The following is a 57,671-nucleotide window of genomic DNA, read 5'->3' on the forward strand; positions in this document are numbered from 1 at the left end:
GTTGTTGGGTAGGGGAGCGTTCTGTAAGCCGTTGAAGGTGGTCTGTGAGGACTGCTGGAGGTATCAGAAGTGCGAATGCTGACATAAGTAACGATAAAGCGGGTGAAAAGCCCGCTCGCCGGAAGACCAAGGGTTCCTGTCCAACGTTAATCGGGGCAGGGTGAGTCGACCCCTAAGGCGAGGCCGAAAGGCGTAGTCGATGGGAAACAGGTTAATATTCCTGTACTTGGTGTTACTGCGAAGGGGGGACGGAGAAGGCTATGTCATCCGGGCGACGGTTGTCCCGGTTTAAGCGTGCAGGTGTGTGCTCCAGGCAAATCCGGAGCGCTTTAACACTGAGGCGTGATGACGAGGCACTACGGTGCTGAAGTGACAGATGCCCTGCTTCCAGGAAAAGCCTCTAAGCTCCAGGTAACACGAAATCGTACCCCAAACCGACACAGGTGGTCAGGTAGAGAATACCAAGGCGCTTGAGAGAACTCGGGTGAAGGAACTAGGCAAAATGGTGCCGTAACTTCGGGAGAAGGCACGCTGGTGCGTAGGTGAAGTCCCTTGCGGATGGAGCTGAGACCAGTCGAAGATACCAGCTGGCTGCAACTGTTTATTAAAAACACAGCACTGTGCAAACACGAAAGTGGACGTATACGGTGTGACGCCTGCCCGGTGCCGGAAGGTTAATTGATGGGGTCAGCCGTAAGGCGAAGCTCCTGATCGAAGCCCCGGTAAACGGCGGCCGTAACTATAACGGTCCTAAGGTAGCGAAATTCCTTGTCGGGTAAGTTCCGACCTGCACGAATGGCGTAATGATGGCCAGGCTGTCTCCACCCGAGACTCAGTGAAATTGAACTCGCTGTGAAGATGCAGTGTACCCGCGGCAAGACGGAAAGACCCCGTGAACCTTTACTATAGCTTGACACTGAACATTGAGCCTTGATGTGTAGGATAGGTGGGAGGCTTTGAAGCGTGGACGCCAGTCTGCGTGGAGCCGACCTTGAAATACCACCCTTTAATGTTTGATGTTCTAACGTGGACCCGTGATCCGGGTTGCGGACAGTGTCTGGTGGGTAGTTTGACTGGGGCGGTCTCCTCCTAAAGAGTAACGGAGGAGCACGAAGGTTGGCTAATCCTGGTCGGACATCAGGAGGTTAGTGCAATGGCATAAGCCAGCTTGACTGCGAGCGTGACGGCGCGAGCAGGTGCGAAAGCAGGTCATAGTGATCCGGTGGTTCTGAATGGAAGGGCCATCGCTCAACGGATAAAAGGTACTCCGGGGATAACAGGCTGATACCGCCCAAGAGTTCATATCGACGGCGGTGTTTGGCACCTCGATGTCGGCTCATCACATCCTGGGGCTGAAGTAGGTCCCAAGGGTATGGCTGTTCGCCATTTAAAGTGGTACGCGAGCTGGGTTTAGAACGTCGTGAGACAGTTCGGTCCCTATCTGCCGTGGGCGCTGGAGAATTGAGGGGGGCTGCTCCTAGTACGAGAGGACCGGAGTGGACGCATCACTGGTGTTCGGGTTGTCATGCCAATGGCACTGCCCGGTAGCTAAATGCGGAAGAGATAAGTGCTGAAAGCATCTAAGCACGAAACTTGCCCCGAGATGAGTTCTCCCTGACTCCTTGAGAGTCCTGAAGGAACGTTGAAGACGACGACGTTGATAGGCCGGGTGTGTAAGCGCAGCGATGCGTTGAGCTAACCGGTACTAATGAACCGTGAGGCTTAACCTTACAACGCCGAAGATGTTTTGGCGGATTTGAGAGAATATTCAGCTTTGATTCAGAGTCCGAAGGATTTTGCGCTGAGACAAGGCGGCAAACGAAGGAAAGGAAGGAGCATACTGAGGTATGTGACTGACTTTACGAGAGCAGCCAACGCGGTATCAGTGTAAAAGACACAGGACGGGCACAAAGAATTTGCCTGGCGGCTTTAGCGCGGTGGTCCCACCTGACCCCATGCCGAACTCAGAAGTGAAACGCCGTAGCGCCGATGGTAGTGTGGGGCTTCCCCATGTGAGAGTAGGACACTGCCAGGCATCCATTGCGTGAAGAGGCCATCCGGAAGGATGGCCTTTTTGCGTTTCTGCACGTCAGAAAAACTTCATCCCCACCTGCGTAAAATCCTGATTCGTGATCCTGCTAACAGAATTCGTGATCATAGTCGCATAATCGAAAGTAACAATTATGTAACATTTCCATCACTTATTTTACCATCTTAGCGGCGTGTAACGTCCAATGAGACAAGCCGCATTCTGGCAGGAGAACGACGACAATGACCGAAACGAGCATAGCTGCGCGTGATTCACTGACGGGTAGCGATACCCGGCGACGAGTATGGGCGATTGTCGGTGCCTCTTCAGGTAACCTGGTGGAATGGTTTGATTTCTATGTCTACTCGTTCTGCTCTCTTTATTTCGCCCATATCTTTTTCCCCGCAGGCAACACCACCACGCAATTGTTGCAAACGGCTGGCGTATTCGCCGCCGGATTTTTGATGCGTCCGATTGGCGGCTGGTTGTTCGGTCGTATCGCCGATCGCCATGGCCGAAAAAAATCCATGCTGATCTCGGTGTGCATGATGTGTTTCGGTTCACTGGTGATCGCCTGCCTGCCAGGTTACGCCACGATCGGCACCTGGGCGCCAGCGCTGTTACTGCTGGCCCGACTGTTCCAGGGGCTATCAGTTGGCGGAGAATATGGCACCAGCGCAACATATATGAGTGAAGTCGCCGTGGAAGGGCGCAAAGGGTTTTACGCCTCCTTCCAGTACGTGACACTGATTGGCGGACAGTTGCTGGCATTGCTGGTTGTTGTGGTATTACAACAGATCCTGAGTAGTGAAGATCTCCATGCCTGGGGCTGGCGGATCCCGTTTGCACTGGGCGCGGTGCTGGCCATTGTCGCGCTGTGGCTGCGTCGTCAACTGGATGAAACTTCACAAAAGGAGACCCGCACGCTGAAAGAGGCTGGTTCGTTCAGGGGATTGTGGCGTAATCGCAAGGCGTTCCTGATGGTGCTGGGTTTTACCGCCGGAGGATCGCTGACGTTTTACACCTTTACCACCTATATGCAGAAGTATCTGGTCAACACAGCCGGAATGAGCGCAAACACTGCCAGTATCCTGATGACGGCCGCGCTGTTTGTGTTCATGTTGATCCAGCCGATCATCGGCGCGTTGTCTGACCGAATTGGCCGCCGGACGTCGATGCTCATCTTTGGCGGACTGGCGACAGTATGTACCGTGCCCATTTTATCCGCGCTGCAGAGCGTGACGTCTCCCGTGGCTGCATTTGCACTAGTGATGTGCGCGTTGCTCATTGTCAGCTTCTATACCTCGATAAGCGGTATCCTGAAAGCAGAGATGTTTCCGGCGCAGGTCAGGGCGTTAGGGGTCGGTCTGTCGTATGCAGTGGCGAATGCGTTGTTTGGTGGGTCGGCAGAATATGTCGCGTTGTCACTGAAATCGGCTGGTATCGAGTCCGCGTTTTTCTGGTACGTAACCCTGATGGGTGCGCTGGCGTTTCTGGTGTCACTGATGCTGCACGCGAAAGGAAAAGGACTGCGTCTCTAGCCGTTACTGATGCGCCAGTTGCCAGACAGTAAACCCCGTAGTGGCACCGGCGACATCCCAGGCAAAGTCTTTCCAGCTCCAGCCGCTTCCTGCCGGGCGGCTGTCCCATAGCTCTTTACCTGCCCCGAGACTGACGGAAAACAGTAATCCGATAGCCGCGCTGCGATCGCGGCTGATTCCCTGATGCTGAGCATATTCATTGCCCGCCGCGGAGAGCATGGCGGATGCAAGAAAATGCTGCGCCTTATCCTGTCCGGACCACTGGTCATTCGCCATATGGCTACAACCACCGAGAAGCAACACGGCGAAAAGCAACAAAACGCGCATGAGATAGCCTGACTCCATAAGAAAAAGCCCCGGATGAGCGGGGCCAGAGAATTACAGAATACGGCTGATCAGCTTGTCTATTCGGATCCGGCGCAGACGGCGGATCAGCTTACGCACTTTCACCGGGTAATCGGCGATACTTTGCAGATCGCGATAATGTTTCACCACCGTGGTATGCGTGCGGATCAGTTCCAGTTCTTTTTGACGGGACGCCGCCAGTTGATGTTGGGGATCATGGATGAGAATGGCGTTCTCGAGATCCAGTCGCCAGGCGCGCGGGTTCAGGTTGTTCCCCGTCAGCAACATCCATTCGTCATCCACCCACATGCCTTTCAGATGATAAGTGTTGTCATCATCTTTCCATAAACGAACCACGAGTTGCTCGGTGTTTACGTAGTATTGCAGGCGGCTGAGGAAGCGACGCAGGTTGATCTCATAGAGATACGGCAGCGCGCCGATAATTTTAAACGGCTGATCTTCCGGGATATAAAAATCATTGGCGGTTTTGTCGCCAACAATGATTTCCACCTTTTTCCCTTCCCGCAGCAACTGGATGATATTACGCACCAGCAGGGCAGGCAGATTGAAATACGGCGTGCAAATGGTGAGTTTATGCTCCGCACAGGGCATCAAATGGAAGATGGTTTTATTCAGGACGCTCGATTTGCCCAGCCCGACCAGCGGCGTGACGGAAAGCTGTTCGTTATCGGCATCACCCTGATAGTGATAACCGGTATCGCGCAATTCCTGACGATACAAACGCACGTCGTTTTTGATTTCCGGGCTTCTCGGGCGATCAGGCTTATCCAGACGGTGAACACCGCGCCCTTGCACGAGATTCTGATCAGCCCAGTTAAACATGATGTCCGCCATCTGCTGATTACGAACGCAGTGGTAGCGATCGTAGCGGTACTTATCATGCTGATGTAGGTAGACATCGTTCAGACTGGCGCCACTGTAGAGCACGCAGTCATCAATGATAAAGCCTTTGAAATGCAGCACGCCCAGCGCTTCTCGGGTATTGACCGGCACGCCATAAACGGGCACATCAACGCCCGCATTTTCCTGCGCCATACGGCAATACCAGTCCGCATTGGTGTTCGATGCCGCCGCGCCGATACGGCCACGCTGCGCCCGATGCCAGTCAACCAGCACACGGACGTCTAATTCAGGGCGTTGACGCTTGGCGTCATACAGTGCCTGCAAAATGCCCTTACCACCGTCGTCCTGCTCAAGATAAAGCGCAACGATACAGATACGGTGTGTGGCGCTGGCAATCTTCGCCAGCAGGGCTTCCCGAAAATCCGCGGGAGCGTAAAAAAACGCGACATCATCAACTGACTGAGAGAGCTTAGGTAGTTGAGCAAGGTGTTGTTGATGTTTATTTCGCTTAAATTTTGACAACATCACAGTGCAATTCTTCTCTGTTTATTGAAGGGTCCTCTGTACCATGCAGACGACAGAAGCGAACAATAATACCACCACTACTGGCTAAAGTGGTTAACATTTCCAGCAACTTACTTACGATCGCCAGAGGACGCCAGTTTGAGCGTTAAGCCAACGATGCCTTCCTCCAGTTGGATGTCCACCTCGAAGCCCAACTTGCGCGCCAGCGCCACCATGCCCTGATTATGCGGCATCGTGATCCCCGTGAGTCGTGCCAGGCCGTGGTCACGGGCATAGCCAATCAGTTTTTCCAGTAGCCTGCGTCCCAGCCCCAAGCCTTTCAGATCCGAACGCACCAGCACGGCGAATTCTGCATCCGTATTATCAGGATCGGAAATCGCGCGCGCGACGCCGAGGATCTCCGGTTCGCTACCGGTAAGCCGCACTGCGACGAAGGCCATTTCTCGATCGTAGTCGATCTGGGTCATGTTGGCTAAATCATCATGGGTAAATTCGTTGATCTCGCTAAAGTAGCGATAATAGAGATCTTCTTTCGTCACCTGCGAGATAAAGCGCTGCAGCGCGGGCTCATCCTCAGGCAGGATCGGCCGAAACAAACAGCGCTCACCGTTTTTCATCTCCACCCATTGTTCCAGTTGCTGCGGATATGGGCGTACCGCCAGTCGGCTTTCACTGTCGCCTTCAAACGGCGCAATCTCCAGCGTGACGTCCAAGGCAGTAAATTCGGCACCCGATGCCAGCAAAGGGTGAATATCGAGACGCTGGATTTCCGGGCAATCGACAATCAGGTTGGAAACCTGTACCAGCAACTGGCTTAGTCCTGCGACATCCAGCGGACGCAACGCGCTGCGACCACGGATCTTCTTATTCTTGATCGCCTGAATGACCAGATAGCGGGCGAGGTTCATGTTCAGCGGCGGTAACGCGACGGCGGCCTGATCCTGCGCCCGCCATTCAACACCGCCTTCGCCGAGCATAATCAGCGGGCCAAACACCGGATCGTGCTCAACGACGACCCGTAATTCCTGAGCGCCCGCACGGTTGGCCATACTTTGCACCAGCAGGCCATGAATGCGCGCCTGTGGCCATGTCATTTTCACGCGGTCGAGCATCGCGTCAGCCGCGCGTTGAACTTCCGCCGCCGTACGCAGATAGAGCATGACCCCCTGTACTTCCGATTTATGCGGAATATCGGGCGAGCGCAATTTCAGCGCCACCGGATAACCAATCTGTTCGGCAATATGAACCGCTTCCGTGCTGTCGGCAGCAATCCAGGTCGGCAGTGTGTGCAGACCGTAAGCCTTCAGTACCGGCTGAACTTCATGCGTGTCGAGTGAGGTCGCGCCATCGGCGATGGCCTTTTGCAGCAGGGTATGCGCTTCCGCCGCGTTAGCCGTCAGGTTCAGCGGGATCGTCGGTGTTTCACGCAGTTGTTTCTGGTTTCGACGATATTCAACCATGTGCATAAAGGCGGTTATCGTCCCTTCCGGCGTGCGATAGGTAGGAATGCCGGCATCACTGAACAGGCGGCGCGCCTCCTGCGAGGAATATTCGCCGCACCAGTTGGTCAGCACGCTCACATATTTGCCGCGTGGATGCTTTTTCACTGCGTCAATCAGCGCCAGTGCGCTTTCAGTCCCGGGTGATGCGGCGCTGGGGGCGTGGATCACCAGCAATGCATCGAAGTCCTGGCTGTCCAGGAGGATATTGATCGCCGAGGTATAATGCTCGCTGAATGCGTCGTCGCGTAAATCCAGCGGGTTAGCCACCTCCACGCCGTCACGCAGCGCCTGGCGCAGCCGTGTAAGCGTCTCTTCGCTCAGTGTCGCCAGCTTACCGTTACGTAACCAGAGTTCATCCAGTGCCAGCGCTGCTGGCGCGGCGCCGTTGCTGACGATCATCAGCTTGTCGCCACGCAACGGACGCATATGGCTGAGGGTTTCAACGGCTGAAAAGAGTTCGTGGGTGTCCTGCACGCGCAGCAAACCCGCGCGCTGAATGGCGGCATCCCAGGCGGGATCAATACCCGAGTTGACGTGCAGCAATCGCTGCGCGTCCGGGCTGCGGCCGCTTTTAATCACCAGAATGGGTTTATTCCGCGAAGCGCTACGGGCGGCGGAAACGAACCGGCGCGCGTCGCTGAGATGTTCCAGATAGAGCAGAATGGCGCTGGTTTTGGTATCGCGGGCGAGGTAGTCGAGCAAATCATCGACGTCGATATCCAGGCTGTCGCCGAGGGCGATGAAGTAGGAAAAACCCATCTCCCGTTGCTGCGCCCAGTCGAGGATTGTGTTAGACACCGCCGCGGATTGCGAAATAAACGCCAGTTTGCCGGGGCGAATAGGTACTGGCGAAAAGCTGGCGTTCAGCCCCTGCCAGGGCGCCAGCAGTCCCAGACTGTTTGGCCCTAAAAGCCGCATCTGATAGCGGCGGGCGCAGGCTTTCAGTTCAGCAAACTGTTCCGGCGGCGAAGAAAGAATAATGCACGTTTTGCATCCCTTTTCCCCTAATGCTTCCAGTAAGGCCAGATTGCGTTTCGCGTGTGTACAGAGCACCGCAAGATCGGGCGTGAATGGCAGGCTGTCGATATCCGGCCAGGCGAGCACGCCCAGCACCGCTTTCCAGTTCGGCGTGACGGGCAACACCGGGCCGCTGAATCCGCCGGACAACAAATTGCGCATCATCAGATAACCGGCACGCTGAGGTTTCATTGAGGCGCCAATGACAGCGATTGATTTGGGGCGAAGTAGCGCTTCCAGGCCACGCTGGCTCATACCGGTCTCCTTTGCACAAGTGACCGGATGATTCTAAACGCTTTCTTCCATTTCTGCTGTGACGCTTCCCTTATGCTGCGTTTTTCCTGCCAGATAGCGCGAGCGGAAACGGCCGAAGTGATCCCCGAGCGCGGCGGCGGCATCGGTATCGCCCGCCAGATCCAGCAAAGCGATCGCCACTTCCGCCGTACAGTACTGCCCTTCGGCATGCACTTCACGCAGCCGATACGCCGACACGCGCGACAGATCGACCGAGATCAGCGGCAGGTCATCGAGCCACGGGCTTTTGCGAAACATTTTCCGCGCTTCTGTCCATGTGCCATCGAGCATAATAAACAGCGGCGGCTTGCCACTGGCTGGCGTGCTGATCACCTGACGATCGGGTCCGGCGTATGAGGCCGGAAACACCACAACGGGCTGGTAGTCCGGGTGACGTACCAGATCCAGCAGCGCCTGCGGCGGCGTGGTTCGCGACCATTGAAACGCGTCGGTGTCGGGCAGAATATCCGCGATAAGCCGCCCGGTATTGCTCGGTTTCATCGGCTCGGTATCGAACATCACCAGGCAAAAACGGCTTCTGGCATTTGCGGTGGTGAGGGTATCGCACAAACACTGTCTGAGCGGCAGCAGGCAACGCTGGCACCGACGAATTCGGTTTCCCCTGGCGAGAAAAGGGCGGGTGGCGCGCGCAAGACGTTCAGCGCGTAATCTGAGAACGGCGTTATCGGTCATGGATGTCTGGCAGAAAAAACGCCATTGTCGCAGAGGTTAATACGGGGCACAAGTTGTGCCCCGGCAGGATCAGGACGGCGTGGCCTCGTTCAGCCAGTTGTCAAACGGTGCTTTCGGTACGGCGCCATTCAACATATCAATCACTTCGCCATTCCTGAAAATCATGATGGTTGGAATACTGCGGATGCGAAACCGCGCGCTCAGCTCAGGTTCCGCTTCAGTATTCACTTTGACAAAGCGCATTTTTCCGCTGCGCTCTTCCGCAACATCTTCAAAGATCGGCGCAAAGCTTTTGCAGGGGCCGCACCATGGCGCCCAGAAATCGACCACAACAGGAAGATCGTCTTTCAGCAGTTTATCCAGCGTTGCGTCGGTGGCATGGATCACGTCACCATCAAACAGGTCGTGACCACAGCGTCCACACTTCGCTGCATCGTTAAGACGATCATCGGGGATGCGGTTAAGCGCCTGACAGCTGGCACAAACGGTATTCATAACTAACCTCGGGTCTGAATGGGCAACGGCATCGCGTCGCTGCCGGATTGTTTCGATAATGTTACATATTATCGGCGAAGGCGCGTAAATGGACAAAGTGGTTTATTCAATGAGTACAATAGTCATAGTCTTTTGTAGGAAGTCATGGCGAAGCGGGGCCACATCGGGTAATCTTCGCGCTTCGCGCAGCGCAGGTGGAGAAAGAGATGAACGACGAACTGAAGAATAAAAGCGGCAAGGTCAAAGTGATGTATGTCCGCAGTGATGATGACTCGGATAAACGCACCCAGAATCCGCGTACCGGAAAGGGTGGAGGGCGCGCTGGCGCTTCCCGTACTGAAGGTGGTCGTCGTCCGTCACGTGAGGGTAAATCCTCGCAACCTGCGCGTGAGCGCAACCGCGATCGTAATGATCGCGATCGTGATGCTTCTCCGTGGCGCACCGTTTCCCGCGCTCCTGGCGATGACACGCCAGTGAAACCGGATCACGGCGGCATTAGCGGTAAAAGTTTTATCGATCCGGAAGTGCTGCGTCGTCAGCGGGCCGAAGAGACGCGTGTGTATGGCGAAAATGCCTGCCAGGCACTGTTCCAGAGCCGCCCGGATTCTATCGTTCGCGCCTGGTTTATCCAGAGCGTCACGCCGCGTTTTAAAGAAGCGCTGCGCTGGATGGCGGCGAACCGCAAAGCGTACCACGTGGTGGATGATGCGGAGCTGACCAAAGCGTCCGGCACCGAACACCATGGCGGCGTCTGCTTCCTGATCAAAAAACGTAACGGCACCACGGTGAAACAGTGGGTGAGCCAGGCGGCAGAAGATGATTGCGTACTGGCGCTGGAAGATGTCGGCAACCCGCACAACCTCGGCGCGATGATGCGCAGCTGCGCCCACTTCGGCGTGAAAGGTGTGGTAGTACAGGATGCCGCGCTGCTGGAGTCCGGTGCGGCAATTCGTACCGCAGAAGGTGGTGCCGAGCATGTTGAGCCGATTACCGGCGACAGCTTCATCGAGACGCTCGACCAGTTCCGCAACGCGGGTTACACCATCGTTTCCACTTCCAGCCACAAAGGCACGCCGCTGTTTAAAGCCACGCTGCCGAAGAAAATGGTGCTGGTGCTGGGTCAGGAACGTGATGGCCTGTCGGATGCGGCGCTGGACAGCGCCGATCTGAACGTGTCAATCAATGGCACCGGCCATGTTGAGAGCCTGAACGTCTCCGTTGCGACTGGCGTGCTGCTTGCCGAATGGTGGCGACAGAATAAAGCCTGATGCAAAAAAGCCAGCGTCTTCGCTGGCTTTTTTATTACTCGCTTTCCGCGGGTAGCACTGGCATCCAGTCAATCGGTGTTTCGCCATGCTGCGATAACCACTCATTGGCCAGCACGAAATGGTTGCAGCCGAAAAAGCCGCGATGCGCCGACAGCGGTGACGGGTGAGGGGCTCTCAGCACGTGATGGCGCTGCTTGTCGATAATCGCGCCTTTCTTCTGCGCGTGTGATCCCCACAGTAAAAACACCACCCCTTCGCGATGTTCATTGATAAGGCTGATGACCTTATCGGTGAAGGTTTCCCACCCCAGACTGGCGTGCGAGTGCGCCTGACCGGCACGCACCGTTAAAACGGTATTGAGCAACAGAACGCCCTGGCGCGCCCAGCTTTCCAGATAACCATGATCCGGGCGGGTAAAGCCGGGAATGGATTGCTCCAGCTCTTTATACATATTGAGCAGCGAAGGCGGCGTGGCGATGCCGGGGCGAACGGAAAACGCCAGACCATGCGCCTGCCCCGGACCGTGATAGGGATCCTGGCCCAGGATAACCACCTTCACCTCACCCAGTTCAGTAAAACGAAAGGCGTTAAACACATCTTTCTGCGGCGGATAGATAGTCATACCGGACTGCCGCTCGCTGGCGACCGTCTTCAGCGTATTCAAAAAATAGGGCTGTTGCTTTTCGTCAGCCAGCACGTCGTGCCAGGTTAATTCGGTTGTCATTTCGCTCTCCTGCGAATCGGTATGCTGATAGCTTAACTGCTTCTTTCTGCATAACAAAATCTGTAAACCAGAAACCCCGTGATCACTATAAAAAAAGTTGAAAATTTACAAAAATAATTAGATGTCACAGGCCGTGTAACTTGATATAAAACAAGTATTTTCTGGTATACCCCTCATTGTGGCATGGTTTTTATTGATATAAATCAAAGAATCAAGGGTGTGTCACTGTTATACATACACTCAAGCAACAATGGTTTTACCAATTGGCCGGGCACCGGTCGGTTAAATGAATATGCAGAGCCTGAGGAGGCACCAAATGATTACAGGTATTCAGATTACTAAAGCCGCAAATGACAATCTGCTGAACTCTTTCTGGTTGCTGGACAGCGAGAAGGGTGAAGCTCGTTGCCTGTGCGCCAAAGGTGATTTCACGGAAGATCAGGTTGTTGCTGTCAGCAATCTGGGTGACATCGAATACCGTGAAATCCCGGTAGACGTAAAACCGGAAGTGCGTGTGGAAGGCGGTCAGCACCTGAACGTTAACGTGCTGCGTCGTGAAACGCTGGAAGATGCGGTTAAGCATCCGGAAAAATATCCGCAGCTGACCATCCGTGTTTCGGGTTATGCCGTTCGTTTCAACTCACTGACGCCGGAACAGCAGCGCGACGTTATCGCGCGTACCTTTACCGAAAGCCTGTAATTCTTACGGGCGCGGAAATAAAAAAACCGGGAATGTGACTTCCCGGTTTTTTTTACTCTTCTGTCGACGGCGCTGAGTCTGTACTGCCGCTCGGCTTACGACGCTTACCAATGTTCTTGGTATCGCGATGGCGTTTCTTAACGCGCGGTTTTTCTTTCTCTTTCTCTTTTTTCTTCTCTTCGCGTTTTGCCAGCGCTTTCTTCGACGGTTTCCCGGTCATCTTCTCACTTGGCGCACGCGTAGTCGGGCGAAGCTCATCAATGACGCGCGACTTCAGCGGTTCTTCGATATAGCGGCCGATTTTCTGCAGCAGCAGGTGATCGTGGGCTTCAACCAGCGAGATTGCGGTACCTTTGCGGCCCGCACGACCCGTACGACCAATGCGGTGCAGGTAGGTGTCGCCACTGCGCGGCATGTCGAAGTTAATGACGTGGCTCACGTCAGGGATATCAATTCCGCGAGCTGCGACGTCGGTGGCAATCAGCACGTTAACGCGGCCGTCGGTGAGACGTTTAATGCCTTCGTTACGTTTAACCTGCGCCATCTCGCCTTCGAGGTAGCAGTTGTTGATGCCTGATGAACGCAGCATTTCCGCCAGTTCATGTACACGCTCACGTTTACGCACGAAAACAATAGAACGGGTGGCGTCTTCCTGTTTCAGCAGGTGCTTCAACAGGGCGACTTTGTGTTCGAAGTTGTCGGCACGGTAATACCACTGGTGAATTTTCTTGCGCTCACGGGTGGATGGCGTTGCGGATACTTCCACCGGATCTTCCAGCAGACGCTCAGCAAAATCTTTAATGGCATCGCCTTCGAGGGTGGCGGAAAACAGCATCGTTTGCTTACGCCAGCGGGTTTCCCCTGAAATATGCTCGATGTCCTGGGCAAAGCCCATATCAAGCATCCGATCCGCTTCGTCAAGAATGAGCGTTTCGACCGCGCGGCAATCGAAATTTTCTTCTTTAATATATTGCAGCAGACGACCTGTCGTCGCGACAACGATATCCTGGTTTTCGCTGAACACTTCCGCGTGATTCATATAGGCCACACCGCCGGTAATTGTGGCGATATCAAGATGCGTATGCGCCGCCAGCTCACGGGCGTGTTCGGCAACCTGCATGGCCAGCTCGCGGGTCGGCGTCAGGATCAAAATGCGCGGCGGCCCGGATTTTTTGCGCGGGAAGTCGAGCAGGTGCTGCAACGCTGGCAGCAAATATGCCGCTGTTTTACCGGTACCGGTCGGCGCAGAACCAAGGACATCACGGCCATCGAGCGCAGGCGGAATAGCGGCAGCCTGAATGGCGGTCGGGCGAGTGAAACCTTTATCCTGGAGGGCATCCAGAAGGTTTTCGTCGAGTTCGAGTTCGGAAAAAGTCGTTACAGTCATGATCTACCTCTGTGTGGGGCGCTGATTATAGACGTTACGGCTGTAATGTTCATCTGTTTGTATGGATATCTGTTCTCAGGTATTGTGCTTAACCTAAAACAAATCCCGCTTTTACTTGCCAGGATGCATGTTATGTTTGACCCAAAATCCGTGCTGCGTCGTAATGGATTTACCTTCAAGCAGTTCTTTGTCGCACACGATCGTTGTGCCATGAAAGTGGGGACCGATGGCATCCTGCTGGGTGCCTGGGCACCGATTGCCCGCGTCAATCGTATTCTCGATATCGGTACGGGAAGCGGTCTGCTGGCGCTGATGCTGGCGCAAAGAACTGACGATCACGTCGCCATTGATGCCGTTGAACTCGATGACGCCGCCGCCGCGCAGGCGCAGGAAAACGTCGCCGAATCACCGTGGTCTGCGCGTGTGCAGGTGCATCACGCGGATATTCAGCAGTGGCTTCACCAGCAAACCCGCCGTTATGACCTGATTGTCAGCAATCCGCCCTATTATGAGCAGGGCGTGGAGTGCGCGACGCCGCAGCGCGAGCAAGCCCGTTATACCACCTCGCTCGATCACACCGCTCTGCTGAATTGTGCCGCAGAAGCGATCACCGAAGAGGGATTTTTCTGCCTGGTGCTGCCGGAAAGTATCGGCACGGCGTTTACTGAGAAAGCCCTTTCGCTCGGCTGGAATTTGCGTCTGCGTACGGACATCGCTGAAACCGAACTACGCCCGCCGCATCGCGTGCTGTTAGCGTTTTCGCCTAAAGCAGGGGAGTATTTTTGCGATCGGCTGGTGATTCGTGGGCCAGAGCAGCAATACTCAGAAGGGTATACTGCTCTGACCCAGGCGTTCTATTTATTCATGTAAGCCAGCGGGGAAAGCACTGACGGGCCGGATTCCGCCAGCGGTTGCGGGTAATCCAGCGTATAGTGCAGACCCCGACTCTCTTTGCGCATCATGGCGCAGCGCACGATCAGCTCAGCCACCTGAACCAGGTTGCGCAGCTCCAGTAAATTATTCGACACGCGGAATTTCGCGTAGTACTCGTCCAGCTCCTGCTGCAACAGGGTGATACGACGCAGCGCGCGCTCAAGTCGCTTTGTCGTCCGCACGATGCCGACGTAGTCCCACATAAAGAGGCGCAACTCGTGCCAGTTATGCTGGATAACGACCAGTTCGTCCGGGTTTTCGACGCGGCTTTCATCCCAGGCGGGGAGTGACGATGTCGCACGCGCGTAGGGCATCCGTTTTTTAATATCTTCGGCCGCTGACCAGCCGTAGACGAGGCATTCCAGCAGTGAGTTGGACGCCATCCGGTTTGCACCATGCAGCCCGGTATAGCTTACTTCGCCGATGGCATACAGACCGTCGACGTCGGTACGACCGTAATCATCCACCATCACACCGCCGCAGGTGTAATGTGCCGCAGGCACGATCGGTACGGGCTGTTTCGTAAGATCAATGCCCAGACCGAGCAGCTTGTCGTAAATCATCGGGAAGTGCTGGCGAATGAAGTCCGCAGGCTTGTGGCTGATGTCGAGATACATACAGTCGGCGCCGAGACGTTTCATCTCATGGTCGATGGCGCGGGCAACGATATCGCGAGGCGCCAGCTCGCTGCGGGCATCAAAATCAGGCATAAAGCGCGTGCCGTCAGGGCGCTTCAGCAACGCGCCTTCGCCGCGAAGCGCTTCCGTCAACAGGAAATTTCTCGCCTGCGGATGATAAAGCGCGGTCGGGTGAAACTGATTAAACTCCAGATTCGCCACGCGACAGCCTGCGCGCCATGCCATGGCAATGCCGTCACCCGATGAGATATCCGGGTTGGTGGTGTACTGATACACTTTCGATGCGCCGCCCGTCGCCAGTACCACCGATTTTGCCTGACAGGTTTCCACGCGCTCCTGATTGCGGTTCCAGATCCACGCGCCGACGACGCGCCGCGTGCCGGACAGGCCGATTTTATCGGAGATGATCAGGTCGACGGCGTTATGGCGTTCGAGAATCTGAATGTTGGGATGATTCAGCGCTTTGCTGACCAGCGTGGTTTCCACGGCTTTACCGGTCGCGTCGGCGGAATGAAGAATACGGCGATGGCTGTGTCCGCCCTCCCGCGTCAGGTGGTAGCTCTCTTCACCATTGGCCTGAGTTTGTGTATCGAACAACACGCCCTGGTCGATAAGCCATTGCACGCAGGATTTCGCGTTGCTGGCGACAAACGAGACGGCGTGGCGGTCACAGATCCCGGCACCAGCAATTAAGGTGTCTTCGACGTGCGATTCGATGCTGTCTGTCTCGTCAAACACCGCGGCGATACCGCCCTGCGCGTAAAAGGTGGAACCTTCGCTGGCCGGGCCTTTACTTAAAACAATCACCGAGCTGTGTTCCGCCAGGCGTAATGCCAGCGATAACCCTGCAGCACCGCTGCCGATAATAAGCACATCACAAGCGTGGTTGGGTGTCGTATTCATCTTTTTTGTTTAATGTACTAAACATGGTTTGGCGAGCATACCACTCAGATGCGCGCTTTAGCACATTTTTTTAAGATAAAGTTGTAATGACTAAACAGAAAGACGATGTAAGAAGATGTCTGAAAGCGAGAAAATATTTTGCGAAGCAGATCGTTAGCTTCAGATTTTATGATGAAATAAACCCTGTGTTAAGCTACCCTGCTGGCGTGCAGAACACGTTAATTACAGGCAATCATGTTGTTAAGCATCGGTAGACTTATAATGAACCATAATGAAAGGTCTCAATGATTAACAAAAAAACAATGGCGTAATGGAACTTTATGGTTATCAGAAACTCTAACCGGTTGCTTGCTCATAATGCAATGATGGAGTGGCGTTCTGATTACGCATGGGAATTAGGTTTGGGGAGACATTACCTCGGATGAGCGAGCAGTTAACGGATCAGGTCCTCGTTGAACGGGTCCAGAAGGGAGATCAGAAAGCCTTTAACCTACTGGTAGTGCGCTATCAGCATAAGGTGGCGAGTCTGGTTTCCCGCTATGTACCGTCAGGTGACGTGCCTGATGTCGTACAAGAGTCTTTTATTAAGGCCTATCGTGCGCTGGATTCTTTCCGGGGAGATAGTGCTTTTTATACCTGGTTGTATCGCATCGCGGTTAACACCGCGAAGAACTACCTGGTCGCTCAGGGGCGTCGTCCGCCATCAAGCGATGTGGACGCAATTGAAGCAGAAAACTACGAAAGTGGCGGCGCGCTGAAAGAAATTTCGAACCCTGAGAACTTAATGTTGTCAGAAGAACTGAGACAAATTGTTTTTCGTACCATTGAGTCGCTTCCGGAGGATTTACGCATGGCAATTACCCTGCGGGAGCTGGATGGCCTGAGCTATGAAGAGATAGCCGCTATCATGGATTGTCCGGTCGGTACAGTTCGTTCGCGTATCTTCCGGGCGCGAGAAGCTATTGATAATAAAGTTCAACCGCTTATCAGGCGTTGACGATAGCGGGATACTGGAAAAGGTATTTAGGCATGCAGAAAGAACAACTTTCCGCTTTAATGGATGGCGAAACGCTGGATAACGAGCTTCTCAATACGTTGAGTGGTTCACCTGAACTGCAGAAAACGTGGGAAAGCTACCACCTCATCCGCGATTCACTCCGTGGCGATACCGGCGAGATGCTGCATTTTGATATCTCCGCCCGCGTCATGGCCGCCATTGAAAATGAGCCTGTGCGCCAGGCAACGCCGTTGATTCCTGAAGCCCAACCGGCACCACACCAGTGGCAGAAAATGCCGTTCTGGCAGAAAGTGCGCCCGTGGGCCAGCTCACTCACACAAATGGGTGTCGCCGCCTGTGTATCGCTTGCAGTCATCGTCGGCGTGCAGCAGTATAATGGGCAATCTGAATCATCCCAGCAGCCTGAAGCACCTGTCTTCAACACACTGCCAATGATGGGTAAAGCCAGCCCGGTTAGCCTGGGCGTACCTACTGATGCCACCGCCGGTACCGGCCAGCAACAGCAGGTGCAGGAGCAGCGCCGTCGTATCAATGCAATGTTGCAGGATTATGAGTTGCAGCGCCGCTTGCACTCCGAACAGCTTCAGTTTGAACAGGCACAAACCCAGCAAGCCGCTGTTCAGGTGCCAGGGTATCAAACTTTAGGAACGCAATCGCAGTAATGAAGCAACTTTGGTGTGCCATTCCGTTTGTGGTTGGTAGCCTGTTCTTCTCTGTCAACGCCTCGGCTGATGTCTCGTCCGGGGCGTTGTTGCAGCAAATGAACCTGGCGAGCCAGTCACTCAATTACGAGCTGTCATTTGTCAGCATCAGCAAGCAAGGCGTCGAATCACTGCGTTATCGCCACGCTCGTCTTAACAATCAACCGTTATCTCAGCTTCTGCAGATGGATGGCCCGCGCCGTGAAGTCGTCCAGCGCGGGAATGAGATCAGCTATTTTGAGCCAGGGCTCGAACCCTTCACGCTCAATGGCGACTACATCGTTGATTCCCTGCCTTCGCTGGTCTATACCGATTTCAAACGCCTGTCGCCTTACTACGACTTTATCTCCGTCGGGCGAACCCGTATTGCCGATCACCTGTGCGAAGTGATTCGCGTGGTGGCAAAAGATGGCACGCGTTACAGCTATATCGTCTGGCTGGATTCCGAAACCAAGCTGCCGCTGCGCGTCGATTTGCTCGATCGTGACGGCGAAACGCTGGAGCAGTTCCGGGTGATCGCTTTCACCGTGAACAACAGCGTGAGCGATAGCATGGAAAATCTGGCCAAAGCCAGTCTGCCGCCGCTGCTTTCTGTTCCGGCGGGAGATAAATCCAACTTTAACTGGACGACCTCCTGGGTGCCGCAGGGCTTCAGCGAAGTCTCCAGCAGCCGCCGCACATTGCCTACGCTTAACGTGGCGGTGGAATCGCGTCTTTATTCTGACGGTTTGTTTAGCTTCTCCGTTAACGTCAGCCGCGCAACGCCGACCAGCAGCGAACAAATGCTGCGTACAGGGCGTCGCACGGTGACCACCTCGGTTCGCGACAACGCGGAAATCACTATCGTCGGCGAGCTGCCGCCGCCAACCGCGAAGCGTATCGCGGAAAGCGTTAAATTCGGGGCAGTGCAATGATTAAAGAGTGGGCAACCGTCGTCTCCTGGCAAAGCGGGCTGGCGAAGGTCAGTTGTGATGTCAAAGCCTCGTGCAGCAGTTGTGCATCGCGCGTGGGTTGCGGCTCCCGCATACTGAACAAGCTCGGGCCGCAAACACAACATACGATCATCGTGCCGAGCGAGCAGCCGCTTGTCGCCGGGCAAAAAGTGGAACTGGGTATTGCGGAAAGCAGCCTGCTGAGTTCTGCGCTGCTGGTCTATATGTCGCCGCTGGTGGGGTTGTTTGTGGTGGGCGGCCTCTTTCAGGTGCTGTTTGGCGGCGATCTCGCCGCGCTCTGCGGTGCGCTACTCGGTGGCGTCGGCGGCTTTTTGCTTGCCCGTGGTCTGTCGCCCGCGCTGGCGGCTCGCGCCGAATGGCAGCCGGTCATCCTGAGTGTTGGCCTTCCTCCTGACATGCTGCGTGTTGACGCATCCCCTTCCGAAACAGGCCAGTGATCGCGCTGGCTTTTGTTTTACTTACATCTCGCATCAGATCTCCCGCTAAGCTTACCGGAAGAGCATTTCCTGGTTGTAGCGATGTAGTGTAGAATGCGGCGTTTTCGAACGACACAACGTCAGGCACAGAACAGCGGCCTCAAGGTATTCGTAAGGCATAATTAATTAATATATGAAGAACATACGTAACTTTTCGATCATTGCTCATATCGACCACGGTAAGTCGACGCTGTCTGACCGCATCATCCAGATTTGCGGTGGCCTTTCTGATCGTGAAATGGAAGCGCAGGTTCTCGACTCCATGGACCTGGAGCGCGAGCGCGGCATTACGATTAAAGCGCAAAGCGTGACGCTCGATTATAAAGCCTCCGATGGCGAAACTTATCAGCTGAATTTTATCGATACCCCGGGCCACGTTGACTTTTCCTATGAAGTCTCTCGTTCTCTGGCCGCGTGCGAAGGCGCGCTGCTGGTGGTTGACGCCGGGCAGGGGGTTGAAGCCCAGACGCTGGCGAACTGCTATACCGCCATTGAAATGGACCTGGAAGTGGTTCCGGTTCTGAACAAAATCGATTTGCCTGCCGCTGACCCTGAGCGTGTGGCGGAAGAGATTGAAGATATCGTCGGCATTGACGCCACCGATGCGGTGCGCTGCTCGGCGAAAACCGGCGTTGGCGTTCAGGATGTGCTGGAGCGCCTGGTGCGTGATATCCCGGCGCCGGAAGGTGACGAAAACGCACCGCTGCAGGCCCTGATCATCGACTCCTGGTTTGATAACTATCTGGGCGTCGTTTCACTGGTGCGCGTTAAAAACGGCACGCTGCGCAAAGGCGACAAAATTAAGGTGATGAGCACCGGTCAGGTGTACAACGCCGATCGTCTTGGCATCTTTACGCCAAAACAGGTGGATCGTACCGAATTGAAATGCGGCGAAGTGGGCTGGCTGGTGTGTGCGATTAAAGACATTCTTGGCGCGCCGGTGGGGGATACCCTGACGCAATCGCGTAATCCTGCCGATAAAGCCTTACCGGGCTTTAAAAAAGTGAAGCCGCAGGTGTATGCCGGTCTGTTCCCGGTCAGCTCTGATGATTACGAAGCCTTCCGCGATGCGCTTGGCAAGCTGAGCCTGAACGATGCTTCCCTGTTTTACGAGCCGGAAAGCTCCACAGCGCTGGGCTTCGGTTTCCGCTGTGGCTTCCTCGGTTTGCTGCACATGGAGATCATCCAGGAGCGTCTGGAACGTGAATACGATCTGGATCTCATCACCACCGCGCCGACGGTAGTGTACGAAGTTGAGATGACCAACAAAGAAGTGGTTTACGTCGACAGCCCGTCCAAGCTGCCGCCGCTGAACAACATTAACGAACTGCGCGAGCCTATCGCTGAGTGTCACATGCTGTTGCCGCAGGAGTATCTCGGTAACGTCATCACCCTTTGCGTGGAAAAACGCGGCGTGCAGACCAACATGGTTTACCACGGCAATCAGGTGGCGCTGACCTATGAAATCCCGATGGCGGAAGTGGTCCTCGACTTCTTCGACCGTCTGAAGTCAACCTCCCGCGGCTATGCGTCGCTGGATTACAACTTCAAGCGTTTCCAGGCCTCCAACATGGTGCGCGTGGATGTGCTGATCAACGGCGAGCGTGTCGATGCGCTGGCGCTGATCACCCACAACGATAACGCGCCATACCGTGGGCGTGAGCTGGTCGAGAAGATGAAAGAGCTGATCCCGCGTCAGCAATTTGATATCGCTATCCAGGCGGCAATTGGTAACCACATTATTGCGCGCTCTACCGTGAAACAGTTGCGTAAAAACGTTCTGGCAAAATGTTACGGTGGTGACGTGAGCCGTAAGAAAAAGCTGCTGCAGAAACAGAAAGAAGGTAAGAAGCGAATGAAGCAGGTCGGTAACGTTGAGCTGCCGCAGGAAGCATTCCTCGCCATTCTGCATGTCGGTAAAGACGGTAAATAACCCTTAAGGAGTTGGCATGGCGAACAAGTTTGCCGTAATCCTGGTGATCGCGACCCTGATAACAGGGTTGCTCTGGTGCCTGGATAAGTTCTTTTTCGCAGCAAAACGTCGTGAGCGCCAGGCTGCGGCGCAGGCGGCGACCGGCGATCAACTGGACAAAAAAACGCTGAAGAAAGTCGGTCCGAAACCGGGCTGGCTGGAAACTGGCGCATCGATTTTCCCGGTGCTGGCGATCGTGCTGGTGGTGCGTTCTTTTATTTATGAACCCTTCCAGATCCCCTCAGGTTCGATGATGCCAACACTGCTGATTGGCGATTTTATCCTCGTGGAGAAATTCGCGTACGGCATTAAAGATCCGATTTACCAGAACACGTTGATCGAAACCGGTCATCCGAAACGCGGCGATATCGTGGTCTTTAAATACCCGGAAGAGCCGAGTCTGGATTACATCAAACGCGCCGTCGGTCTGCCGGGCGATAAAGTCACGTACGATCCGGTGGCGAAAGAAGTCACTATCCAGCCAGGTTGCAGCTCCGGTCAGGCGTGCGGTAATGCGCTGCCGGTGACTTACTCCAACGTCGAGCCGAGTGATTTCGTGCAGACGTTCGCCCGTCGTAACGGTGGCGAGGCGACCAGCGGTTTCTGGGAATTGCCGAAAGGTGAAAGCAAAGAAAATGGTATTCGTCTGACGGAACGTCAAGAGACGCTGGGCGAAGTGACTCACCGTATTCTGACCGTGCCGATCGCGCAGGATCAACTGGGCATGTATTACCAGCAGGCGGGCCAGCCGCTGGCGACCTGGATTGTGCCGCCCGGCCAGTACTTTATGATGGGTGACAACCGCGATAACAGCGCTGACAGCCGCTACTGGGGGTTTGTCCCGGAAGCGAACCTCGTTGGCCGCGCCGTGGGGATCTGGATGAGCTTCGAAAAACAAGAAGGTGAATGGCCGACGGGCGTGCGTCTGAGCCGTATTGGCGGCATCCACTAATTCTTTTTTTCTCCCCTCCGTTCATGTTGTCGCCAGGCAATGGCGGCAACATGAATTATTTAAGATATAAATCGGTTCTGACTAACGACTTCCTTTCCCGTTGTGTATAGAATATTCCCCCGAAAGTTTTGGTTGTCTCCTGCAAGGGAGCCACGGCACACGAAACCGCGTTGGTGATGCTTTTTCAGGTCGGTTTCGTGTGCTGAATTGTTGACGCATTCATTTATTGGTAACGCATGAACCCCATCGTAATTAATCGGCTTCAACGGAAGCTGGGCTACACTTTTCATCATCAGGAGCTGTTGCAACAGGCATTAACCCACCGCAGTGCCAGCAGCAAACACAATGAACGTCTGGAATTTCTGGGCGATTCAATTTTAAGTTATGTGATTGCCAACGCGCTTTATCACCGCTTCCCCCGGGTTGACGAAGGTGATATGAGCCGTATGCGCGCCACGCTGGTTCGCGGTAATACGCTGGCGGAAATCGCCCGCGAATTTGAACTGGGTGAGTGTCTGCGTCTTGGGCCTGGCGAATTGAAAAGCGGTGGTTTTCGTCGCGAATCTATTCTTGCCGATACGGTCGAAGCGCTGATTGGCGGTGTCTTCCTCGACAGCGATATTCAGAATGTCGAGAAGCTGATCCTCTCCTGGTATCAGACGCGTCTGGACGAAATCAGTCCGGGCGATAAACAAAAAGATCCGAAAACGCGCCTGCAGGAATATTTGCAGGGACGTCATCTGCCGTTGCCGACCTATCTGGTGGTGCAGGTGCGTGGCGAAGCCCACGATCAGGAATTTACGATCCACTGCCAGGTCAGTGGCCTGAGCGAACCGGTGGTTGGCACAGGTTCCAGCCGTCGCAAGGCTGAGCAGGCCGCCGCCGAACAGGCGCTGAAGAAGCTGGAGCTGGAATGAGCGAAGAAAAAACCTACTGCGGATTTATCGCCATCGTTGGTCGTCCGAACGTTGGCAAATCCACATTGCTGAATAATCTGCTCGGGCAGAAGATCTCCATCACTTCCCGTAAAGCACAGACCACCCGTCACCGCATCGTCGGGATTCACACGGAAGGGGCGTATCAGGCCATTTACGTCGATACCCCGGGTCTGCACATGGAAGAAAAGCGCGCGATCAACCGCCTGATGAACAAAGCGGCGAGCAGTTCCATCGGTGACGTCGAACTGGTCATTTTCGTGGTCGAAGGCACCCGCTGGACGCCGGATGACGAAATGGTGCTGAACAAGCTGCGTGAAGGCAAAGCGCCGGTGATCCTCGCGGTCAACAAAGTCGACAACGTGCAGGAAAAAGCGGATCTGCTGCCGCATCTGCAGTTCCTCGGCAGCCAGATGAACTTCCTCGATATCGTGCCGATCTCCGCAGAAACCGGGCTGAATGTCGATACCATCGCCGGTATCGTGCGTAAACATCTGCCGGAAGCTGTCCACCATTTCCCGGAAGATTACATCACCGACCGTTCTCAGCGCTTCATGGCGTCTGAAATCATCCGTGAGAAGCTGATGCGCTTCCTGGGCGCCGAACTGCCGTACTCTGTGACCGTTGAAATTGAACGCTTCCAGACCAACGAACGCGGCGGATACGACATCAACGGGCTGATCCTCGTTGAGCGTGAAGGGCAGAAGAAGATGGTGATTGGCAACAAAGGCGCCAAAATCAAAACCATCGGTATCGAAGCCCGCAAAGATATGCAAGAGATGTTCGAAGTACCGGTTCACCTGGAACTGTGGGTGAAGGTGAAATCCGGCTGGGCCGACGACGAACGCGCGCTGCGTAGTCTTGGCTATGTAGACGATCTCTGAGAGTAACATACTCTATGGAAGTGGATGGGTGGCAACGCGCTTTCGTCCTCCATAGCCGTCCCTGGCGCGAAACCAGCCTGATGCTGGACGTCTTCACGGAAGAGTCTGGCCGCGTGCGCCTGGTTGCCAAAGGCGCACGTTCTAAACGCTCCAGTCTGAAGGGCGCCCTGCAACCCTTTACCCCTCTGCTGGTCCGCTTTGGCGGGCGTGGTGAAGTCAAAACGCTACGCAACGCGGAAGCCGTCTCACTGGCGCTCCCTTTGAGTGGCATCGCGCTCTACAGCGGACTGTACGTCAACGAATTGATCGCCCGCGTGCTCGAGCATGAGACTCGCTTCTCTGAACTGTTCTTTGATTACCTGCATTGTATCCAGTCGCTGGCAGGCGGGAGCGGTTCGCCGGAACCGACGCTGCGCCGCTTTGAACTGGCGTTGCTGGGGCATCTGGGATATGGCGTCGATTTTCTGCACTGCGCCGGGAGCGGTGAGCCGGTGGACGACACCATGACCTATCGCTACCGTGAAGAAAAGGGCTTTATTGCCAGCATGGTGATTGATAACAACACCTTTACCGGGCACCATCTGAAAGCGCTCGCCAGCCGCGAATTTCCGGATGCCGACACGTTGCGCGCAGCGAAACGCTTTACCCGTATTGCGCTGAAACCCTACCTGGGGGGAAAGCCGCTCAAAAGCCGCGAGCTGTTCCGGCAGTTCATGCCGAAGCGGTGAGTGACACGAACGAAAATAATACCGAGGATTGTCATGGCTGAATTACTGTTAGGCGTCAACATTGATCATATTGCCACCCTGCGCAACGCGCGCGGAACGGCGTATCCGGATCCGGTACAGGCGGCATTTATTGCCGAGCAGGCGGGCGCGGATGGCATCACTGTGCATTTGCGTGAAGATCGACGCCACATTACCGATCGCGACGTTCGCCTCTTGCGTCAGACGCTGAACACGCGCATGAACCTTGAAATGGCCGTCACCGACGAAATGGTGAAGATTGCCTGCGAGACAAAACCGCATTTCTGCTGCCTGGTGCCGGAAAAGCGTCAGGAAGTGACCACCGAGGGCGGGCTGGATGTCGCCGGGCAGCGCGAAAAAATGCGTGATGCCTGCCAGCGTCTTGCGGATGCCGGTATTCAGGTTTCGCTGTTTATTGATGCCGACGTTGAACAGATCAAAGCCGCTGCGGAAGTCGGCGCGCCGTACATTGAAATTCATACCGGCTGCTACGCGGACGCAAAAGACGATGCCACGCAGGCCTGTGAACTGGAGCGTATCGCCAACGCCGCGACCTACGCAGCGAGCCTCGGGCTGAAAGTCAACGCCGGGCATGGGCTGACCTATCACAACGTCAAAGCGATTGCCGCGTTGCCGGAAATGCATGAGCTGAACATCGGCCACGCGATTATTGGTCGCGCCGTCATGTGCGGTCTGAAAGAGGCGGTGGCCGAAATGAAACGCCTGATGCTGGAAGCGCGCAAATAATGGCTATTCTGGGCTTAGGGACAGATATCGTCGAAATCGCCCGTATCGAATCGGTGATCGCCCGTAGCGGCGATCGTCTGGCGCGGCGCGTGCTGAGCGATAACGAATGGGCCATCTGGGGATCGCACCAACAGCCGGTGCGTTTCCTGGCAAAACGTTTTGCTGTCAAAGAAGCGGCGGCGAAAGCGTTTGGTACCGGCATTCGTAACGGTCTGGCGTTTAACCAGTTCGAAGTGTACAACGATGCGCTGGGCAAACCCCGGCTGCGTCTGTGGGGCGAAGCCAAAAGTCTGGCGGAGAGTCTGGGCGTGGTGACTATCCACGTCACGCTGGCGGACGAACGCCACTATGCCTGCGCGACGGTGATCATCGAAAGCTGAGGTCAGATTTTATCGGCGTGGTGCAACTGAACGAACTTATCCCACAGTTGCTCTTCTGTTTCGGTGTGCGCCGGATCCTTCAGGATAGTATTAGGGATAGGGCACACTTTCTGGCAGGTTGGCGTCTCGTAGTGACCGATGCATTCGGTACAGCGATCGCTGTTAATCTCATAAATGCTGTCACCCATCGAAATGGCCTCATTCGGACATTCCGGTTCGCACATATCGCAATTGATGCATTTTTTGGTGATTAACAGCGCCATCAGGAAATTTCCGGAAACAACACAAACAGGGCGGGCATTATACCCTCATTCCCTGTTCAGACCAGTTTTTTCACTAATGCTTCGCTGTGGCGAATACGCTCCGGCGCATGTTCCAGATCCTGCTGCACCAGCGCCATAAACAGTAAATCGGCCAGCATCATCTGCGCGCTGGTGGACGAAATCGCGGCGCTGCGCGTCGCCTGTTCTTCAGCGATGGTATAGAGGCAATGGCTGGCTTTCTGCTGCAGCGTGTTCGGTGAAAAACCGGTGATGGCGAGGACTTTCGCGCCGACGCGCAGCGCCTCTTCGGTCGCCAGATTAATTTCCCGGCGTTCGCCGGAATAGGATATAGCCAGCAGCAGATCCTGCGGCTCCATGGCCTGCACGGTCGCCAGCAGCGCATGCATATCCTGCTCAGCGACGGCATTGAGGCCAATTTTCATCAGCTTCCAGCTAAAATTCCGCGCCACCAGACCGGAAGCGCCGATCCCGGTCAGGATAATCCGCCGCGCATCGCGCAACAGCGCCACGCTCTCAAGCAATTTATCTTCCGCATTCACGTCCAGCGAGGCGTGCATCGCCGCAATGTTATCTTTGATCAGTTTCTCGCCCACCAGTCGCAACGGATCATCGCCGCGGATCAGGTTATGAACCGGCACGGATTGCGGATGCGGATGGCTCGCCAGCGCCTCACTGAGCGCCAGCTTGAGCGCCGGAAACCCTTTGAAACCTAATTTTTGCGCGAACTTTACCACGCTGGACTGGCTGACACCGGCTTCCTTCGCCAGTTGCTGTGAGCTGAGATGGCGAGCCTCGTCGGGCTGAGCGAGAATAAAATCAGCCAGTTTTTTATCGCTTTGCGCCAGCCCAGGGTAGCGCTGGCGGATGCGGATTAAACAATTCATTAAGCCTGCCTGTCAGAATTTTTTATTCAATTATAGGGCATCAGGATGAATAACTGTGACCTGAAAAGCGCTTGATTTGTTGCGTTTTTAGGCTATTTATTATTTTAATCAACAGGATACGCTGTCTTTCCGGAGAGATAAAGCCCGATTACGACTGGTTTTCGGAAATGTGAGGTTATCTCTGTTAGGCTATGGATCAGGATTGCCGGTGAATGATTTCCAGGAGTGAAGTGTGGTCAACAACGAGCGTCGAGTCGTTTTTTTTGATCTGGACGGAACGCTGCATCAGCAGGATCTGTTCGGCAGTTTTGTCCGTTATCTGTTGCGTCATCAGCCGCTGAATCTGCTGCTGGTGATCCCGGTGCTGCCGGTGGTGGCTGTCGCACTGGGGATCAAAGGCCGCGCCGCGCGCTGGCCGATGAGCCTGTTGCTGTGGGCCTGCACGTTTGGTCACAGCGAAAAAAGCCTGCGGGCGAAAGAAACCAAATTTGTTGCCTGGTTTCGTGAAAATGTGACCACGTTTCCGGTGGTGCATGAGCGGCTGACGCAATATCTCACCAGCTCAGATGCCGATGTGTGGCTGATCACCGGCTCGCCGCGGTCGCTGGTGGAAAAAGTCTATTTCGACACGCTCTGGCTGCCGCGGGTGAACGTGATCGCCAGCCAGATCGAACGCCGTCACGGTGGCTGGGTATTAACCTTGCGCTGTCTGGGCTATGAAAAAGTGGTGCAACTGGAACGTAAAATCGGTTCACCGCTGCGCCTGTACAGTGGCTACAGCGACAGCCATCAGGACAACCCGTTGCTCAGCTATTGTGAGCACCGCTGGCGCGTCACGCCGCGTGGTGAGCTGCAACAACTGGAATAGTGGGTAAATCAATAACGGCTGTGTATAATGCGCCCCGCTGTCATTTCTGGAGTGCCCGACGTGTCCGACAACGAACACAACCATGAATACTGGATGCGCCATGCGTTGACGCTGGCTAAACGCGCCTGGGATGAAGGTGAAGTGCCGGTTGGCGCGGTGCTGGTGCACAACAATCAGGTGATTGGCGAGGGCTGGAATCGCCCGATTGGCCGCCACGATCCGACTGCGCATGCGGAAATCATGGCGCTGCGGCAGGGCGGGGCGGTGCTGCAAAACTACCGTCTGATCGACACCACGCTGTATGTCACGCTGGAGCCGTGCGTGATGTGCGCAGGCGCGATGGTGCACAGCCGCATCGGGCAACTGGTGTTCGGCGCGCGGGACGCCAAAACCGGCGCCGCCGGGTCACTCATTGACGTGCTGCATCATCCGGGAATGAATCATCGGGTTGACATAATCGAAGGGGTGTTGAGCGACGACTGCGCCGCCCTGTTAAGTGATTTTTTCCGCCATCGCCGGGCAGAGAAAAAAGCGCTGAAGAAAGCCGCCAGCGCGCAAGACGCTTCTTAATGACGAGGCACGTCGACCAGTAAGCGGGGTGTTTTTACCTGTAACGGCCCGCCCTGCATATCCGGGAAGATCGAGATAAGCGGCAGCATGCCCAACCGCTTATGATTAAGCTCCTCTGGTAACACCGCCGGGTAATCCTGCGCAATCTGTACCGCCTGCGCCGCTTTTTTCTCTTTCTCCAGCAGATATCCCACCAGGCTTATCTGATACTTGCGGATATTCTCTACGTACGCATACGCTTCATGTCCGCGCGCGTAGCCGTAGGTCAGTTTGCTGTAGTACGGCTTCTGGCTGAGCAACGGCAGCCGCTGCTTCACATCCGCCCAGCTGTCAGGATTGCCTTTCTGCTTCGCTGTCAGCGCCCGGGCGTCCAGCATATGCGCATAGCCCATGTTGTAGGCCGCCAGCGCAAACCAGATCCGCTCCTCCTGCGGCACCGTGTCCGGCACCTTGCTCATCATGTCCTGCAGATAGCGCATCCCGCCGCTGATGCTCTGCTCGGCGTCGGTTCTGTCGGTCAGGCCGAGACTCTGGGCGGTGTTTTTGGTCAGCATCATCAGGCCGCGAACCCCGGTCGGCGAGGTCGCCAGCGGATCCCAGTGCGATTCCTGATAAGAGATAGCCGCCAGCAGACGCCAGTCGATCTCCTGGGCATATTTTTCAAACATCGGTTGCAGGTCGGGCAGGGTGCTGTCGACCGCGCGCAAGAAAGATCGGGTATCGACATAATCAAAGTCTTCGCCGTGACCCAGATACTTCTCTTCCAGGCGGGCCAGCGTGCCGTCTTCATTAATATTATTGAAGAAGTCGAGCATGGCCGCCGACAAGGTATTGTCCTCGTCTTTCAGACTGAACCACGTCACCGGCTGTTCATCGGTAACATCGAGCGCCACGGCAAGTTCAGGGTGCACGCGCTGGAACAGGCTGATGGCCACTGAATCGGCGATGGTGTAATTGATTTTGCCTTCAATCACCTCTTCCATCAGCGCCACCGTGCCGCGTTTATCATCCACCGTCCAGGAGAGATTGGGGTACTTTTTTTCCTTCAGCGCCTGTAAATCGTTAATGGCGACATGCCCCGGCGCAATGGTTAGCTGTTGTGCGTTGAGATTTTCCAGCGAGCGCGGGCGAGGCGTCCCCACTTTGTAGACCAGTTGTTGTGACACGGAGTAGTAGATGGGGCCCGACTGGTAGTTTTTCACACGTTCGGTGTTATACACCAGCCCGGCGGCCAGCATATCGGCGTCGTCGTTATCGAGATCGTCAAACAGCTCGCTGATGTTCTGGCGAACGGTGACGGTCAGCTTCACGCCAAGATAATTGGCGAACTGTTGTGCCAGCTCATAATCCAGGCCGACATTTTTATTATTGATGTTACTCCAGGTCAGCGGCGAGGCGATGGTACTGACGCGCAGCTCACCCCGCGACTGAATCGCCGCGATGCGATTATCGGCTTTGCCGAACCAGGGAATAGATGGCCAAAGGGCCGCTGCCAGCAGCAGAGCAACAACGCCGATAAGCAGATAATTAATCTTTAATTTTTTCAATTAGTTAATTCTCTGCGCTGAGTGAATATCAGTCAGCAGTTACCATAATGATGTCAGGGAGATTGAGATATGTGAGCGGCATTTTGCTTAACAATGCGCCAGTTGGCAACTAATTAGAGAGATAAGTCACACCAATTGACAAAATAAAGCGGCGATTTTATTTCGACGCAAACGGTTACGTCGCCGCCCAGGATCCTCTATAATGACGCCCGTTTTCCCCCCTTGCGTACACTGAAACCCAGAAGACGAGAGACTTATGATGGAAATTCTGCGAGGTTCGCCTGCACTGTCGGCATTTCGGATCAACAAATTACTGACGCGCTTCCAGGCAGCCAACCTTCCGGTCAGCGATATCTACGCTGAATATGTTCATTTTGCCGAACTGAGCGCGCCGCTCGCCGGTGAAGAACATGCCCGGCTTGAACGTCTACTCAAGTATGGCCCGAGCCTGAGCAGCCATGCCCCCACCGGAAAACTGCTGCTTGTCACACCTCGCCCCGGCACCATCTCCCCCTGGTCTTCCAAAGCAACCGACATCGCCCGTAACTGCGGATTATCGCAGGTGGTTCGTCTGGAGCGCGGCGTCGCCTGGTATGTTGAGGCGAGCACGCTGACCCCGGAACAGTGGAACACGGTGGCGGCAGAGCTGCACGATCGCATGATGGAGAGCGTGTTTACCTCTCTGGATGAAGCAGAAACCCTGTTTGCTCATCATCAGCCCGCGCCGGTCACCGCGGTCGACCTGCTGGGACAGGGGCGTCAGGCGCTGATCGACGCTAACCTGCGTCTCGGCCTCGCACTGGCGGATGACGAAATTGATTATCTGCAGGCCGCATTTGAAAAACTCGGTCGTAACCCGAACGACATCGAACTCTATATGTTCGCGCAGGCCAACTCCGAGCACTGCCGTCATAAAATCTTTAACGCCGACTGGGTGATCGACGGCGAACAGCAGCCTAAATCGCTGTTCAAAATGATCAAAAACACCTTCGAGAAAACGCCGGATCACGTGCTGTCTGCCTATAAAGACAACGCGGCAGTGATGGAAGGTTCTGAGGTCGGGCGTTTCTTTGCCGATCACGACGCCGGGCGCTACGATTTCCACCAGGAAGCGGCGCATATCCTGATGAAGGTCGAAACGCACAACCACCCGACGGCGATTTCGCCGTGGCCGGGCGCTGCAACGGGCTCCGGCGGTGAAATTCGTGATGAAGGCGCGACCGGTCGCGGCGCAAAACCGAAAGCCGGGCTGGTGGGTTTCTCGGTCTCTAACCTGCGTATTCCGGGTTTTGAACAGCCGTGGGAAGAAGATTTCGGTAAGCCGGATCGCATCGTGACCGCGCTGGATATCATGACCGAAGGCCCGCTCGGCGGCGCGGCGTTCAATAACGAATTTGGTCGTCCGGCGCTGAACGGCTATTTCCGCACCTACGAAGAAAAAGTGAACAGCCACAATGGCGAAGAGCTGCGCGGTTATCACAAACCGATCATGCTGGCGGGCGGTATTGGTAACATCCGTGCTGACCATGTGCAGAAAGGCGAGATCCCGCCGGGTGCGAAACTGATCGTGCTGGGCGGCCCGGCGATGAACATCGGTCTCGGCGGCGGTGCCGCCTCTTCGATGGCTTCTGGTCAGTCTGATGCCGATCTCGATTTTGCCTCCGTTCAGCGTGACAACGCGGAAATGGAGCGCCGCTGCCAGGAGGTCATCGACCGCTGCTGGCAGATGGGCAACGATAACCCGATTCTGTTTATCCACGACGTCGGCGCAGGCGGTTTGTCTAACGCCATGCCGGAGCTGGTCAGCGACGGTGGTCGCGGCGGTCGCTTTGAACTGCGCGACATCCTGAGCGACGAACCGGGCATGAGCCCACTGGAAATCTGGTGTAACGAATCACAGGAACGCTATGTGCTGGCGGTCTCCGCCGATCAACTGTCGCTGTTTGATGCGCTGTGCCGTCGCGAGCGTGCGCCGTACGCTGTGATTGGTGAAGCGACACAAGAACAGCACCTGACGCTGAACGACCGTCATTTCGACAATCAGCCGATTGATATGCCGCTGGACGTGCTGCTCGGCAAAACGCCGAAGATGACCCGCAACGTCACGACGCTCACCGCCAAAGGTGATGCGCTGAACCGCCAGGAGATTACTGTTGCTGACGCGGTAAACCGCGTGCTGCATCTTCCGGCGGTAGCGGAAAAAACCTTCCTCGTCACCATCGGCGACCGTACCGTCACCGGTATGGTGTCGCGCGATCAGATGGTTGGCCCGTGGCAGGTACCGGTGGCGAACTGCGCGGTGACCACCGCCAGCCTCGACAGCTACTACGGCGAAGCGATGGCGCTGGGCGAACGTGCGCCGGTTGCGCTGCTTGATTTTGCCGCCTCGGCGCGTCTGGCCGTCGGCGAAGCGCTGACCAACATCGCGGCGACGCAGATTGGCGACATCAAACGCATCAAGCTTTCCGCTAACTGGATGGCGGCGGCAGGGCATCCGGGTGAAGACGCGGGTCTGTATGAAGCTGTCAAAGCGGTGGGTGAGGAGTTGTGTCCGGCGCTGGGGCTGACCATTCCGGTGGGCAAAGACTCAATGTCGATGAAAACCCGCTGGCAGGAAGGCAGCGAGCAGCGCGAAATGACGTCGCCGCTGTCGCTGGTGATCACCGCGTTTGCCCGCGTGGAAGATGTGCGTCGCACCGTGACGCCGCAGCTCTCTACCGAGGATAACGCGCTGCTGCTTATCGATCTCGGTCAGGGCCGTAACGCGCTCGGCGCAACGGCGCTGGCGCAGGTCTATCGTCAGCTTGGCGACACACCGGCCGACGTGCGTGATGTCGCGCAACTGAAAGGTTTCTACGACGCCATGCAGGCGCTGGTGGCGCAACGTAAGCTGCTGGCTTATCACGACCGCTCCGATGGTGGTCTGCTGGTGACGCTGGCGGAAATGGCCTTTACCGGTCACTGTGGCGTACAGGTGGATATCGCCGCACTGGGCGAGGATCATCTGGCAGCGTTGTTTAATGAAGAGCTGGGCGCGGTAATTCAGGTTCGCGCCGCGGATCGGGACGCCGTTGAAGCGCTGCTGGCGACGCACGGTCTTGGCGACTGCGTTCACTATCTCGGCCAGGCGGTGGTGGGTGATCAATTCATCATCGAGGCGGACGGTCACAGTGTTTACCGCGAAAGCCGCGCGCAGCTTCGTCTGTGGTGGGCAGAAACCACCTGGCAGATGCAGCGCCTGCGCGATAACCCGGAATGCGCCGATCAGGAGCACAACGCGAAAGCCAACGATAACGATCCGGGCCTGAACGTGACGCTCAGCTTCGACATCGACGAGGATGTCGCGGCACCGTATATTGCCACCGGCGCACGTCCGAAAGTGGCTGTACTGCGTGAGCAGGGCGTTAACTCCCATGTGGAAATGGCGGCAGCATTCCACCGCGCTGGTTTCGACGCCATCGACGTCCACATGAGTGATCTGCTGGCTGGGCGCATCGGGCTGGGCAATTTCCAGACGCTGGTGGCCTGTGGCGGTTTCTCTTACGGTGACGTACTGGGCGCGGGTGAAGGCTGGGCGAAATCCATCCTCTTTAACAGCCGTGTTCGCGATGAGTTCGAAACCTTCTTCCACCGTCCGCAGACGCTGGCGCTGGGTGTCTGTAACGGCTGCCAGATGATGTCCAATCTGCGTGAGCTGATTCCAGGCAGCTCGCTGTGGCCACGTTTCGTGCGTAACCACTCCGACCGCTTCGAAGCGCGTTTCAGCCTGGTGGAAGTGACGCAAAGCCCGTCGCTGCTGTTGCAGGGCATGGTGGGCTCGCAGATGCCGATCGCCGTTTCGCATGGCGAAGGTCGCGTGGAGGTGCGTGATGACGCGCATCTGGCATCGCTGGAAAGCAAAGGGCTGGTAGCGCTGCGTTACGTGGATAACTTTGGTAACGTCACCGAAACCTATCCGGCGAACCCGAACGGCTCGCCGAACGGGATCACCGCGGTCACCAGTGAAACCGGTCGCGTCACCATCATGATGCCGCACCCGGAACGCGTTGCCCGTACGGTATCGAACTCCTGGCACCCGGAAAACTGGGGCGAGGACAGCCCGTGGATGCGCATCTTCCGCAACGCGCGTAAACAACTGGGTTAAACGCGGATATCGCGATAGCGCCGGGCGGCACTACGTTTGCCCGGCCTGTGGTTCGATTTTTCGCTTTTTTATCTCTGTCGGGGAATTGCGACAATCCCATCCTTCCGGTGTCGCCAAAAAGAGACATTTAACCTGTTGATTTATAACGGTGTTAATAAAGCGGGATGATGCTGTTGCTAATCAGAGACACCGTGGTTAAAAAATATACCAGACTGATGTCTCGTTGATTATCAATAAAAGACATAGATATCATAATGTTAATAAATAGTTTTGAAGGATGGCATGCTTAGTGCATAATAACTGGCAGTGGCTCATTCACTCTCTTATGTCAGCCCCTTCGGGACGTGCTACATAAACCTCGAATGACGCACAAACAGGTGCCTGCCGTCCAACTTCTGATATCAGCGTAGCTATATCAACCTCCGGGCGAAACGTCGAGTTAGGCACCGCCTTATTCCATGACAAAGCCGGGTTTTTACCCGGCTTTGTTGTATCTGTACCTCGTCCTCAGTTAACCTTCCTGCATGCTTATATGTTGAGACGAAATCATTGAAACGCTGGTCTCTTTTTCCCCGTTCGCTGCGTCAGCTGGTCATGCTCTCCTTTTTGCTGATCCTGCTGCCGTTGCTGGTGCTGGCCTGGCAGGCGTGGCAGAGCCTGAACACGCTGAGCGCGCAGGCGGCGCAAACGAACCGCACCACACTGATTGACGCCCGCCGCAGCGAAGCGATGACCAACGTGGCGCTGGAAATGGAGCGCAGCTATCGTCAGTACTGTGTGCTGGATGACGCGACGCTGGCGAAGGTTTACCAGAGCCAGCGGCGGCGCTATGCCGAGATGCTGGACGCGCACGCGGGCATTCTGCCGGACGACAAACTGTACCAGTCGCTGCGTGAAGATCTGGACGCGCTGGAAACCATCCAGTGTAAAAACAGCGGGCCGGACGCGCCGTCCGCAGCACGGCTGGAAGCGTTCGCCAGCGCGAACACCGAAATGGTACAGGCCACCCGTACGGTGGTTTTCTCGCGCGGACAGCAACTCCAGCACGCCATTGCCGAGCGCGGGCAGTTCTTTGGCTGGCAGGCGCTGGTGCTGTTTCTGGTGAGTCTGCTGATGGTATTGCTGTTCACCCGCATGATTATCGGCCCGGTGAAAGGCATCGAGCGGATGATCAACCGGCTGGGGGAAGGGCGGTCGCTGGGGAATACCGTGGTGTTCAAAGGGCCTCGTGAGCTGCGCTCGGTCGGGCAGCGCATCATCTGGCTGAGTGAGCGTCTTGCCTGGCTGGAATCGCAGCGTCACCAGTTTTTGCGTCACCTTTCCCATGAACTGAAAACGCCGCTCGCCAGTATGCGTGAAGGCACTGAATTGCTGGCGGACCAGGTGGTCGGTACGCTGACGCCGGAACAAAAAGAGGTGGTCGACATCCTTGATGACAGCAGCCGCAATCTGCAAAAGCTGATTGAACAGTTGCTGGACTACAACCGCAAACTGGCTGACAGCGCGACGGAAATGGAAAATGTCGACATCGCCTCGCTGGTGGAAATGGTCATCTCCGCCCACAGTTTACCGGCACGGGCTAAAATGATGCATACCGAGGTGATGCTCGCCGCACGCGAGTGTCATGCCGAGCCGATGCTGTTAATGAGCGTGCTGGATAATCTCTACTCTAATGCGGTGCACTACGGTGCTGAATCCGGTAACATTTATATTCGCAGCCGTACCCTGGGCGAGAAGGTCCGCATTGAGGTTGTGAACACGGGAACACCAATACCTGAGGCCGAACGCGGGATGATTTTTGAACCGTTCTACCAGGGGAGCCATCAGCGTAAAGGTGCAGTAAAAGGGAGTGGGCTGGGATTAAGCATTGCCAGAGATTGCGTCCGCCGCATGCACGGTGAACTCAATCTTGTGGATGACAGCGCGGGCGACGTCTGTTTTCGCATCGAGCTCCCTGCCTTCGGGCCAGAACACACACACAAATAAATTTCAGTCTGGTGAATATGTCCCATTTCTTAGCATCAATTTTTAACGCGATGCGCTGGCGTCGCGTCATCTTCCCGGCAATGTCCAGCCTGATGCTGGCCGGATGTTCATCGGGCCTGATTCATCACGCCGTTGGCGATAAAATAGACGAAAACCTGCCACAGCAACAGGTCGCTGATTTCCTGTCGACCGATTGTGCCGATATCTGGTCACTCAGCGGTGAAGTCACCGACAAAAACCCGCTCTACTGGCTGCGCGGCATTGACTGCGCGGAACGTTTAACGCCGGAACAGGCGCGCACGGAAGCCCGGATGCTTGATGGCGAGCGCTGGCAGGAGGCGTTCAAGCGCGGCATTCTGCTGGGGAATGCCAAAATTAACCCGGTCGAACGCCGCGAGTTGCTGGCGCACATGGATGCCCAGAGCCGTCAAATCCCCACTCAGGTGCGCCCGCTGTTCGAGCTCTGGCGTGACGGACAGGCGTCGCAACTGCAACTCTCTGACGAGCGTTCACGCTATGCGAAACTGCAGCAAACCAGCGACAGCGAGCTGGACATTCTGCGCCAGCAACAGCAGCACCTGCGCTCGCAACTGGATCTCACCACCCGAAAACTGGAGAACCTGACGGATATTGAACGTCAGCTTTCCACCCGCAAACCCGCCGGAAATTTCAATCCGGACGCCAGTCATGCAGGGGAGAAACCCCCGGCCACGAAAGATGACGTTCCGTCTGATGAGGATAAGCCATGATCACCCGCAAGCCTGCCCGCCTGTTACTGGTTGATGACGATCCCGGCCTGCTCAAGCTGCTTGGCATGCGGCTCAGCAGTGAAGGTTACAGCGTCGTCACCGCGGAGAGTGGTCAGGAAGGGTTGCGCGTGCTGGCACGGGAAAAGATAGACCTGGTGATCAGCGATCTGCGAATGGATGAGATGGACGGCCTGCAATTGTTTGCCGAGATCCAGAAGATGCAGCCGGGAATGCCGGTGATCATCCTCACTGCGCACGGCTCGATCCCGGAAGCGGTCAGCGCCACGCAACAGGGCGTGTTCAGTTTCCTCACCAAACCCGTCGACCGTGACGCGCTGTACAAAGCCATTGACGAGGCGCTGGAGCATTCGGCGCCCGCTGGTGACGACCAGTGGCGGGAATCTATCGTCACCCGTAGTCCGCTGATGCTGCGCCTGCTGGAGCAGGCCAGAATGGTGGCGCAATCGGATGTCAGCGTGTTGATCGTCGGGCAGAGCGGCACCGGGAAAGAGATTTTTGCCCAGGCGATCCACAACGCCAGCTCGCGCAGCACGAAACCGTTTATCGCCATTAACTGCGGCGCCTTACCGGAACAGTTGCTGGAATCAGAACTGTTTGGTCATGCGCGCGGCGCCTTTACCGGCGCGGTGAGCAACCGTGAAGGGCTGTTCCAGGCGGCGGAAGGCGGCACGCTGTTTCTTGATGAGATCGGCGACATGCCGATTTCGTTGCAGGTCAAACTGCTGCGCGTACTGCAGGAACGGAAAGTACGGCCGCTGGGCAGCAACCGGGATATCGACATCGACGTGCGTATCATTTCCGCCACGCACCGTGACCTGCCAAAAGCGATGGCGCGCGGTGAATTTCGTGAAGATCTGTTCTATCGACTGAATGTCGTGAACCTGAAAATTCCGGCGCTGGCTGAACGTACGGAAGACATTCCGCTGCTGGCGAATCATCTGCTGCGTCAGTCGGCGGACAGGCACAAGCCGTTTGTGCGCGCGTTTTCCACCGATGCGATGAAACGTCTGATGGCGGCGAGCTGGCCCGGTAACGTGCGCCAGCTGGTGAACGTCATTGAGCAGTGCGTGGCGCTGACCTCCTCGCCGGTCATCAGCGATGCGCTGGTGGAGCAGGCGCTGGAAGGCGAAAACACCGCGCTGCCGACCTTTGTCGAGGCGCGTAACCAGTTCGAGCTCAACTACCTGCGCAAGCTGTTGCAGATCACCCGCGGTAACGTGACCCATGCGGCGCGAATGGCGGGGCGCAACCGTACGGAGTTCTACAAGCTGCTGTCCCGCCACGAGCTGGACGCAAATGATTTTAAAGAGTAGTACCACAATTTTCAGACGACTTTTTCCGGCGATATGATACGGTAGGCAACCGGTTACGCGTATAAAGACAGGAACACCATGAAAAAGATTGATGCGATTATTAAACCCTTCAAACTCGACGACGTGCGTGAAGCGCTGGCAGAAGTCGGTATTACCGGGATGACGGTGACGGAAGTGAAAGGCTTTGGCCGTCAGAAGGGGCATACAGAGCTGTATCGTGGCGCGGAATACATGGTGGATTTTCTGCCGAAGGTGAAAATTGAAATCGTCGTGACCGACGACATCGTCGATACCTGCGTGGACACGATCATTCGTACCGCACAGACCGGCAAGATTGGCGATGGTAAGATTTTTGTCTTTGATGTCGCACGGGTGGTTCGTATTCGTACGGGCGAAGAAGACGACGCGGCAATCTGATAAAAAACGTCCCCTCGCCGCCACGGGAGAGGGGATGCCATTCCTCTTTACAGCACTTTATGTGGGCCGAAACATTCGTAATGAATATGATCCTGGCTCACTCCCAGCGTCACCAGTTGCTTCGCGGCAAACTGCATGAAACCGACCGGACCGCAGAGATAAAACTGAGTCTGCGGATCGGTAAACTGACCTTCCAGCGCCGTTAAATCCATCATCCCTTCGCTGTCAAAGCGATCACCTTCCTGCGGAATGCGATACCAGGTGTGGGCGCTGAAGTTGGGCAATTTGCTACCGTGCGCCGCCACTTCATCGGCAAAAGCGTGAACATTGCCGTTCTCAGCGGCGTGAAACCAGTTCACCTGTGCCTGATGATCGGTGTGCGCCAGTGTATCCAGCATCGCCAGCATCGGCGTCTGACCCACGCCTGCGGAAATCAGCGTCACCGGCGTTGTCGGTTCAACGTGCATAAAGAAATCACCTGCTGGTGCCGCCAGATGTACCACATCGCCGACGCTGGCGCTGTCATGCAGCCATTCAGAAACCTGACCGCCGTTTTCGCGTTTCACGGCGATGCGATAGCGTTTGCCGTCCGGCTTGCGGGTCAGTGAGTACTGACGAATTTCCTGATGTGCAAACCCTTCCGGCTTCAGCCAGACACCGAGATACTGCCCCGGCTGATAATCCGCCACCGGCTGGCCGTCTACCGGTTCGAACTCGAAGCTGGTGATGAGCGCACTGCGCGGGGTTTTGCTGACGAGTCGGAATGCGCGTGTGCCTTCCCAGCCGCCCTGTTTACTGGCGTTGTGCTGATAAAGCTCCGCTTCACGGTTGATGAACACGCCCGCCAGCACGCCATAGGCTTTGCCCCACGCGTCGAGCACTTCCTGGCCCGGGCTGAACATCTCATCAAGGGTCGCCAGCAGGTGGCTGCCAACAATGTTGTACTGCTCGGGTTTGATCTGGAAACTGGTGTGTTTCTGGGCGATTTTTTCTACCGCCGGTAACAGCGCCGCCAGATTATCAAGGTTGCTGGCGTAAGCGGCGATGGCGTTGAACAGGGCTTCGCGCTGATCGCCATTACGCTGGTTGCTCATGTTGAAAATCTCTTTGAGCTCCGGGTTATGGGTGAACATGCGATCGTAAAAATGGGCGGTGAGTTTAGGGCCGGTTTCGACCAGAAGAGGGATGGTGGATTTAACCGTAGCGATGGTTTGCGCGTCGAGCATAGCAGCTTCCTTTTTATGTTACTTTAATGATGCATTTTAAATGCATCTTATAAAAATGTCCCTACGTTGTAAATGGATCTTTGCTGCGTGAAAAATTTGCATCACAAACCTGAAAAGAAATCCTTAAGTAATGAGAAGTGCTTTATTCCTCAACTCCTTGTGGGATCACGACGTAATCGTTTGCGTAAATTACTTTGTCAAGACCTGTTATCGCAGAACTAATCAGTTATACTGTGGGCCGTTGTCCAAAACGGACCCCTTTTCAGGGTTGAAATTCTATCGTTAGCTGAGTCAGGAGATGCGGATGTTAAAGCGTGAAATGAACATTGCCGATTATGATGCCGAACTGTGGCAGGCTATGGAGCAGGAAAAAGTACGTCAGGAAGAGCACATTGAACTGATCGCCTCCGAAAACTACACCAGCCCGCGCGTGATGCAGGCGCAGGGATCTCAGCTGACCAACAAATACGCGGAAGGGTATCCGGGCAAACGCTACTACGGCGGCTGCGAATATGTGGATATCGTTGAGCAACTGGCGATCGACCGTGCGAAAGCACTGTTCGGCGCTGACTACGCGAACGTGCAGCCGCACTCCGGCTCTCAGGCCAACTTCGCGGTGTATACTGCGTTGCTGCAACCGGGCGATACCGTTCTGGGTATGAACCTGGCGCAAGGCGGTCACCTGACGCACGGCTCTCCGGTTAACTTCTCTGGCAAACTGTACAACATCATTCCTTACGGTATTGATGAGACCGGTAAAATTGACTACGACGACATGGCGAAGCAGGCGCAGACCCACAAACCGAAGATGATCATCGGTGGTTTCTCTGCGTACTCCGGTATTGTTGACTGGGCAAAAATGCGTGAAATCGCTGACAGCATCGGCGCATACCTGTTCGTCGATATGGCGCACGTCGCCGGTCTTATTGCCGCAGGCGTGTATCCGAACCCGGTTCCGCATGCGCACGTGGTGACCACCACGACCCACAAAACCCTGGCGGGTCCGCGTGGCGGCCTGATCCTGGCGAAAGGCGGTGACGAAGAGCTGTACAAGAAACTGAACTCTGCGGTGTTCCCAAGCGCACAGGGCGGCCCGCTGATGCACGTTATCGCGGCGAAAGCCGTGGCGCTGAAAGAAGCGATGGAGCCAGAGTTCAAAGTTTACCAGCAGCAGGTAGCGAAAAACGCCAAAGCGATGGTGGAAGTGTTCCTGAAACGTGGCTACAAAGTGGTGTCTGGCGGTACTGAAAACCACCTGTTCCTGCTGGATCTGGTCGACAAAAACCTGACCGGTAAAGAAGCTGATGCCGCGCTGGGTCGTGCCAACATCACCGTGAACAAAAACAGCGTCCCGAATGATCCGAAGAGCCCGTTTGTCACCTCCGGTGTTCGTATCGGCTCTCCGGCTGTCACCCGCCGCGGCTTTAAAGAAGCGGAAGTGAAAGAGCTGGCAGGCTGGATGTGTGATGTGCTGGACAACATCAACGACGAAGCGAACATCGAGCGTATTAAGGGCAAAGTGCTGGATATCTGCGCCCGCTTCCCGGTTTACGCATAATCAGACTGCAATAAAAAAGGCCGCGTCAGCGGCCTTTACTTTTTCTAGCGTCGGTCGAGGGAAATCGCCCCCGGCCCGGTGATCGCCAGCAGGAGAAACGCGCCGGCGATGCTCACGTTTTTATAGAAATTAATCATATTCGGCACCACCGCGTCGCCGCTCATATCCCAGTAGTGGTGACCAATCACCGCCGTTCCCAGCGTATAAAAAATGAAAATCACCGCCAGCGGACGGGTGAAAAAACCGAGCACGATGAGGATCGCCGCCGGGACTTCCATAATGATCGCAATAATCGCCGACAGCGTCGGCAACGGCGCGCCGGAGCTGGCCATATACTGCACGGTACCGCTGAAACCGAGCATTTTCGGATAACCGAAAAGGATGAACAGCAGCACGATGGCGATGCGGGCGATCAACAGCAACAGATGGCGTGACTGACCAAACTCAAAATAGCGAAGCGATTGCATGACAGTTCCCTCTTAAACAGGTGTGATTTAAACGTAATACACATTTTCCTGCTCTGCCATGCCGCTCACTGGTGATATTACGGCTCCTGACGCAACGTTAACCCCACATCGCCCCCCGGATGAACCGCCAGCAGGGTCTCTTTCGAATACCCGCTCTCGTGCATCAGGCAGACGCAGGCGGCGTCGAAAATCGCCAGCACCAGCACAATCGAGGTGGTTGCCAGCATGTCGAGGGGATCGGCTTCACGCTGCACGCCAGTGGAGATCACCAGCCGTGAGGCCTGCGCTATCGCTGACGCCGGGTTTTCCGTCACGCTAATCACCGGCACATTACGGCTCGCCAGCCCCGGCAGCAGGCGAGTCAGCTCGTCCGAGTTACCGCCACGCGAGAGCATAATCAGCAGATCATCAGCACGCAGAAAGCCGAGATCGCCATGGGCGGCGTCGGTGGCGCTCAGGTAGATGGCCGGGCGTTCGACGCAGGCGAACATATGGGCAATTTTGCGCGCCGCAATGCCGGAGGTGCCAACGCCGGTGACCACAATTTTGCCTTTGCAGCCGCGCAACTCCGCCATCAGTTGCTGCCAGACGGCCTCGTCGAGGTGCTGACCCAACCCGGCCAGCGCGTCACTGTAGAGTTTCCACGTATCGGTGGCCTGTTGCCACGGGCGGGTCATGCGCCCTCCTGCATCAGCTGGCGGTATTTCATATGGTCCTGATACATCTCGTGGAACACCTGATATTTCCGGTCGTAATACTGTTTGATGCGGTTGGTCTGCGGCGTCACCGTTTTACCGATGCGACTCATCGCTGACATCGCTTCCGGGAAGGTCTCGAAGACGCCCGCCGCCACCGTACCCATCATCGCCCCGCCGAGCAGCATGGCTTCGCTCTCTTCCGGTAACAGCATGGCGCAGCCGGTGGCATTCGCATGCTCTTGTACGAAGATCGGGTTTTTGGTGCCGCCACCGCTCGCCATGATGGTGTCAATGGCGTAACCGCTCTGATTCATGGTTTCGATGATATGCCGCGTGCCAAGGGCGATGGCCTGAATAGTCGCCAGATAATGCAGCGCCATATCTTCCGGGGTGCGCGACAGCTTCAGGCCGGTCATTGTGCCGGTGAGCGTCGGGTTGGCGCGCGGTGAACGGTTGCCGTGGAAGTAGGGCAGGATGTGAATATCGCGGGTCAGGAAAGCGATGTTCTCCGGCTCGCCAGCCATCTTGCGCAACAATGCATTCAGCGCTTCGTAAATGGTGTGTCCCTGGGTTTTGGCCTGCGCCAGCAGCGTCTCATAGCAGGGGTGCGACTGAATAATATGGTCGATAAGCGCCCCGGTCGCTGACTGCCCGCCTTCGTTGAGCCAGTAATCCGGCAGCACGGCAGAATAATAGGGACCCCAGACGCCGCCAATAAACCGCGGCTGCCGGGAGATGGCCATATGCCCCGTTGAGGTGCCGCCAATCAGCGCAATGCGGCGGTCGAAATCCGCCACGTCGCCCGACACGCCACTGGCGCCCAGGGTGCCGAGCGTCCCGGCATGCGCATCGATAATCGACACGCTGACCGCCGTGCCGGGGATCAGCCCCATTTCGCTGGCGGCGCGCTGCGTCAGGCCGTGGCCGAGCGGCTCGCCCATGGTTTTCACATAGCGGCCAATTTTTTCCGCATCATGCTCCAGCAAATCTTCCAGCCCAATCTCGCGGAAGTAGCTGGCGTCCCATTTGTCTTCGTGACCCATATAGGTCCACTTACAGACGGTGGAGCACAACGAGCGCGTGTCATCGTTGGTGGCGCGCCAGGTGAGGAAATCCGGCAAGTCGAAATAGTATCCGGCATTCGCCCAGGTGTTCGGCATATGCTGTTTCAGCCACAACAGTTTTGGCGTCTGCATTTCCGGGGAGATAATCCCGCCGACGTAATCCAGCACCCGGTGGTGCAGGGCGTTGATACGATCAGCCTGGGAGATGGCGCGGTGATCCATCCACACGATGATATTCTGCTCGCTGCGCCCGGAGGGGCTGATGGTCAGCGGCTTGCCTTCTTTATCCAGCACCACCAGCGAACAGGTGGCGTCAAAGCCTAATCCTTTGACCTGAATCGGGTTGATGTCGGCCTGATTGACCGCATCGCGCACCGCGTTGCAGACCGCCTGCCAGATATTGTCCGAGGATTGTTCAACGAAATCGGCCTGCGGGCGATAAATCTCAATGGCCCGGCTCGCTTGTCCTACCATCCTGCCGTTCAGGTCAAACACGCCTGCGCGGGCGCTTCCGGTACCTACATCTACACCAATGAAGTAACTCGCCATTATTCTTCTCCTGAAATCAGGCTTTACGATTCTGTAATGCGATAAAGAGGATCAGCACAGCGCCCCAGAGCGCCATCGTCAGATAGCTGCTGATCCCCAGCAAATTAAAGCCGCTCTCCAGCATTTGCAGCACCACCAGCGCCAGCACCAGACCAATCACCCGGCCGAAGCCGCCGTCCGGGTTAATACCGCCCAGCACGGATGCCAGAATGGTCACCAGCAGGTAAGATTCGCCATAACCGGCTTTGGCGGAATTGAACTTCGCCATCATCAGAATGGCCGCCGCCCAGCCCAGTAGCGCGGAGATGACATACACGGAAATCTGTACCCGGATGGTATTCACGCCGCTGTAACGGGTGGCCTGTTCGTTCGACCCCACGAGGTACAGGCTGCGGCCGAGCGTGGTGTGCTCAAGCAGCACCCACAGCAGTACCGCGACCAGAATAAACAGCAGCAGCGCAACGGGAATACCCAGCACCATGGCGTTACCGAAAAACTGAATCACCTCCGGGAAGCCGGAAATCACCGTCCCGTTGGAGAGCAAAATATTGAGCCCGGAAATCAGCGTCATGGTGCCGAGGGTGGCGAGGATCGGCGAGACGCCAACCCAGGCGATAAGCGCCCCGTTCAGCGTGCCGATAGCCACTGCCACCAGCAGGCCCGCCAGCAGCGCCAGCACGACAAACAGCGGGTTATCCGGATGGCTGACAATCACCGCGGCCATCGCCAGCGAACAGGCGTTGGCGCTGGCAATGATCGACAGGTTAATCCCGCCGGTCAGCATGGTGATGCCCATCCCCAGCGCCAGCATGCCGAGAATCGGCAATTGCGAACTGATGGACTGGAAATTGGCGATGCTGAAAAAGCGACCGCCGAGCAGCAGGGAAAAAACCACCGCCACGACAATAATGATCACGCACTGCAGGCGAATGATGGCATCACCGGGTAAGCGTCTTGCGAATGCTTTCATCTCAAAGCTCCCTTGCGAGTTTGCGTTTTTCATTCCAGGCCGTGGCGCTGATGCTGACCAGGATAATGGCGCCGCTAAAGACGGTATGCCAGTAAGAGGAGACGCCGAGCAGCGTCAGACCGTTCTGCAAAAAGGCCAGCAGGATCACCCCGAGCAGTGTGCCGATGAGCGTGCCGCGCCCGCCGCTCATGCTGGTGCCGCCCAGCACCACCGCCGCCAGTACCGTCAGCTCAAAACCGAGCAGCGAGTTGGGGGCGACCGACTGGGTGATTTGCGCCTGTACCACGGCGGCGATCCCGGCGAGGATCCCCATATAGCCGTACACGTAAAAATGCAGTCTCAGCAGGTTCAGTCCGAGGCGCGACGCCGCATCCCTGTTACCGCCCATGGCGTAAATCTGCCGCCCGAGGCGGGTGTAATTCATCAGCACGGCAGTAAACAGGATGACGCCCGCCAGACACAGCAGGGGCAGCGTCAGACCGTAGTCATAGCCATCCGCGGCGGTGAAGGAAAACCAGTTGATGCCGTTCATAAACCAGTCCGGGAAGCCGTACAGCCAGGTGCCTTTGGTGGCGTAGACCAGCAGCCCGTAATAGACGTTGAGCGTGGCAATAGTGATGATGATCGCCGGCACGCGCAGCCAGTAGACCAGGAAACCGTTGATCAACCCCAGCAGCAGGCCGACGGCGACAGAAATTAACAGCGCCAGCGCGAAGTTGCCGCCATGGGCGATCACCCAACTGGCCATCACATACTGGGCAATGGCGGTCATCGCCGGGAACGAGATGTCGATGCCGCCGGAAATCAGCACCACGAACAACCCGCAGGCCAGAATGCCGAGAATGGCGTAGCTGGTGGCGACGTCCGTCAGATTGCCCAGCGACAGAAACTCATCGGTACTGATGCTCAGCCCCACCGCCAGCGCTACCACCAGCAGGCCAAGCCAGAATTCATGCTGCCCTAAAAGGTGCGAAAGACGTGCGTTATTCATTGACCACCTCAGCAATCTCCTCTTCGCGGCAACGATGAGGATTAAATTCCGCGACCAGCTCACCGCGGCGCATCACCAGCACGCGGTGGCTGTTGTAATACGCTTCCGGGATCTCGTCACAAATCATCAGCACCGCCATTCCCTGTTCGGCAAGGTCACGGGCTATCTGATAGATCCCCTCTTTGTTGGCGATATCCACGCCGACGGTGGGGGAGTCGAGAATGAGGATCCGCGGGTTGGTCGCCACCCATTTGGCGATAGCAATGCGCTGCGCGTTACCGCCGGAGAGCGTTTTCACCGGCAGTTGCGGATCAGAGACTTTTATATTCAGCTCGCGAATCAAATCGCTGACCAGCGTCTGCGCTTTCTGGTGATCGAGCAGACCGCTGCGGGTGTGCAGCTTGTCGAATACCGTGACGATGGTGTTGTCGTAGATCGACTGCTCCATAATCAGCCCTTGCGTCAGCCGGTCTTCCGACACGTAGCCGATGCCATGTTTTATCGCGTCATGGTTATTGCGCAGCCGGACCGGTTTGCCGTTGATGCGGATCTCGCCGCTTTCCGGGTGGGTCATACCAAAGAGGCTCAGGCACAACTCGGTACGCCCGGCGCCCAGCAGGCCGACAATCGACACGATTTCACCGCTACGCAGCGAAAGATTGATATTGCGGTATTTGCCTTTGCGGCTCAGACCGCGCAGTTCCAGCATCGGCTCCTGTTCGACCGGCGGCTTCTCAGGCAGCGGGCTGTAATGAAAACGCTGCCCGGTCATCAGGAAGGCCAGCTCGTGGCTGTCGAGTTCCTGCGCCGGAAAGGTGCCGACTAACTTGCCGTCGCGCATCACGCTGATGCGGTCCGCCACTTCCATCACCTCGTCCAGACGATGGCTGACAAACACCACGCAAATCCCGGCGGCTTTCAGTTCACTGACCACCCGCAGCAGGCCGTTGACTTCCTGGCGGGTGAGGGAGGCGGTGGGCTCATCCATAATCACCAGCCGGGCGTCGGCGGCGATGGCGCGACAGATGGCTACCAGCTGGCGGTCGGCAATCGACAGTTTTTCGACTTTTTTATCGGGATCGATGCGCACGCCAATGCGTTGCATCGCGGCCAGCGCCTGTTTTTTCATCTCACCGCGACGGACCCAGATATCGCCGCCCGGCAGATACCGGTTGACGGCGATATTTTCCGCCACGCTGAAATTGGGGAATAACGACAGGTCCTGATAGATGACCTGAATGCCATAATGGGCGGACAGCGACGGCGTCAGCTGATGAAACAGTTTGCCGTCGAGTAAAATCTGCGCCCCTTTTTCCGGGTGATACACCCCGGAGATCACTTTGATGATCGTGCTTTTACCACAGCCGTTCTGCCCTGCCAGACAGTGAACTTCGCCTTTATTCAGCGTCAGGCTCACATTATCCAGCGCCAGCACGCCCGGGAATTGCTTGCTGATATTCTCAAGAGTGATAAATGCGGTGGTGTCTGTCATGACAATGCCCCTGCAAGCGCCCCGCAGGGCGCTAATGTAAATCCGGGTGATAATTGCCGGTCAGACGACCGGCGTTGGGTTCCCTGGTGCAGGCAGAACGCCTCAGAAACCGAGTGATTGTGCGTTATCTTTGGTGACTTCGAGGATCTTGTTAAAGCGGATCACTTTCTTGTCCATGTCGACGTCGGCTTTCCCTAAGCCATCGATGGTCAGATCCTGGGTGACGGCTTTACCCTGCAACAGCTGATCGGCCACTGTCACCAGCGCATAACCGGCATCGCGTGGATCCCACAGCAGCGCTTTTTTGATATCACCGCGCACCAGGTAAGGCGCTGCCTGACCGGGCATGGCAATACCTACCACGGCGACTTTATCTTTCGCGCGTTTTTTCTGTACCGCCTGGCCTGCACCAATCGGGCCGAGCGAACCGAAACCGATGATCCCTTTCATTTGCGGATAAGTTTTCATCAGGTCAAGCGTGGTGGCGTAAGACTTATCGATGCTTTCCGCCACCGGCAGACGCGAGGTGACTTCAAACATATCCGGGTATTTTTCTTTCTGATATTTGATAGCGGAATCCGCCCACGCGTTATGCAGCGGCACGGTTAAGGAGCCCACGTAAATGGCATACCCGCCTTTACCACCCATATCCTTCGCCAGCTCATCGATGTTGGCCTGCGCGTATTTCTCGCTGTCGATGGTCTCAATATCCCACTGACCGATCTGCTGGTCCGGAGACTCGTGGGTCAGCACGACAATGCCTTTGTCGCGGGCTTTTTTCAGCACCGGCTCCAGCACTTTAGCGTCGTTCGGCACCACGATAATGGCGTTCACGTTTTTGGCGATCAGATCTTCAATCACCTTCACCTGTTGAGCAGGATCGGGCGTTGACGGGCCGGTCTGATACGCGTTGACATCCAATTTTTTAGCCGCTTCGCTAACACCTGTTTCCATGCGGTTGAACCACGGAATGCCGGTGACTTTCGCCACCACCGCGATTTCATATTTTTCCGCCGCAAAGGAAGGACCGGACAACATGCAAGCAGAAACCAGAGTTGCACTGAGTAATGCGAGTTTGAATTTCATAGTTGTACCTTTTGGGGAGACAGAGGCATGTCACGGACAGGAGGTTATCAACGAAGGGAAGAGGAAATGAATCACAGTTTTCGAAAGTGTGATTAACGCCCAAAATTGTAAAATTATGGATAAATTAAAGTTAATATTTGGTTATTTTTAACATTCATCTTATGCGCAATGGGGATTTAAATGTTAAATAAAACGCTTAATTAAACTTAAAATTAACAAATTGGTATCATTTGTAGTCGGAAACAGACGATTTTTCCGCCATTCCGGCAAAATGGACTGCAAAAAATGTTTCCAGTTTGTGAACTGAATCGAGACAGGGAAAACGCCATTATCCTCCCTCGTCATTCAGTTGCGATTCCACATACAGATAGCCAATGCCAAGAATTTGCTGTGCGCGACTCAATCTGCCGAAGCTGATTTGTGTCGCTTTTGCCTGCGGACTGTCACCATGATCGAACGGGTTAAACCCGGTCTGCCGGACGATGGTGTTCAGCCAGCGATCGCCGAACGCGCAACTGCGCCCATACAGCCAGATCTGATTAATATTGAGAATATTGAGGAAGTTATACAGGCTCAGGCCGATGGCGCTGGCGGCATGTTCCACCCACGCCTGAATGCGCACATCGCCGTTGCGCCAGGCTTCAATCAGCGCCGCCGTGGTGAGCGCGTCCGGATTGAGTGTGCTGTCAGGCTGGGTTTTCAGCCAGACTCGCGCCTGCTTTTTCAGCGCGCTGAGGGAGGCGATGGTTTCCAGACAGCCGTAGCGGCCACAGTCGCAGGCGGAGCCGTCGGGGTTGACGATGGTGTGGCCGATCTGACCGCTGCCGTACAGGCTGCCGCGCCAGATCTTATCGCCTATCACAAACGAGGAGCCGATCCCGTAATCGACGTTGATAACGCAGAAATCCTGTAATCCCGCCGGATTCTGCCATTTTTCCGCCAGCGCCAGCATGGCGCAGTCATTGTCCAACCGCACCTGCACCCCAAGTCGCTCTTCCAGCAGATATTTCATCTCCACCGGCGTTTTCCAGCGCGCCTGCGGCATGGTTTGCGACACCCCGGTGACCGGATCGACCTGCCCGTGAACCCCCAGCGCCAGATTGATGCGCTGTTCCGGGAAGCGCAGCCGGTACTGACGCCAGTGTTCAGCAATGTGGTTAAGCAGTATTTGCGGGTTTTGCGCGTCGAACGCCAGGTGACCCGGCTCACCAACCGGCAGCAAACGGGCATCGGCCAGCTGGCTGTCAATGCTGGTGGGGGTAATGTTCATGCACAGCGTCCACGGACCGCTCAACGGGATTTGATAGCTGCCACTGTTCAGACCGCGGGCGCTCATTTTTTCCGTCGAATGGCTGATTTTTCCCTCATCCAGCAGTTCCTGCAAAATGTTGCTCACCGCCGGGATCGACAGCCCGGTGAGCTGCGCCAGCCGTGACTTGCTGAGCTGTTTTTCCCGCCACAGATGCGCCAGAAAAATCGCCTTGTTGGCCTCGCGAACACGCGCATTATTGAAACCAGATCGCAACATACACTTAACTCCCTTAACTGTAATGCGTGAGCATTGACTGCTTTATGTACGATGTCGCCCACTACACTCGCCACAATGTTTGGTTTTACTTTACTTCATTTAGTGGAGAACAGCATGTACGGTTCAGTAAAGGTGTGGCAGGAAACGCTTTCGCTTCCCACATGGACGACCGGGGCGGAAGACACCAACCCGATGTTTCTTGAAAAGCGCGTTTACCAGGGATCATCCGGGGCGGTATACCCGTATGGCGTGATCGATACGCTGACCGGCCAGCGCGAAATGCGCGACTATCAGGCAGTGTGGATGGAAAACGACTTCATCCGCGTGTTGCTGTTGCCGGAACTGGGCGGGCGCATTCATCGCGCCTTCGATAAAGTTAAACAGCGCGATTTTGTCTATTACAACGAGGTGGTGAAACCGGCGCTGGTGGGGCTGCTGGGGCCGTGGATCTCCGGCGGTATCGAGTTTAACTGGCCGCAGCATCATCGTCCGACTACCTTCATGCCGGTCGATTTCACCCTTCAGGCGTCAGACGATGGCGCACAAACCGTCTGGATGGGCGAAGCGGAGCCGATGCGCGGTTTGCAGGTGATGACCGGCTTCACGCTGTATCCCGATCGGGCGCTGATCGAAATTACCGGCAAAGTGTTTAACGGCAACGCCACGCCGCGCCATTTCCTGTGGTGGGCGAATCCGGCGGTGAAGGGCGGCGACGATCACCAGAGCGTCTTTCCCCCGGACGTCACGGCGGTGTTTGACCACGGCAAGCGCGACGTCTCGGCGTTCCCGATTGCCACCGGCACCTACTACAAAGTGGATTACTCGGCAGGCGTCGATATTTCCCGCTACAAAAACGTCCCGGTGCCGACCTCCTACATGGCGGAAAAATCAGATTACGATTTTGTCGGCGCGTATCACCACGGCGAGCGCGGCGGCCTGCTGCACGTTGCGGATCACCATATTTCGCCGGGGAAAAAGCAGTGGACGTGGGGCTATGACGATTTCGGCCAGGCGTGGGATCGCAATCTCACTGACCGCAACGGTCCGTATATCGAACTGATGACCGGTGTATTTACCGACAACCAGCCCGATTTCACCTGGCTTGCCCCTTACGAAGAAAAAGTGTTTGTGCAGAACTTCCTGCCATACAGCGAACTGGCAACGGTGCAGAACGCCAGCACCTCGCTGGCGCTGAAGCTGGAAAGGGAAAACGGTCAACTGGTGCTGGGAATGTACGCCGTTGCGCCGCTGGAGAATGTCGTTGTTGAACTGAGCGCCGATGGCGAGCTGCTGTGGGAAACCACACTGTCGCTGCAACCGGGAAACAGCTGGCTGGAGACGATGACGGATCGTTTTGCGCAGCGCTTAACCCTGACGGTTCGCGCAGCAACAGGCCAGACGCTGCTCAGCTATCAGGAGCATATCGCTGAAGAAACGCCGCTACCGGATCCGGCACGCGCCCCCGCGCAGCCGCAGGATCTTACCAACAGCGACGAGCTGTACTTTATCGGCCAGCATCTGGAGCAGTACAACCACGCCAGCCGCGTTGCCGCGGATTATTACCGTCGGGCGCTGGAGCTGGATCCGCAGGATTATCGTAATAACGTCGCGCTGGGCACGCTGGCGCTCAACAGCGCCGACTGGCCGCAGGCGGAGCAGTGCGCCCGCGCCGCGCTGGCAAGAGCGCACCGGCTGAACAAAAACCCGCGCGATGGCGAAGCCAGCATGCTGCTCGGCAGCGCGCTGGAGCGTCAGGGCGAAGAGGCTGAAGCCCGCGAGCACTATTTCAAAGCGAGCTGGAGCGGCAACTGCCGTGATGCAGCCTGGTGGTCGTTGGCGCGTCTGGCGGCGAAAGCGGGCAACTGGCAGGATGCGCTGGCGCATGTCGATCTCAGCCTGCAGTTTAACGGCAGCAATCTGCTGGCGATGGGGCTGAAGGCGCTGGCGTTGTCGCATCAGCAGGACGATGCCGCTGCACTGGCGTACATCATTGAATGCCTGAAACGCTATCCGCTGAACTATCCGCTTTATTATGTCCGCTGGTCTCTGCTGCGTGATGCGTCGTCGTTGCGCGCATTGCGTCAGGTCACCGGGCAGCGCGGCGCGAATGCCTGCCTGCTGGCGGGATGGCTAACCTCGCTGGGGCAGACCGATGCCGTCCGCGAGATGCTGGAAAACCTCGACTGCCAGGAGGCGCTACCGCTGCTGTGGCTGGCCTCGTTGACGGACGATCCGGTAACCCGCCAGCAGCTTATCGCCACCGCCGAAGCGCAGCATGCGCGCCATGTTCGTTTCCCCAACACCCTCGACGAAGTGCAGATGTTGCAGTCGCTCGACGACACCCCTTTCGCCAGTTATCTGCTGGGCTGTTTCTGGTACAGCAAACGGCGTTATGCCCCGGCGGTGGCCTGCTGGCAGGCAACACTGCAACAGCGACCGGATTTCGCCCCGGCGTATCGCCTGCTCGGGATCTACGCCTGGAACAAGCAACAGGATGCGCAGCAGGCGCTGGCTGCAATGCAGCGGGCGGTTGAACTGGAGCCGGAAAATGCCCGTTTTCTGTTCGAACTTGATTTCCTCAACAAACAACTGGGCGAAGCGGTGGAGCAACGGCTTGCCCGCCTTGAAGTCCGGCAGGCGGTGGCGCTGCGCCGTGACGATCTCACCGCCGAATTGTTGAGCCTGTGGAACAGCAGCGGTCATTACGACGCGGCGGCGCAGGTGTTACAGGAGCGCGAGTTTCACCCGTGGGAAGGGGGCGAAGGCAAAGTCACCGGCCAGTATCTGCTCAACCAGCAGCACCGGGCGCTGGCGGCCATCGCAGCCGGGCAGTACAGCAAGGCGCAGGGGCTGTTAACCGCCGCGCTGCGCTACCCGCACAATCTGGGCGAAGGGCGCCTGCCGGGGCAAACCGACAACGACATCTGGTATCTGCTCGGTTACTGCGCGGCGCAACTGGGTAACCACGAACAGGCGCAGGCGCATTTCCGTCAGGCGTCGCAGGGTGATTCCAGCCTCGATGCCGGTCGCTACTACAACGATCAGCCTGCCGATTATCTCTTCTGGCAGGGGATGGCGATGCGGGCGCTCGGCCGCACGACGGAAGCGGCGCATCATTTCCGCGCTTTTGCGGCGTGGGTCGCGGCGCATCAGGACACGATCCCGGAAGCCGATTTCTTCGCCGTGTCATTGCCGGATCTGGTGGTGCTGGATACGCCGCCGTCGCATCGCCATCGCGAACACTGCCTGTTCATCGCGGCGCTCGGGCAGCTCGGTGAAGGTAATGTCGCCGCCTGCGACGCGACGATGGCAAGTCTGTTAACACTCAACCCGGCTCATGACAAAGCGCATCTGCTGCGCCATGCGCTGACGTGCGGTATTTTTGCGTCACTCTCAACAGAGGCACTTTTATGAACAATACGCAGACACAACTGAATATGGGCTACGTCTGGACGATCTGTCTGGTCGCCGCCTGCGGTGGATTGCTGTTTGGTTATGACTGGGTGGTGATTGGCGGGGCGAAGCCGTTTTACGAGGCATGGTTCTCCATCACTGATCCAGCGCAGTCGGGCTGGGCAATGAGTTCGGCACTGGCCGGTTGCGTCTTCGGCGCGCTGATTTCCGGCTGGTGTGCCGACAAACTGGGTCGCCGCCTGCCGTTGATCCTGTCGGCCATCCTGTTCAGCGCCTCGGCGCTGGGAACGGCGCTCGCCACCAGTTTTGACATGTTCGTCATCTACCGCATTGTTGGCGGTATCGGTATTGGCCTGGCATCAGCGCTCAGCCCGCTGTATATCGCGGAAGTGAGCCCGGCGGAAAAACGCGGACGCTTTGTCGCCGTGAACCAACTGACCATTGTGATTGGCGTGCTGGCGGCACAGCTTATCAACTTGATCATCGCCGACCCGGTACCGGGCGGGGCGACGCAGCAGATGCTGGTCGACACCTGGAACGGTCAGACGGGCTGGCGCTGGATGTTTGGCGCGGAGCTGGTGCCCGCGCTGGCGTTCCTGGTGCTGATGTTTTTCGTCCCGGAATCGCCTCGCTGGCTGATGAAAGCCGGAAAACCAGAGCGAGCCAGATCCATGCTGGAGCGTATTGGCTCGAAAGGCTACGCGGCGCAGACGCTACAGGATATCGCCCAGACCCTGCAACAGGACAATCATAAAGTTTCGTATTCCACCCTGTTGCAGCCGCAAATCAAACCCATCGTCATCATCGGCATGGTGCTGGCGGTGTTCCAGCAGTGGTGCGGGATTAACGTCATCTTTAACTACGCGCAGGAGATTTTTGCCTCCGCCGGGTTTGATATCAACGGCACGCTGAAATCCATTGTGGCGACCGGGATCATCAACCTTGTCTTTACCATCGCCGCGCTGCCGCTGGTGGATAAACTGGGCCGCCGCAAGCTGATGCTGCTCGGCGCCTCCGGTCTGACAGTCATTTATGTACTGATTGCCGGTGCTTATGCGATGGGCGTGATGGGCTGGCCGGTACTGGTGCTGGTTCTCGCGGCGATCGCCATCTACGCGCTGACGCTGGCGCCAGTGACCTGGGTGCTGCTGTCGGAAATCTTCCCGACCCGCGTGCGCGGTCTGGCGATGTCTCTTGGCACCCTGGCGCTGTGGATTGCCTGTTTCCTGCTGACCTACACCTTCCCGCTGCTGAACGCCAGCCTCGGCGCGGCGGGCAGTTTCCTGCTCTACGGGATCATCTGTGCGGCAGGGTATCTCTACATTCTGCGCAACGTGCCTGAAACGAAAGGCGTGACGCTGGAGGCGCTGGAAGCGCAACTGGCGCAATTGCACCAGAAACACCCGGCAGGCGCGAACCCGGAGTCAATGCGTTAATGGACGGGGTTCTGCAACTGGAAAACGCGCATCTGCGGATGCGTGTTGATCCGCAGGGCGGGGCGCTGAAACAGCTTTTTTCGCTGCCTTTTCAGCGCCCGGTGTTGTACGACGCCGCAGAGCCTGCTGCGCTGTTCCCGATGTTGCCGCTGGCGAACCGGGTGGCGGAAAACCGCTTCTGGTTGCAGGGCAGGGAGATAGCGCTGCCGCAAAGTCCGGTGGATGCCGATTTTTATCTTCACGGCGACGGCTGGCTGAAACGCTGGCAGGTGGTGACGCAGACCGACAGCCGCTGTGAACTGCAACTGCGCAGCCAGCACCCCTGCGGTTTTGATTATCTGGCGCGTCTGTATTATCAGCTTCAGGACAACGCGCTGCACGCAACGTTACACCTGACCCACTGCGGCGCGACGCCGATGCTTTACGGGCTGGGGTTTCATCCCTGGTTTCATTTTGCTGCTCATAGCCGTGTGCAGTTCAGCGCCAGCGGCTACTGGCCGGAAGGGGAGCAGCATCTGCCGCAGGCGTGGCAGCCGCAACTATCGGATGCCACCGATTTCAGCCACCCGACGTATGGGCGCGATGAATGGCTGAACGTTTGCTATTCCGGCTGGAGCGGGCGGGCGCAGATCGATAATGATGTGATGTGCGTCACGCTTCTCGCGCAAACTCCGTGGCTGATGCTGTTCAGGATGTCGGGTCAGCCGTTCCTCTGTCTTGAACCCCAGAGCCACCCGGTCAACGCCCACCGTCAGCCGGGTCAGCCCGGACTGGTACTGCTGCGGAAAGGCGAGGAAACCCGCTTTGAGATGACCATTGTGGTCACTGCTTCGCCAGAATGAGGTTAATGTGCTGTTAACCCGTAGCTTGCGCCTGCCGTGGTTTATCGCCAGACTATCGCCACCATTTCGGGAGGGATCATGGTCTTGCATTCCACACGCTGGCTGGCGCTCAGCTATTTCACCTACTTTTTCAGCTACGGTATCTTTCTGCCTTTCTGGAGCGTCTGGCTCAAGGGAACGGGTTTAACGCCGGAAACCATTGGCATTTTGCTGGGGGCAGGGCTGGTCGCCCGTTTTCTCGGCAGCCTGCTGATTGCGCCCCGCGTCAGCGATCCCTCACGGCTTATCACCGCGCTGCGCGTGCTGGCGCTGCTTGCCCTGTTGTTTGTGCTGGCGTTCTGGGCCGGGCAAAACGTGGCATGGCTGATGGTGGTGATGATTGGTTTTAACCTCTTTTTCTCGCCGCTGGTGCCGCTCACCGATGCGCTGGCCAATACCTGGCAAAAGCAGATCACCATGGATTATGGCCGGGTGCGGCTGTGGGGATCGGTCGCCTTTGTCATCGGCTCGGCGTTGACCGGTAAACTGGTGAGTCTGTTTGATTACCGGGCGATTCTGGTGCTGATCAGTCTCGGTATCGCCTCGATGCTGCTCGGCATGCTGCTGCGCCCGTCGGTATTGCCGCAGGGCGAAGCCCGCCATCAGGAAGCTGCGGGCTGGCCGGCATGGCGTTCGCTGGTGGCGCAGAGCTGGCGGTTCCTCGCCTGCGTCTGTCTGTTGCAGGGCGCGCACGCGGCCTACTACGGATTCAGCGCCATTTACTGGCAGGGCGCGGGCTATTCTGCTTCGGCGGTGGGATATCTGTGGTCGCTGGGCGTTGTGGCTGAGGTGGTCATCTTTGCGTTGAGCAAAAAAGTGTTCCGCCGTTTCAGCGCGCGGGATCTGCTGCTGCTTTCGGCGGTGTGCGGCATCGTGCGCTGGAGCCTGATGGGCTGGACGACGGCACTACCGTGGCTTATCGTCGCGCAAATCCTTCACTGCGGTACTTTCACCGTCTGTCATCTGGCGGCCATGCGCTATATCGCCGCACGGCAGGGCAGCGAAGTCATCCGTCTGCAGGCGGTGTACTCCGCCGTTGCGATGGGCGGCAGCATCGCCGTAATGACCGTTTTCGCCGGGTTCCTCTACCAGCATCTGCATCAGGGCGTCTTCTGGGTGATGGCGCTGGTCGCTGTACCGGCGCTGTTTATCCGTCCGAAGGCGGTGAATTAAGTCTCCAGCATTTTGCAGATTTGCTGCCGCTGGTGCTCGCTCAGCAGATCGCGGGCATGGATCAGCGGCGGTGAAAACAGCGGCAACGTCACGGCGTATGGCGTAACCACCAGTGCTACGCCTTTGGGCGCCCCCTCGGTCTGGAAATCCCCGATGGACTGGTTTTTGATGTTGATCGGCAGCAGGGTTAACTCGCGAAGCTGCCGCTCTAATTCACTTTCCAGATACGGATTATCACCGGTGAGCAGCAGCACCTGTTTTTCATGCAGCTCGCTCTCCTGCATCAGCCAGGCACCGAAAATCACCGCCACCAGCCCGGATTCCTCATCGGTAAAGCGAATGTCGAAATCCTCTTCGAATTCATGCAACGCAATCCGCGTGGTACGCATCAGTCGCGGGTAAAGATGGTTAATCTCTTCCGGCAGACTGTTATCGATGCCAATGCTGAAAATCGAGCGGTTCAGTGCCTGTGAGAGATGGATATAGAGCTGATCGCGCAGCCCCTGTTCATCGCTGAATTCGCGACCGGCCATCCCCTGAAACCGTTCGATCAACCGCGAAATGGCCAGTTGCAGACGGCGGTCATGCAGATGCCCGTCATGCACCGGATCCGGGGTGCGCAGCATCATAAACAGCAGCGTCAGGAAGCGGTGCTCATCTTCATGCGGCAACTGATGAATGCGGCGTTGCCAGTGGCGAACGATCTCTTCCGCCACCTGATGCTCAATGCGCG

Annotated in this window: 49 protein-coding genes and 2 rRNA genes (1 of these 51 running past the window's edge); 30 read left to right on the plus strand and 21 right to left on the minus strand. The window is 56.5% G+C overall.

Translation table 11 applies throughout. The annotated features are described in order from the left end of the window. The 3 genes from AOY23_RS13835 to AOY23_RS13845 all read left to right on the plus strand — a co-directional run. Positions 1-1,730, plus strand: a 23S ribosomal RNA gene (locus AOY23_RS13835); the annotation flags it as partial. A 189-nt stretch (positions 1,731-1,919) separates the two neighbouring features. Next, positions 1,920-2,035 (plus strand): 5S ribosomal RNA (gene rrf, locus AOY23_RS13840). A 236-nt stretch (positions 2,036-2,271) separates the two neighbouring features. Continuing rightward, a complete protein-coding gene (locus AOY23_RS13845; protein ID WP_054179367.1) occupies positions 2,272-3,570 on the plus strand; it encodes an MFS family transporter in 1,299 nt (432 codons plus the stop codon). Positions 3,571-3,573: 3 nt separating this feature from the next. Here the strand turns inward: AOY23_RS13845 and AOY23_RS13850 are convergent, their stop codons facing one another. The 5 genes from AOY23_RS13850 to trxC form a co-directional block, all read right to left on the minus strand. Further along, a complete protein-coding gene (locus tag AOY23_RS13850) occupies positions 3,574-3,897 on the minus strand; it encodes a YfiM family lipoprotein (RefSeq protein ID WP_054179368.1) in 324 nt (107 codons plus the stop codon). Between the two features lie 51 nt (positions 3,898-3,948). After that, positions 3,949-5,304 carry a CDP-diacylglycerol--serine O-phosphatidyltransferase gene (gene pssA, locus AOY23_RS13855; RefSeq protein WP_054179369.1) on the minus strand — a complete coding sequence of 452 codons (1,356 nt, stop codon included), beginning with the start codon at positions 5,302-5,304 and terminating at the stop codon, positions 3,949-3,951. A 110-nt stretch (positions 5,305-5,414) separates the two neighbouring features. After that, the gene (locus AOY23_RS13860) at positions 5,415-8,078 is read right to left on the minus strand and encodes a bifunctional acetate--CoA ligase family protein/GNAT family N-acetyltransferase (protein WP_054179370.1); all 2,664 of its coding nucleotides are present in this window, start codon (positions 8,076-8,078) and stop codon (positions 5,415-5,417) included. A gap of 33 nt (positions 8,079-8,111) precedes the next feature. Continuing rightward, on the minus strand, positions 8,112-8,810 hold the full coding sequence (gene tapT, locus AOY23_RS13865) for a tRNA-uridine aminocarboxypropyltransferase (RefSeq protein ID WP_054179371.1): 699 nt from the start codon (positions 8,808-8,810) through the stop codon (positions 8,112-8,114). 69 nt (positions 8,811-8,879) lie between these two features. Next, entirely contained in the window at positions 8,880-9,305 is a 426-nt protein-coding gene (gene trxC / locus AOY23_RS13870) for a thioredoxin TrxC (RefSeq protein WP_054179372.1), read from the minus strand. A 206-nt stretch (positions 9,306-9,511) separates the two neighbouring features. Here trxC and AOY23_RS13875 point away from each other — a divergent pair, with 206 nt between their 5' ends. Continuing rightward, on the plus strand, positions 9,512-10,573 hold the full coding sequence (locus AOY23_RS13875) for a tRNA/rRNA methyltransferase (protein WP_054179373.1): 1,062 nt from the start codon (positions 9,512-9,514) through the stop codon (positions 10,571-10,573). 34 nt (positions 10,574-10,607) lie between these two features. Here the strand turns inward: AOY23_RS13875 and ung are convergent, their stop codons facing one another. Further along, positions 10,608-11,297 (minus strand): uracil-DNA glycosylase, encoded by a 690-nt coding sequence (gene ung / locus AOY23_RS13880; RefSeq protein WP_054179374.1) that lies wholly within the window; start codon positions 11,295-11,297, stop codon positions 10,608-10,610. 316 nt (positions 11,298-11,613) lie between these two features. Here ung and grcA point away from each other — a divergent pair, with 316 nt between their 5' ends. Further along, positions 11,614-11,997, plus strand: a complete 384-nt coding sequence (gene grcA, locus AOY23_RS13885; RefSeq protein WP_038157224.1) for an autonomous glycyl radical cofactor GrcA — start codon at positions 11,614-11,616, stop codon at positions 11,995-11,997. 52 nt (positions 11,998-12,049) lie between these two features. Here the strand turns inward: grcA and srmB are convergent, their stop codons facing one another. Further along, entirely contained in the window at positions 12,050-13,384 is a 1,335-nt protein-coding gene (srmB, locus tag AOY23_RS13890; RefSeq protein ID WP_054179375.1) for an ATP-dependent RNA helicase SrmB, read from the minus strand. Positions 13,385-13,516: 132 nt separating this feature from the next. Between srmB and trmN the strand changes: the two genes are divergently transcribed. Continuing rightward, on the plus strand, positions 13,517-14,254 hold the full coding sequence (gene trmN, locus AOY23_RS13895; RefSeq protein ID WP_054179376.1) for a tRNA(1)(Val) (adenine(37)-N(6))-methyltransferase TrmN: 738 nt from the start codon (positions 13,517-13,519) through the stop codon (positions 14,252-14,254). Here trmN and nadB read toward each other — a convergent pair. Beyond that, entirely contained in the window at positions 14,239-15,858 is a 1,620-nt protein-coding gene (gene nadB, locus AOY23_RS13900) for an L-aspartate oxidase (RefSeq protein ID WP_054179377.1), read from the minus strand. The genes trmN and nadB overlap by 16 nt on opposite strands. Before the next feature lie 365 nt (positions 15,859-16,223). On the opposite strand from nadB, the gene rseD reads away from it, so the two are divergent. From rseD to acpS, 12 genes are all read left to right on the plus strand, one after another. Then, complete coding sequence (gene rseD / locus AOY23_RS23015; protein WP_235501711.1) at positions 16,224-16,283, plus strand: rpoE leader peptide RseD; 60 nt, start codon at positions 16,224-16,226, stop codon at positions 16,281-16,283. Next, a complete protein-coding gene (gene rpoE, locus AOY23_RS13905; protein WP_038157215.1) occupies positions 16,280-16,855 on the plus strand; it encodes an RNA polymerase sigma factor RpoE in 576 nt (191 codons plus the stop codon). The genes rseD and rpoE overlap by 4 nt, the downstream gene beginning before the upstream one ends. Positions 16,856-16,887: 32 nt before the next feature. Then, entirely contained in the window at positions 16,888-17,538 is a 651-nt protein-coding gene (gene rseA, locus AOY23_RS13910) for an anti-sigma-E factor RseA (RefSeq protein ID WP_054179378.1), read from the plus strand. After that, positions 17,538-18,491, plus strand: coding sequence for a sigma-E factor regulatory protein RseB (gene rseB / locus AOY23_RS13915; protein WP_054179379.1), 954 nt, complete (start codon positions 17,538-17,540; stop codon positions 18,489-18,491). The genes rseA and rseB overlap by 1 nt, the downstream gene beginning before the upstream one ends. Beyond that, on the plus strand, positions 18,488-18,967 hold the full coding sequence (gene rseC, locus AOY23_RS13920; protein ID WP_054179380.1) for a SoxR-reducing system protein RseC: 480 nt from the start codon (positions 18,488-18,490) through the stop codon (positions 18,965-18,967). The genes rseB and rseC overlap by 4 nt, the downstream gene beginning before the upstream one ends. A gap of 172 nt (positions 18,968-19,139) precedes the next feature. Next, positions 19,140-20,939: a translation elongation factor 4 gene (gene lepA / locus AOY23_RS13925; protein ID WP_054179381.1), complete on the plus strand. Its 1,800-nt coding sequence runs from the start codon at positions 19,140-19,142 to the stop codon at positions 20,937-20,939. 16 nt (positions 20,940-20,955) lie between these two features. Beyond that, on the plus strand, positions 20,956-21,930 hold the full coding sequence (lepB, locus tag AOY23_RS13930; RefSeq protein ID WP_054179382.1) for a signal peptidase I: 975 nt from the start codon (positions 20,956-20,958) through the stop codon (positions 21,928-21,930). A gap of 236 nt (positions 21,931-22,166) precedes the next feature. Next, entirely contained in the window at positions 22,167-22,847 is a 681-nt protein-coding gene (rnc, locus tag AOY23_RS13935) for a ribonuclease III (RefSeq protein WP_038157166.1), read from the plus strand. After that, the gene (era, locus tag AOY23_RS13940; RefSeq protein WP_054179383.1) at positions 22,844-23,749 is read left to right on the plus strand and encodes a GTPase Era; all 906 of its coding nucleotides are present in this window, start codon (positions 22,844-22,846) and stop codon (positions 23,747-23,749) included. The genes rnc and era overlap by 4 nt, the downstream gene beginning before the upstream one ends. Positions 23,750-23,769: 20 nt before the next feature. Further along, complete coding sequence (recO, locus tag AOY23_RS13945; protein ID WP_054179589.1) at positions 23,770-24,477, plus strand: DNA repair protein RecO; 708 nt, start codon at positions 23,770-23,772, stop codon at positions 24,475-24,477. Between the two features lie 33 nt (positions 24,478-24,510). Beyond that, complete coding sequence (pdxJ, locus tag AOY23_RS13950) at positions 24,511-25,242, plus strand: pyridoxine 5'-phosphate synthase (RefSeq protein WP_054179384.1); 732 nt, start codon at positions 24,511-24,513, stop codon at positions 25,240-25,242. Continuing rightward, positions 25,242-25,622, plus strand: a complete 381-nt coding sequence (gene acpS, locus AOY23_RS13955; protein ID WP_054179385.1) for a holo-ACP synthase — start codon at positions 25,242-25,244, stop codon at positions 25,620-25,622. The genes pdxJ and acpS overlap by 1 nt, the downstream gene beginning before the upstream one ends. Before the next feature lie 2 nt (positions 25,623-25,624). Here acpS and AOY23_RS13960 read toward each other — a convergent pair whose 3' ends face one another. Both AOY23_RS13960 and AOY23_RS13965 read right to left on the minus strand, forming a co-directional pair. Next, positions 25,625-25,885, minus strand: a complete 261-nt coding sequence (locus tag AOY23_RS13960; protein WP_054179386.1) for a YfhL family 4Fe-4S dicluster ferredoxin — start codon at positions 25,883-25,885, stop codon at positions 25,625-25,627. Positions 25,886-25,941: 56 nt separating this feature from the next. After that, positions 25,942-26,790: a MurR/RpiR family transcriptional regulator gene (locus tag AOY23_RS13965; protein WP_054179387.1), complete on the minus strand. Its 849-nt coding sequence runs from the start codon at positions 26,788-26,790 to the stop codon at positions 25,942-25,944. A 232-nt stretch (positions 26,791-27,022) separates the two neighbouring features. Here AOY23_RS13965 and yfhb point away from each other — a divergent pair, with 232 nt between their 5' ends. Continuing rightward, positions 27,023-27,658, plus strand: a complete 636-nt coding sequence (gene yfhb, locus AOY23_RS13970; protein WP_054179388.1) for a phosphatidylglycerophosphatase C — start codon at positions 27,023-27,025, stop codon at positions 27,656-27,658. A gap of 27 nt (positions 27,659-27,685) precedes the next feature. Then, the gene (tadA, locus tag AOY23_RS13975) at positions 27,686-28,228 is read left to right on the plus strand and encodes a tRNA adenosine(34) deaminase TadA (protein WP_072171007.1); all 543 of its coding nucleotides are present in this window, start codon (positions 27,686-27,688) and stop codon (positions 28,226-28,228) included. Here tadA and mltF read toward each other — a convergent pair. Further along, a complete protein-coding gene (gene mltF, locus AOY23_RS13980) occupies positions 28,225-29,775 on the minus strand; it encodes a membrane-bound lytic murein transglycosylase MltF (RefSeq protein ID WP_054179390.1) in 1,551 nt (516 codons plus the stop codon). The two genes, tadA and mltF, sit on opposite strands and share 4 nt — an antisense overlap. A gap of 256 nt (positions 29,776-30,031) precedes the next feature. On the opposite strand from mltF, the gene purL reads away from it, so the two are divergent. The 5 genes from purL to glnB all read left to right on the plus strand — a co-directional run bounded on the left by purL (position 30,032) and on the right by glnB (position 38,405). After that, entirely contained in the window at positions 30,032-33,919 is a 3,888-nt protein-coding gene (gene purL / locus AOY23_RS13985) for a phosphoribosylformylglycinamidine synthase (RefSeq protein WP_054179391.1), read from the plus strand. 549 nt (positions 33,920-34,468) lie between these two features. Further along, complete coding sequence (gene qseE, locus AOY23_RS13990; RefSeq protein ID WP_054179392.1) at positions 34,469-35,905, plus strand: two component system sensor histidine kinase QseE/GlrK; 1,437 nt, start codon at positions 34,469-34,471, stop codon at positions 35,903-35,905. Between the two features lie 17 nt (positions 35,906-35,922). Further along, positions 35,923-36,654, plus strand: coding sequence for a two-component system QseEF-associated lipoprotein QseG (gene qseG, locus AOY23_RS13995; protein WP_054179393.1), 732 nt, complete (start codon positions 35,923-35,925; stop codon positions 36,652-36,654). After that, positions 36,651-37,988 (plus strand): two-component system response regulator GlrR, encoded by a 1,338-nt coding sequence (glrR, locus tag AOY23_RS14000; RefSeq protein ID WP_054179394.1) that lies wholly within the window; start codon positions 36,651-36,653, stop codon positions 37,986-37,988. Before qseG ends, glrR begins: the two co-directional genes overlap by 4 nt. A gap of 78 nt (positions 37,989-38,066) precedes the next feature. Then, positions 38,067-38,405, plus strand: coding sequence for a nitrogen regulatory protein P-II (gene glnB / locus AOY23_RS14005; protein WP_002438074.1), 339 nt, complete (start codon positions 38,067-38,069; stop codon positions 38,403-38,405). A gap of 47 nt (positions 38,406-38,452) precedes the next feature. On the opposite strand, the gene hmpA is transcribed toward glnB, so the two are convergent. Further along, positions 38,453-39,631 (minus strand): NO-inducible flavohemoprotein, encoded by a 1,179-nt coding sequence (gene hmpA, locus AOY23_RS14010; RefSeq protein WP_054179395.1) that lies wholly within the window; start codon positions 39,629-39,631, stop codon positions 38,453-38,455. Between the two features lie 304 nt (positions 39,632-39,935). Between hmpA and glyA the strand changes: the two genes are divergently transcribed. Beyond that, complete coding sequence (gene glyA, locus AOY23_RS14015; RefSeq protein WP_054179396.1) at positions 39,936-41,189, plus strand: serine hydroxymethyltransferase; 1,254 nt, start codon at positions 39,936-39,938, stop codon at positions 41,187-41,189. Between the two features lie 44 nt (positions 41,190-41,233). On the opposite strand, the gene AOY23_RS14020 is transcribed toward glyA, so the two are convergent. From AOY23_RS14020 to AOY23_RS14055, 8 genes are all read right to left on the minus strand, one after another. After that, a complete protein-coding gene (locus AOY23_RS14020) occupies positions 41,234-41,656 on the minus strand; it encodes a DoxX family protein (RefSeq protein WP_054179397.1) in 423 nt (140 codons plus the stop codon). Positions 41,657-41,733: 77 nt separating this feature from the next. Beyond that, positions 41,734-42,333, minus strand: coding sequence for a KpsF/GutQ family sugar-phosphate isomerase (locus AOY23_RS14025; protein WP_054179398.1), 600 nt, complete (start codon positions 42,331-42,333; stop codon positions 41,734-41,736). Beyond that, complete coding sequence (locus AOY23_RS14030) at positions 42,330-43,967, minus strand: FGGY-family carbohydrate kinase (protein WP_054179399.1); 1,638 nt, start codon at positions 43,965-43,967, stop codon at positions 42,330-42,332. Before AOY23_RS14030 ends, AOY23_RS14025 begins: the two co-directional genes overlap by 4 nt. A 16-nt stretch (positions 43,968-43,983) precedes the next feature. After that, positions 43,984-44,937: an ABC transporter permease gene (locus AOY23_RS14035; RefSeq protein ID WP_054179400.1), complete on the minus strand. Its 954-nt coding sequence runs from the start codon at positions 44,935-44,937 to the stop codon at positions 43,984-43,986. Position 44,938: 1 nt separating this feature from the next. After that, positions 44,939-45,928 (minus strand): ABC transporter permease, encoded by a 990-nt coding sequence (locus AOY23_RS14040; RefSeq protein WP_038157116.1) that lies wholly within the window; start codon positions 45,926-45,928, stop codon positions 44,939-44,941. Beyond that, entirely contained in the window at positions 45,921-47,420 is a 1,500-nt protein-coding gene (locus AOY23_RS14045) for a sugar ABC transporter ATP-binding protein (protein ID WP_054179401.1), read from the minus strand. Before AOY23_RS14045 ends, AOY23_RS14040 begins: the two co-directional genes overlap by 8 nt. A gap of 102 nt (positions 47,421-47,522) precedes the next feature. Continuing rightward, complete coding sequence (locus tag AOY23_RS14050) at positions 47,523-48,506, minus strand: autoinducer 2 ABC transporter substrate-binding protein (protein WP_054179402.1); 984 nt, start codon at positions 48,504-48,506, stop codon at positions 47,523-47,525. Positions 48,507-48,834: 328 nt separating this feature from the next. Beyond that, a complete protein-coding gene (locus tag AOY23_RS14055; protein WP_054179403.1) occupies positions 48,835-50,034 on the minus strand; it encodes an ROK family transcriptional regulator in 1,200 nt (399 codons plus the stop codon). A 114-nt stretch (positions 50,035-50,148) separates the two neighbouring features. Between AOY23_RS14055 and AOY23_RS14060 the strand changes: the two genes are divergently transcribed. The 4 genes from AOY23_RS14060 (at position 50,149) to AOY23_RS14075 (ending at position 56,938) form a co-directional block, all read left to right on the plus strand. After that, positions 50,149-53,448, plus strand: a complete 3,300-nt coding sequence (locus AOY23_RS14060; protein ID WP_054179404.1) for a DUF5107 domain-containing protein — start codon at positions 50,149-50,151, stop codon at positions 53,446-53,448. After that, positions 53,445-54,884 carry a sugar porter family MFS transporter gene (locus AOY23_RS14065; RefSeq protein ID WP_054179405.1) on the plus strand — a complete coding sequence of 480 codons (1,440 nt, stop codon included), beginning with the start codon at positions 53,445-53,447 and terminating at the stop codon, positions 54,882-54,884. The genes AOY23_RS14060 and AOY23_RS14065 overlap by 4 nt, the downstream gene beginning before the upstream one ends. Then, on the plus strand, positions 54,884-55,726 hold the full coding sequence (locus AOY23_RS14070) for an aldose 1-epimerase (RefSeq protein WP_054179406.1): 843 nt from the start codon (positions 54,884-54,886) through the stop codon (positions 55,724-55,726). Before AOY23_RS14065 ends, AOY23_RS14070 begins: the two co-directional genes overlap by 1 nt. 78 nt (positions 55,727-55,804) lie before the next feature. Then, positions 55,805-56,938 (plus strand): 3-phenylpropionate MFS transporter, encoded by a 1,134-nt coding sequence (locus AOY23_RS14075; protein ID WP_054179407.1) that lies wholly within the window; start codon positions 55,805-55,807, stop codon positions 56,936-56,938. Here the strand turns inward: AOY23_RS14075 and csiE are convergent. After that, positions 56,935-57,671, minus strand: the 3' portion of a protein-coding gene (gene csiE, locus AOY23_RS14080; RefSeq protein ID WP_054179408.1) for a stationary phase inducible protein CsiE. It continues 541 nt past the right edge of the window; only the last 737 of its 1,278 coding nucleotides appear in the window; the start codon falls outside the window, past its right edge; it ends in the stop codon at positions 56,935-56,937. The genes AOY23_RS14075 and csiE overlap by 4 nt on opposite strands.

The sequence above is a fragment of the Trabulsiella odontotermitis genome, assembly GCF_001297775.1.
Lineage (GTDB): Bacteria > Pseudomonadota > Gammaproteobacteria > Enterobacterales > Enterobacteriaceae > Trabulsiella > Trabulsiella odontotermitis.

Coding starts and splice junctions, on each gene's coding strand:
- lepA (WP_054179381.1), top strand. CDS start 19,140: ATGAAGAACATACGTAACTTTTCGATCATTGCTCATATCGACCACGGT.
- pdxJ (WP_054179384.1), top strand. CDS start 24,511: ATGGCTGAATTACTGTTAGGCGTCAACATTGATCATATTGCCACCCTG.
- AOY23_RS13875 (WP_054179373.1), top strand. CDS start 9,512: ATGAACGACGAACTGAAGAATAAAAGCGGCAAGGTCAAAGTGATGTAT.
- AOY23_RS14055 (WP_054179403.1), bottom strand. CDS start 50,034: ATGTTGCGATCTGGTTTCAATAATGCGCGTGTTCGCGAGGCCAACAAG.
- acpS (WP_054179385.1), top strand. CDS start 25,242: ATGGCTATTCTGGGCTTAGGGACAGATATCGTCGAAATCGCCCGTATC.
- qseG (WP_054179393.1), top strand. CDS start 35,923: ATGTCCCATTTCTTAGCATCAATTTTTAACGCGATGCGCTGGCGTCGC.
- glrR (WP_054179394.1), top strand. CDS start 36,651: ATGATCACCCGCAAGCCTGCCCGCCTGTTACTGGTTGATGACGATCCC.
- purL (WP_054179391.1), top strand. CDS start 30,032: ATGATGGAAATTCTGCGAGGTTCGCCTGCACTGTCGGCATTTCGGATC.
- srmB (WP_054179375.1), bottom strand. CDS start 13,384: ATGACTGTAACGACTTTTTCCGAACTCGAACTCGACGAAAACCTTCTG.
- grcA (WP_038157224.1), top strand. CDS start 11,614: ATGATTACAGGTATTCAGATTACTAAAGCCGCAAATGACAATCTGCTG.
- rseC (WP_054179380.1), top strand. CDS start 18,488: ATGATTAAAGAGTGGGCAACCGTCGTCTCCTGGCAAAGCGGGCTGGCG.
- AOY23_RS14065 (WP_054179405.1), top strand. CDS start 53,445: ATGAACAATACGCAGACACAACTGAATATGGGCTACGTCTGGACGATC.
- trmN (WP_054179376.1), top strand. CDS start 13,517: ATGTTTGACCCAAAATCCGTGCTGCGTCGTAATGGATTTACCTTCAAG.
- pssA (WP_054179369.1), bottom strand. CDS start 5,304: ATGTTGTCAAAATTTAAGCGAAATAAACATCAACAACACCTTGCTCAA.
- rnc (WP_038157166.1), top strand. CDS start 22,167: ATGAACCCCATCGTAATTAATCGGCTTCAACGGAAGCTGGGCTACACT.
- tadA (WP_072171007.1), top strand. CDS start 27,686: ATGCGCCCCGCTGTCATTTCTGGAGTGCCCGACGTGTCCGACAACGAA.
- hmpA (WP_054179395.1), bottom strand. CDS start 39,631: ATGCTCGACGCGCAAACCATCGCTACGGTTAAATCCACCATCCCTCTT.
- tapT (WP_054179371.1), bottom strand. CDS start 8,810: ATGACCGATAACGCCGTTCTCAGATTACGCGCTGAACGTCTTGCGCGC.
- AOY23_RS14020 (WP_054179397.1), bottom strand. CDS start 41,656: ATGCAATCGCTTCGCTATTTTGAGTTTGGTCAGTCACGCCATCTGTTG.
- rseA (WP_054179378.1), top strand. CDS start 16,888: ATGCAGAAAGAACAACTTTCCGCTTTAATGGATGGCGAAACGCTGGAT.
- AOY23_RS14050 (WP_054179402.1), bottom strand. CDS start 48,506: ATGAAATTCAAACTCGCATTACTCAGTGCAACTCTGGTTTCTGCTTGC.
- nadB (WP_054179377.1), bottom strand. CDS start 15,858: ATGAATACGACACCCAACCACGCTTGTGATGTGCTTATTATCGGCAGC.
- rpoE (WP_038157215.1), top strand. CDS start 16,280: ATGAGCGAGCAGTTAACGGATCAGGTCCTCGTTGAACGGGTCCAGAAG.
- AOY23_RS13960 (WP_054179386.1), bottom strand. CDS start 25,885: ATGGCGCTGTTAATCACCAAAAAATGCATCAATTGCGATATGTGCGAA.
- AOY23_RS14045 (WP_054179401.1), bottom strand. CDS start 47,420: ATGACAGACACCACCGCATTTATCACTCTTGAGAATATCAGCAAGCAA.
- glyA (WP_054179396.1), top strand. CDS start 39,936: ATGTTAAAGCGTGAAATGAACATTGCCGATTATGATGCCGAACTGTGG.
- AOY23_RS14060 (WP_054179404.1), top strand. CDS start 50,149: ATGTACGGTTCAGTAAAGGTGTGGCAGGAAACGCTTTCGCTTCCCACA.
- AOY23_RS14035 (WP_054179400.1), bottom strand. CDS start 44,937: ATGAAAGCATTCGCAAGACGCTTACCCGGTGATGCCATCATTCGCCTG.
- AOY23_RS14040 (WP_038157116.1), bottom strand. CDS start 45,928: ATGAATAACGCACGTCTTTCGCACCTTTTAGGGCAGCATGAATTCTGG.
- rseB (WP_054179379.1), top strand. CDS start 17,538: ATGAAGCAACTTTGGTGTGCCATTCCGTTTGTGGTTGGTAGCCTGTTC.
- trxC (WP_054179372.1), bottom strand. CDS start 9,305: ATGAATACCGTTTGTGCCAGCTGTCAGGCGCTTAACCGCATCCCCGAT.
- glnB (WP_002438074.1), top strand. CDS start 38,067: ATGAAAAAGATTGATGCGATTATTAAACCCTTCAAACTCGACGACGTG.
- AOY23_RS14030 (WP_054179399.1), bottom strand. CDS start 43,967: ATGGCGAGTTACTTCATTGGTGTAGATGTAGGTACCGGAAGCGCCCGC.
- era (WP_054179383.1), top strand. CDS start 22,844: ATGAGCGAAGAAAAAACCTACTGCGGATTTATCGCCATCGTTGGTCGT.
- AOY23_RS14075 (WP_054179407.1), top strand. CDS start 55,805: ATGGTCTTGCATTCCACACGCTGGCTGGCGCTCAGCTATTTCACCTAC.
- AOY23_RS13860 (WP_054179370.1), bottom strand. CDS start 8,078: ATGAGCCAGCGTGGCCTGGAAGCGCTACTTCGCCCCAAATCAATCGCT.
- AOY23_RS13845 (WP_054179367.1), top strand. CDS start 2,272: ATGACCGAAACGAGCATAGCTGCGCGTGATTCACTGACGGGTAGCGAT.
- ung (WP_054179374.1), bottom strand. CDS start 11,297: ATGACAACCGAATTAACCTGGCACGACGTGCTGGCTGACGAAAAGCAA.
- lepB (WP_054179382.1), top strand. CDS start 20,956: ATGGCGAACAAGTTTGCCGTAATCCTGGTGATCGCGACCCTGATAACA.
- AOY23_RS14070 (WP_054179406.1), top strand. CDS start 54,884: ATGGACGGGGTTCTGCAACTGGAAAACGCGCATCTGCGGATGCGTGTT.
- AOY23_RS13850 (WP_054179368.1), bottom strand. CDS start 3,897: ATGCGCGTTTTGTTGCTTTTCGCCGTGTTGCTTCTCGGTGGTTGTAGC.
- AOY23_RS13965 (WP_054179387.1), bottom strand. CDS start 26,790: ATGAATTGTTTAATCCGCATCCGCCAGCGCTACCCTGGGCTGGCGCAA.
- AOY23_RS14025 (WP_054179398.1), bottom strand. CDS start 42,333: ATGACCCGCCCGTGGCAACAGGCCACCGATACGTGGAAACTCTACAGT.